The organism is Silvibacterium bohemicum, from assembly GCF_001006305.1.
In the GTDB taxonomy this organism is placed as follows: Bacteria; Acidobacteriota; Terriglobia; order Terriglobales; family Acidobacteriaceae; genus Silvibacterium; species Silvibacterium bohemicum.
Genome location: NZ_LBHJ01000019.1, coordinates 431,688 through 489,358, shown reverse-complemented (window position 1 = coordinate 489,358; position 57,671 = coordinate 431,688). Strand labels below are relative to the sequence as shown.

Here is a 57,671-nt window from a genome sequence, read left to right as displayed (position 1 = left end):
CGCGGCGGGAGATGTCGGTGAAGGCGCGGGTAGTTATTCTGGCGGCGGGAACGCTAGAGAGCACGCGCCTGCTGCTGAATTCCAGGCTCGCGAATTCGAGCGGCGTGATGGGCCACTACCTTATCGATCAGGTCTACGGGCCGGGCATCGTCTGCTCGGTGCCGGAGGCGCGCGACGGCAAGGCGACTCCGGAGCTGATGGGCGGAGGCGCGCTCATCCCCCGCTTTCGCAACATCGACTCCAAGGCGAAGAATTTCATCCGCGGCTATGCGCTGAATCTTTACAGCAGTACAGGCCCCATGGACCCGCGCTGGTTCGCCGAGTATGGAGTGGAGCTGCAGAAGAAGCTGGACATCTACAACGGCAGCCGGTTTTCGACCAGCATCATGGGCGAGGTTCTGGCGCACTATGACCACCAGGTAAGCATCGATAAAAAGGTCGTCGACGCCTGGGACATTCCGGCGCTGCACATCGACACCAAATACACGGATAACGAGTTCAACATGGCTCGCGACGCCGTAGATACCAGCGTGGCCATGGCCGAAGCTGCGGGCTTCGAGGTGCTGACCAAAAATTACGATCCCAACCCGCCTGGCTACAGCATTCACGAGCTGGGCACCTGCCGCATGGGAGATAACCCGAAGACCAGCGTGCTGAACAAGTGGTGCCGGAGTCACGACATCAAGAATCTGGCCGTCGTCGACGGCAGCAGCTTCGTCAGCGGGGGGTGGCAAAATCCCACCATGACGATATTAGCTCTGGCGATGCGGGCCTCTGAGCACCTGGCCGAAGAGATGCGCCAGGGAAATGTTTAAAGTATTCGTTTCAGAATTCAGCGAAAGAGGGTCATGTTGAAGCATTCGCGGAGGAACTTCCTCAAAACCGGCACGGTATCACTGCTTTACGGTTCGGCGCTGTTGCAGAGCGCCGAGGCATTTGCAAAGGCATTGAAAGTGCCGCTGGGACTTCAGCTCTACTCGGTGCGCCAGCAGCTTCCCACCGATTACGACGGCACGCTGAAGCAAATCGGAGCGCTGGGCTATCGCGAGGTGGAGGCGGCCGGATACTTTAACCACTCCGCTGCGGAGGTGAAGCAGGCTTTGAGCGGCGCCGGGCTGAGCCTGGTGAGCGCACACTACTCTTCGGACGATCTGCACAAGCAGTTCGACCAGATTTTGGCTTTTAACAAAGAGCTGGGCGTCGGGCACATTGTTTGCTCTTTTCCGGGATTCAAAGACCCGTCGCGGGTCAAAAATCTATCCGGACGGGAGCGACTCCACGCCTTTACTCTCGAAGACTGGCGCTGGAATGCGGAGCAATTCAACATGCTCGGCGAGAAGGTGAGCGCAGCCGGAATGAAGTTCGGCTATCACAATCACTTTCTCGAATTCAAACAGGTCGATGGGGTGACCCCACTGGATGAGATCATCCGCCTGACCGACCCGGCCAACGTCACCTTCGAGATGGATTGCGGATGGGTGATCGTCGGCGGAGGGAATCCAGTCGACTTCCTGAAAAAATATCCGACTCGCATCTCCATGCTGCATGTGAAGGACTTCAAGAATATCGAGCCCCAATCCAATGCCAATTCCGGAGCCGAAACGCCGCCTACAGTTACCGAATTAGGCCAGGGGACAATCGACTACGCGCCGATTTTCAAGGCAGCGGCGAAGGCCGGGCATATCCGGCACATCTTCGTGGAGCAAGAGGCGTTTGATATGCCGCCGATGGAATCCTTGAAGATCGACGCCGACTACATGCGTAAGCTTGGGGTGGTCTAGCCTGCTCCTATCGCAATTGAAAACGGACAAGACTTAAAATTTCGCTTCAACGCATACCGATCGGATCTCGTTGAGAATGGCTTCGACTGCTGCTGCCGGGTCCGGAGCCTGGGTAATCGGCCGGCCGATGACCAGATGATTGGCGCCGGCGGCGATGGCGGCTGCCGGAGTGGCGATCCGCTTCTGATCTCCCACGGCGCTCCCTGCCGGGCGGATGCCGGGAATGACCAGCGTGAAGTCAGGGAAGCCAGAACGCAGCGCCGCAATCTCTTCCGGGCTGGCGACGAGGCCGGAAATCCCAGCCTGCGAGGCCAATCCGGCCAGGCGCAGGACCTGGTCTGCGGGCGATCCGCTGACTCCGATGGCCGCGAGCTGCTGCTGGTCCATGCTGGTGAGCACGGAAACTGCCAGCAGTTTTGGAGCCGAGGCGAGTTGACTGGCTGCCTCCGCGGCCGCCGCCAACATCGCTGGACCGCCGGCTGCGTGCAGGGTCAGCATGTCTGCGCCAGATGCCGCGACCGATCGAACGGCGCCGGCGACGGTGTTCGGAATGTCATGCAGCTTGAGATCGAGAAAGACGGAGAAGCCCCGGTTTTTCAAGTTGTCGACAATGGAATTGCCTGCAGAAAGATAGAGTTCGAGGCCAACCTTGAACCATTGCACGAGGCCTTCCAGTCGGTTAGTGCATGCCAGGGCCGATTGGGAGTCGGGAAAATCCAGGGCTACAATCAGGCGGGAATCGGAGATAGGAGAGGAAGCAGTCACCGCTCTCTATCTTATCCGCACACCTGCCGGGATGGAGCTTGTTTTGGCAGACTCGGGGGCGGTCAAAAAGATTTATGTGGATGAGCCCGGCACCCCTGGAATGGCATTCCAGGGGTACGTTGCCGAAAGCGGCCCGGTCAATTTTGCAAGGCTGGAGAGAGCGGAAACAGCACTTGAGCAAGCTGAGCGGTATTGTCGACGAGGTCGAGTCGCACTTTGGCGGTGCCGGAAAAGCCAAGGAAACGTGCAGCAGCAAACGAGAGATCGATCACTCGATTCCCGGGAACGGGGCCACGGTCGTTAACGCGCACCACCACCGATTTATGGTTGGTGAGGTTGGTGACGCGGACCAGGGAGCCCAAAGGAAGGCTGCGGTGGGCGCAAGTCAGCCCATTCATGTCATAGTTTTCGCCGCTTGCGGTGGGATGGCCTTGAAAGATCCGTCCATACCAGGAGGCGCGGCCGACCTGGTACCAGTGGTGTTGCTGCTTCTGCGCTGGCTGCACCGGGGTTTGTTCTGCGTTGCCGGCTTGAGTGCCGGAGATGCCAAGCAAGGTCATAATCGCCGCGCTGGCCAGGATCACGTAACGTCGAGTCCGTTTCTCAATTGCGATAGCGTTCATATTCCTCCCTCTCAAATTGTATGCAGTCAAAGAACGTTAAGTCAAACAATCTTAAGGATTTATTTATGCAATTTGCTTGACCATCGTTGCGGGTATGTGATAGGGATTTGGCGCAAATCTGACCCGAAAGTTGCAGGCCATCGTGGCAGGATAGGAGGAGCATGAGCGCAAAGTTGAGTCGTCGGCCGCCCACTTCACCACCTGTTGTTCTGACGATTGCCGGCTTCGATCCGTCTTCGGGAGCCGGCGTGACCGCGGATCTCAAGACCTTCGCCGCGCATCGTCTTTATGGGGTTTCCGCGATCACTGCGCTCACAGTGCAGTCGACTCAGGGCGTAAGAAGGACGGAGCCTGTGGGAGCGGAGATCCTGGGGGAGACGCTTGCCTGTCTGGCCGATGACGTCGAGATCGCGGGAGTGAAGATCGGCATGCTGGCAACGGCGACGAATGTGGCAGCGGTCGCCAGATTTCTCTCCGGAAGCGAGATTTCCCGGGAGCGGATCGTGCTGGACCCGGTCATCCGGTCCAGCTCGGGCAGGGAACTTCTGGATGAAGAAGGGGTAGCCGTACTTCGCGATCATCTTCTCGGACTGGCCGGCTGGGTCACGCCCAACCGTGAGGAGCTGGCGGTGCTCATCGGTAAGCCGATTGCCGGAGAGGCCGAGGTTTCGCAGGCAGCTTCGCAACTTCAGGCGAGATGGGGCGGGCTCAACATCATCGCGACGGGCGGCGACGCCGATCAGCCGAACGACTTTATCCTTGCCGCTTCCGGATCGGAGCACTGGTTTGCGGGCGAGCATATTGAGACATCGGCTACCCATGGCACCGGATGCGCTTTTTCTTCAGCCCTGCTCGCAGCGCTGGTTGGAGGAAAAAAAGACGTGGAGGCGGTGGGCTCGGCCAAGAACTATGTACGCCAGGCGATGCTTGCGGCTTATCCGATCGGGAAGGGTCGAGGGCCGCTGCATCATCTCTATGAATTCGACGAATCCTAGAAGTGTCAGCAATTTTTGGAGCCGGTGAGCAACTTGGTATCGTTGGCGACTTTGGGAGTCGCTAACAATTTTGGGAGTCATTGATCGGGGATCGTTAACAACTTTGGGACGCCAGCGCTGCAAGATTTTGACGCACCCCATGGCATTTGATATAACGACATAGGACGATACGTCTTCCCGCCAGTACACTCCTCAGTAGCTCAATGGCAGAGCATTCGGCTGTTAACCGAAGGGTTGTAGGTTCGAGTCCTACCTGAGGAGCCAATCTTTATTTTGGCGAATTTCGACTCCTTCAACGTAGTATTCCTTTCCACCGTTCTCCTCCGAGGACTAGATAAATAAAAGGGTTGACGGTATGCCACGGTCAGCTTTCCTTTCCTCAGCTTTCCTTCTTCCCCCGCTTTCCGTCTTCCCGGTGGAGTTCGATATTGCAAAATTGGGTGATCTGCGTTTTTCACGTGCTGACTGCTGTTTGAACTGTGGTTCAAGGTCTGAAACCATTTCGAGCAACTGACTTCCCTGGGGGACGCAACTGCTGTTGCCCGCGCGATGTTCGGCGATGGCGCGCTCCAGACGATTCTGCTCGCGCTTCCAGCCCGAGGCATGCCGTTCCAACATCTCTGCCGTAATTCTGCCCTCCACTCTTCATGATCTTGAAGAGTCGCCGAATGCTCCTGCTGTCTAACCCTCCGGCGAGCAATGGAAATAGCTGGCTAAAAGCTCTCGGGAAGCTCAACTTCGGGCCGCCTTGAGGTAAGAGGATGAGGGCAAAGACTGTTTGAGCTTCGGCACAGGAGTTCCTTCTTTAAGTGACCATGCCTTCCAAATTTAGAGGAACAGGGCGTTTCAGTATGGCGAGCCATTCTGTTTATGGGGAGGCGAGGTGTATAAGCTGCGCGCTTCTAACTTAAGTTATCCCCACAGGGGCGCCGATTCCTCAAATGACTCTCACTAACATTAACTAACCTGCGATTAACGTCCCAAAACTTCCCGCAAATGCTAGTTTCTGGGCATGTTTCGTTTCTCCATGCATGGTGCTTCGTTCGATAGACAGATGACGGCTGGGCACTCGGGCATGAGCGCGTGCTTAGGGGGACTGAATTCGTCTGCGCCAATTCCAGGCGATCCCAGAAGACGAGGGATGGGGATCAAAGATCGCTTAAGCTTTGCCGCTGGGTGCGTCGCGCTGTTGTTGTGCGCCGTGAACGTGGCCTACGCTGCCGATGCTCCCTCCGGCGGCACTCCGGCGGCTATCCCGGGCACAGTTTTGGCGGAGAAGTACGATACCGGTGGTCAGGGCAGCGCTTATAACGTGGCTTCTGTTAATGGAACGGACAACGGCTATCGTCCCGACGGAGTGGATCTGCAAACGACCACGGCCACCGGTGGCGGCAATGACATGGGCTGGACGGCTGCCGGTCAGTGGTTCAAATACACGGTTAACGTGGCTACGGCCGGAACCTACATCGTTACTTTCGAGGTAGCCGCGGAGAGCGCTGTCTCCGATGCATTCCATGTTTCTAACTCCACGGGAACGAACCTCAGCGGGCCGGTCGCCGTTCCAGATACTGGCGGATGGCAAGATTGGGTTACAGTAACGGCCACAGTCACGCTTCCAGCGGGAACGCAGACGCTTACCATCGACCAGGATAACGGCGGATGGAACATCTACTCGGCTGCCTTTGTCGCGGCGACGTCGAGCGAAGCGCCTTATGGCGGCACTCCTGCTCCGGTTCCCGGCACGGTCGATGCTTCGAACTACGACACCGGCGGTCAAGGGATTGCCTATATCGTTACTTCGGTGAATGGAACGGCGGACAGTTACCGCTCCGACGGTGTGGACCTGGAGGTAGCTTCGGACACTACGGGAGGCTATGATCTGGGCTGGACATCTGCCGGACAATGGTTCCGCTATACGGTAGATGTGGCCACAGCCGGCGTTTATAACGTCACCTTCCGGGTGGCTGCACCTACCGCCGTGACCGACGGGCTGCATATCTCTAACTCGTCGGGAACTGATCTCAGCGGCTCCGTTAATATTCCCGAGACCGGGGGATGGGGAGACTGGGCAGACGTAACGGCCACGGTCACGCTGCCTGCCGGCGAGCAGGTGTTAACCGTTAACCAAGACAACGCCGGATGGAACGTTAATTATCTGGAGTTCGTGCCTGTCGAAACCGGGGGCGAAGAGCCCTACGGCGGCACGCCCGTTGTCATTCCCGGCACGGTGCTGGCCGAGAACTACGACACCGGCGGCCAGGGCGCCGGTTACAACGTCGCTTCGGTCAACGGGTCGGACAATAGCTATCGTTCTGATGGAGTTGACCTGGAAACGACTTCGGCACCAGGCGGCGGCAACGATCTGGGATGGACGGCTTCCGGACAGTGGTTTAAATACTCGATCAGCGTGGCCGATGCTGGTAAGTACACGGTTAGCTTCGAGGTCGCAGCTCCGAACGCCGTGACCGATGCTTTCCATCTTTCCAACTCCTCGGGCACCAATCTGACCGGATCCATCAATGTTCCCGCAACCGGCGGCTACCAAGCGTGGACGACTGTAACTGCAACGGTTACCTTACCGGCGGGCGAGCAAGTCTTGACGCTCAACCAAGACAACGGAGGCTGGAACATCGACGACTTCGCCTTCTCGACAGGCAGCGGCGTGACTGCCGGGAACGTCTTCGCGCCGTTCGAATACCTTGGGGATCTAAATGACGCTAATCAGCTCCCGGGCATCCTATCGGGTTCCGGGGCTAAGGCTGTGATTCTCGCGTTCCTGGTTCCACAGAGCAACGAGTGCGATCTGGCTTGGGGCGGTGTGAACGGAGCATTGCCAGACGATACGCTCGGCAGTACTAGCGTCGGCACAGAGATTGCGGCCCTGCAGGCGAAGGGTATAACCGTTGCTATTTCCTCTGGCGGAGCAGGCGGCCAGGACGGTTCCGCATATTGCAGCACGGCTGCGGAGACGCAGGCTCTCTATCAGTCGGTAATCGACCAATACCATGTTACCTGGCTTGACTTCGACCTAGAAAATCCCCAGACTTCCGGTCAGCCAGCAAGACGCGCTCAAGCATTGGCGGCCTTGCAGAAGGCCAATCCGGGACTCGTCATCTCCTACACGCTGCCGCTCGGCACAGGCGGACTCAATAACGGCGACAACGGCACTACCGATCTTGCTGATGCCAAATCGGCTGGTCTGAACCTCAATATTGTTAACGGCATGGCCATGGATTTCGGCAACGAAGGCGCCGATCAAGCGACGGAAGCCGAAGAGGGGACTGCTGCTGAAGAGCAACAGGTGAAAGCTGCTGGATTAACTTCGACGATCGGCATTACGGTCTTGCCGGGAACCAGCGACGATGATCCTCCGGTGTATTTCACCCTCGCCAATGCGACTACGGTATTGAACTGGGCAAAAGCGAACAGTTATGTCACGCTACTGTCCTTCTGGGAACTCAATCGCGACAACGGCGGGTGCCCCGGCTCAACGACAGACGAGGATACGTGCAGCGGCGTCAGCCAATCGAACTACGAATTCTCTTCGATATTTGATGTGTTCTAGATCGAGCTCTATTCCACCAACGCGTAGCCCAGATTTCGAACCAGATTCTGGATCTCGATTTGAGATTAGGGATACGCAATCCATTCGGCTCATATGGCCAATTCAGATCCCGGCGAGTCGATCGGTTCTTTAACGCTATTCGAAGCGCATTGGAGATTTTCAAAATTGCTGCGCTCTAAAACATCACACGCTTATTCCGGGGCATCATCAAGCCACGAACTCAAATCTTCAGAAAGATACGACGGCGGTAGAGCAGCCACGCCGGAAGAAAACAGACGGCCACAAAAAGGATGGCGTAGGTCAGGGCTGCGATGCTCGGATTGGGGATAGATGCAGCCAGTGGGTGATAAAGCCAGTGCTGGATGGTGATGCCGCCGGGAAGGTGAATAACATGAAGCAGGCCGGCAAGGAACTCCGAGAAGACATAGGCCGCCAGCGCATTCGTGCCAAACACGATGGCTGGATAAGTCCATCGCTTGCCGAACTGGCGCACGTCCACGAGCCAGAGAAGAAGGCACAAAGCGATGAGGCTGAGTCCGCCGGTCCACAGGACAAAGGATCCCGTCCACAACCTCTTATTCCAAGGAAACCACGGCTCCCAGATCAGCCCAGCAGCGGCGCAGGTCAAACCTGCGGCCAGAAGCCCGGGCAGCGCCTGCGAAGATGTGCGTTTGGCGCGAATCCACTTTCCGGATAACACTCCCATCAGCGTGCTGGCGACCGCCGAGACGGAACTCAGAAGACCTTCAGGATCGTAAAAGGTGTGGCGATAAAGGTGTGCCGTCGGCACCAGATGGCGGTCCAGCCACGCGGGCAGATTCGCGACCGGATCCAGGAAGGCAACGGTGCTTCCGGGTAAGCCGAGCCCTGGCACAGGAGCAAAGCGCAGGAGCGCCCAGTAGCCAAGCAGGGTGGAGAGCAAGACCGCGGCGATGGTGCGGGATCGCCACCACAGCAGCATCGCGGTGCCTGCCAGATAACAGAAGGCTATGCGCTGCAGCACTCCGTACACACGCAAAGTATGCAAGGACAGTCCGTCAAAGCTGTTGATCGCCAGACCCAACAGAAAGAGAACGACACTCCGCCGTGCTGCCTGCGCCAGGATCGCTCTTTTAGGCACTCCGCGGCCCAGGCGACCGCTCACGGAAAAGACCGAGGAGATGCCAACCATAAAGAGGAAACAGGGAAAGACGACGTCCGCCAGAGTGCATCCGTTCCATCGGGAGTGCGCGAGGATCGGAAAGGTATGACGGGAATCGCCGCTGGTGTTCACCATGATCATCACAGCGACCGTGAGGCCGCGCAACACGTCGAGCGCCTTCAGGCGTTCCCTGGGCGCGTTCGGACCCAACAGGCTTCCCGTCTTCCTTGATATGCCTGAAGGCATCGCCGTTTTCATGGTCATCCTTATGGCTGCATTGTCAGCCAGCGGTCAAAAGTTCACATAGACAGGATTGCCCAGAAGTTCCGTCTTGCCTTCCGTGTCGACCACGATGAAACGTATTGCGTGCCGGCCGCCATCGCTTGTCCAGCGGGTTTCAACCGTCTGGTCATCCTCGGCAAGAGGAAGAAGGGGATCGAGCAGCTTGCCATCGACGATGCTCTGGACCTGGGCGTTCCTGCATCCTACGACATGAATCCGCAGCGCAATCGTCGTACCGCTTTTCGCGGGAATCACATCTCCCATATGCACGTTGAGCGCTTCTGTACGCGCCTCTGTTTCGAGAATCCGATTACGAGAGCCGGTGACGTCAACGAAGACGTGGCCAGCTCGAATGCCATCCAGAATCCCGGCAACCGAAAGCTCTGTTGCCTGAACGACGGTCGTGGGATGACCAATCGCCGATGGGATTTCGTCGGTCTTCGGCGCCTCATGGTTATCACTGCCTCCTACGCCGGTGAGTCTGAATCCCTTGGCGATTTGCTCGTCCCAGAAGGGCGACATGACGCGGTTCGCATTCACAATTTCAACCGCAGAGAACTTCGAAAGGTCGACGGAACCCGGGGGACCCCATCCGCATCCACGGCAGCGCTCATCGGTTGGCGACATCGGATGGTTGATCGACACGATACCGCCCTGAGATCGAACGTCTGCGGCGACCTGGTCGATGGTTCTCCCGCCCTTTTCCGCTACCAGATAGCTCACATACTGTGTTGTGCCAAATGCGTTGAAGTGGCCATAGAAGGTCGTCATCTCGCGACCTGGGATCAGCAGCAGCTTGCTGAAATAAGGCTGAAGCTCTCGCATCTCTGCGTAGTGAGCCAGCGAATTATGGTCGGAGATGGCAATGAAGTCGAGTCCGCGGGACGCGGCCATTTGAGCGGTCAGGAAGAGAGGGCACGGGGCGCGTGCTCCACTCTGGTTGACGCAGCTGCCGTCGCTATGCGCCGTATGCATGTGCAGGTCACCGCGATACCAGCGCGTTCCGGTTTCGAGAGGAACGAGCGTGAAGCTTGAATCTTCGAGCGGCGAGTTGAAGCGTATCTCCGCGCGATAGTGAGAGGTTAGTTCCGGCCGAATGGTGGAGACGGAGATCAGCAACTTCCACTCGCCTGGCGGGATGGCTCCTGGAATATAGGAGGCTGTCGCATCGCCCGGTCCGAGCGTGAAATGGTCCTTGTTGCTGCCGCTCTGGCCCCGGAAGCCGTTTGGATCGTGAATGCCTATATTGAGGGTCGTCTTCTCCTGCCGATGCGTATAGCTGAAGTCGACCGAGATGCGATGAACTCCCGCAGGCACCATGAAAGGAACGAAGAAATGCGTATGGTTCTGAGCGACAGTGACATCGCCTTCCAGCACCAAGTCAGGTTTCTGTACCTGTGCTTCGAGAGCGAGGCTCGAGGCGGCGATGAGTACAAGCAGATAGCGAAGGTATTTCATCATGGTTAGCACCTTTGAGCTGTTCTCGAATTCAGATTCGGTATGCATAACACGTGTTTTTACTGGCCCTCTCCGTTGAGTTGGCGATAGCGCTTCGCATACTCTGCTTTGTAGCGCTGTACGGAAGTCTCGTAGCTCACGGGCACATCGGGAGAAACGGGACGCCGCCTCCAGACGATATGCACTGACTTTGCAGTCGGGGCTATCTCGATCTCATCCCCTGCGAATTTCATCTGCCTGCCGTCTACATTCACAGCCGTCACATCCATAAACCACGGGAAATGAAGCACGATGCTTTGGGGCTCATGTCCCAAGGCATACTCCGCATGGACGGAAAGCTCCGCCTGTGACGCCGATGGCATCTGGAGGCTGAATCCGACGGTTCCGAAGTATGTCTGCGCCTTCTCTACGCGGAGGGACTTTCCATCTCCGATCCAGGCCGGAGAAACGGCCGAAAGCAGATGTAGCTTTTCTCCGTCTTCTCGCACCATCATGTTGCGCAGCAGGTTTCGGTATTCCGCCGCAAACCAGCCATGCGGAGCGAGGTTGCCGCTGAAGTCGCGATCGCCCCAGGGCCGAATCGAATATTCGAAGCCGGCGTTTGTCGAGCTGGTGTGAATGAGAACCGCATAGAGGTCACGGATGGCCTGTTCCTGTTCCCCGCGGATCAGCTCAGAGAGCGTGTTCTTGATCGTCAGATAGTGGTGCAGATAGGCGCCCTGCGCAGGCTGACGATAAGTCATCAGACCCTCCTCATAGCGCGCCTGCGTCGCGCGCAGCGTTGCTGTCACGCGCGGATCGAACGGGCTGAGCTGCTGCTCTGGAACCAGCGACAGCAGGTTCCCCCAATCCGTCCCTCCCATATCCCCGTCGAGAGCAGGCGGTATATAGCCCGCTGTTTTTGCCGTAGCGCGATCGAGTTGGAGCATGAAGTTTTCGCGTAGTTCCTTTTCGATCTCGCGAAAGCGGAGTTCATCCTCTACATGGCCTAGATCATGAGCGAGAAGCTTCGCCGCGCCGAGACCGTCGAGCGCGAGAAAGTTGTAGCCGGTCAGATGTCCGGAGATGTACTCGTTGTCATGAATGTCCGTAGATGGCACGATATGCAGCGGATCATTGTCCATCGCTTTCCTGAGCCAATCGACAGCGCGAAGCACGCGGGGATAGACCTGCGTGGCGAAGGCCCGATCGCGAGTCATGCGATAGTGCTCACCATAGGTCCAGAGCGCCTCTCCCCAACCGTCATATTGTCCTGGCTGCGAAAGAAAGAGGCCGTCTTCTTCTTGCCTCGAAGCAAAGAAGTCGATGACATGGCCGGCGATCTGGGAGTACCCGGTCGTGTCATACATCCGAACGAAGTCGGCGGAGTCCCGAAGGTAGAAGCCGTGATATTGAAGCTGATTGACGGTCTGGACGTAGTCGTCTCCGATCTTATTCAGCGACAGCAGATCATTTACCAGGCTCGTCTCAAAGGTATCGTTGACCTTCTCCTCGGCGGTTACAACCTTCATGCCGTCATCGAGGATTCCGTTCCAGAAGCGCTGCACCTGCTCATGCCTTTCATCGAGGTTCGCTCGCTTCACGGCATCGAACTCAGGATCGCCGGATGCGACGGGAATCAGTGGCATCTTAAAGTCAACGGAACGATCGGAGCCCGCCGGAACATTCAGAGCGTATTCCGCTGTCGCCACGGGCGTGTCCGGAAGAACGTGCATTGCCCGGCTTTGAAGATTGGGCGCCGGAACGCGGTTATAGTAGTCGCGATACGTGGGCGTGAGGTATGGCCTGGGCTCACTTGGAAAAAAATATACGGCTGCGCCATCCCGCAAAAATGCATCGTCTTTCACGGTATAAGCAGAGTCCGAACGGAAGGCCTCGCCTGGCTGCCAGTAATCTCCCACGCGTTTCCCCATGGCCGGCCGGCGAAAACGATTGTCGCCCGTGGGAAACACCGTGGTCTGCGGTCCGGAGTATCTCCAGGCAGAAGTAACGAATCCCCGTCTGGCCGACGTGCCGGGATTGTGCACGGTCACCCGCACGAAGTTGACCACGCGCTGCCCATTCTGCTCGGGACCAAGCGAGGCCGCGAACATCATGAAGCGGTAAAGCAGCCCCTCGTGCTTGACTTCGTAGCAGACGATGGGGAGATGCCCATTCTCGAGGGTGCGGAGCCTTTGCGCCACCGGCTGTCTATCCGCCCCGACATAAAACATCAACTCGCCGAAGCCGCTGTACAGATATCCTTCCGGTGTGATCTCGGTCCCCGAGGCCGAATACATCACTCCGATCTGGTCAGTGGACTTGCTGGGATAGGAAAACGGCAGCCCTGAGATGTCGATCGACGGAGAGACCATTCGCGGAAGAGCGGTGGGCGTCGTTTCGTTGACTGCCGGAAGACTTTCCTGAGCGTTTGCTGTGGCCAAAGAGAGGACAGCCATGAGCAGTCCCAGTAGCGATCTTGATCTGTTCAAAAACTCACCTGTGTGATCGAGTGCCGCCCGCGCCGCCGTGATCCATGTCCGGCAGCGCGATCCGCGGGAATGTTACGAGATACTGATCGGGATAGACGGCGTCTGGACGTTTGAGAGCGCCGCTAGACTTGTTGTCCTCGATATCAATGCGTGGCGTTGGTGGTGGACGCGGAGCAAAGAGACCAATTTACATCGCTCATCGAAGGCGGGGGTGTAGCCGTGCCCCACTTCGATGGCGCCGGGCCCATCGTCAGCAACAAGGTCGCACCGTCTTTGATCTGGGAGTGGCGGAACCAGGCATTGGGGAGATCGACGCCATTAAGTGTGGCCGATTGCACATAACGATTCAGCCCGTTGGGGTCGAGGTTCTTCGCAACGATCCGGAGCTTCCGGCCGTTGCCGAGATCGAGCGAGGCCTCGGGGATGCTCGGCGTGCCGATGAGATAGACATCCTGGCCCGCAACGGGGAAGATGCCGAGGGTCGAAAAGATGAGCCAGCTGGACATGGCCCCTGAGTCGTCATTGCCGGGGATCCCGGCGCGAGTGTCGCTGAAGGCCTTCTCCAAAATCAGGTGGACCATGTCGGCGGTTCTGTCGGGTCGTCCGGCGTAGTTATAGAGGGTTGGGAGCAGGAAGCCGGGCTCATTGGTGACGTCGAAGTGGCCGCGCAGAAATGTCCAATCGAGACGGTGGATGAAGGCGGTATTGCCGCCTGCCATCTCGATGAGCCGGCGCATGTCGTGCGGAGCATAGATGGAATACGTCCAGATATCGCCTTCGTAGAAAAAGTCGGGCCACGTGCCGCGAACGACTAAATAGGGGGGCGCCCAAGTGCCGTCAGGATTGCGGGGACGAAGAAATCCTTTAAAGCCTTCGGCTGTCATGTCCTTGTCCCACAGGTGCTCGAAGTTGTGGGTGCGGCTGGCGTAGAGCGCGGCTTCATTTGTTTTGCCGAGTCCGCAGGCGACTTCGGCAATGGCGAAGTCGTCGTAGCTGTATTCGACGGTGCGTGATCCGGAGCGCTCGTCGGCGAGCGTGACGTAGCCTTTCTCGTTGTAGTCCTTCAGCCCGCCGCGGCCTTCTTTTTGCTGATCGGCAGGTGGGACCTCAGCATCGTGAACCATGGCGGCGAATGCGGTTTCATAATCGATGCCTTTGAGGCCCTTCACGTAGGCGTCGGCGACGACGACGTTGGCGTTCGATCCGCCTTGGGTGCGGCCGTTGTCGTTGCCGCTGCGCGCATCGGGCATATAGCCGGTATGGCGATAGATATCGACCAACGCACGGATGATGTCGCGCTGACGATCAGGTGAGATGAGAGTGAGCAAGGGGCTGGAGGTGCGGAAGGTATCCCAGATGCAATAGAAGTCGTCGTAATAGGGCTCGGAGGATTTCCAGTCGGGGTTCTCACCGGTGCGGTCCGTCGGCATCAGCATGATGTGATACATAGCCGTATAGAGCTGGCGGCGTTGCGAGTCGCTCTCTCCGGTGAGGTTGAGTTTGGATAGCTCTTGATTCCAGAGAGCTGTCGCAGCGGTGTGGACGGAGGCGAAGCTCCACGCAGGGATCTCCTGCTTTACGTTTTGCTTTGCCTGTTCGGCGCTGATGAAGGAGATGCCGACCTTTACCTGGATAGCCTGATTGGCTTTGGTGGTGAAGTCGAAGGATGCTCCTATGGGTGTGTTGGCTTCGACGGTCGCGTCTTTGGATGAGCTTAGGGTGCTTCCGGTCCAGGTCTGCGTGGCATTGGCAGGCGTGTCGAGCACCATATAGTAGTAGACCCGGTACTCGCCGCCCCGGTTCCAGCCGCCGGTGACGCGCGCTACGCCCTGCGCTTCATGGTTCGAAGTGAGATGAATCTCGCCGCCGAGAAACTTCTGCGCCTGCCAGTCGGTTCCCAGGCTGAGTGCGTGGGCTACGTCGATGATGATGTGGGATTGCTGCGAGGCTGGAAATGTATAGCGGTGGAAACCGACGCGACGGCTGCTGGTCAGCTCGGCCTTGATGTTATAGCGGGTGAGTTGCGCGGCATAGTAGCCAACACGATTGACCTCATCGGTGCGCGGCGTCTTCATGTCATTCAAGACGAGCGGGCCGGTGACAGGCATGACTAGGATGTTGCCGTACTTGCCTTGCGCTCCGCTGAGATGCAGGTGGGAGAAGCCAACGATGACGCCGGTGCTGGAGTAGCCGAAGCCGGATTTGCGGCCGTCGAAGGTCTCCATATCAGGACCTAGCTTGACCATGCCGTAAGGGATTGCGGAACCGACAAAGGTGTTGCCGCCCCAGTCGACTCCGATGAACGGATCGACGTTGCGCGTGTAGTCCGGTGAAGACTTGGGAATGGACTTTTGCGCGGGCAGAGAGGGGGTGAAGACGAGAGCACTGACGACGAGGAGCATCGAGGCCTTGAATGCAGATGCCATGTTCTTTTGCATGAGGACAAATTCCATGAATGACCTTGGTGGTTAGGGGGAAAGGCTCCAGGAGCGCAATGAGGCATCCTTCGACTTCTTGCGCTCACTTCTCCCGCGGTGGCTCTAACAGAGAGTCTATGCAGTCCGAAGGTGCTGTGACTGGATTGCAGCGCGCGATCACGCCGTGCGGCAGGGTGATCGAGAAGCCGGTCCATTTGGCGGGCTCGGCCGGAGGATAATCCGTGCTGAGGATTTGTGCGCCGCTCGAGAGCGCAATCTTGGCGCGAGTGTAATCATTGTTGCGCGCCTCTTCCGTGCCGTCATCGGTGCGTGTGCGAATCAGGTAGCCTTCCCGCGCCAACGTGTCGATCTGTTCCTTATCCGGAGTATTCACTTCAATAAAAGCCGCGTCTGGGGCTTCCGGCACAGCATTCGTGAAGATCACGCGACCGCGCAGGGCCGTATGTCCCTCGGTATAGATAGGGGTGACGGGTTTCTGATCCATAAGGAAGACAACCTTGCCGCGAGCACGAGCGAGTGTCGGCCAACCCCCGGCTTTTCCGCTAGCGGATTTTCCGGTTGCCTGAATGGCTTCGGGCAAAGAGTCATAGCTGCCGCGGACCTCATCCGGCGTAATCATCTCCGAGTCTTGAAATACCGAGCGAATCTCTGCGTCAAGCGCGTCGAAGGTTGCCGGAGTAAAGGGTTCGGGGCCGTCAGGATTTACCGGAGCGTTAGGACGTCCCTGCTTGGTTTCTACCAGGATGAAGATAGGCAGGTGGTGTGGATGCTGCTGCGACCAGCCGCGAATGATCGTAAGACAGGCAATGAAGGTGTGGCAGGAGCTGCGCTGATCGAAGTTCATCACGTGCATCACCTTGAAGCCGGGCTTATCCATTTCATGATTTGGATCGAAGTCGGGATCGGGCGGCAGACCTGCCTGGGCGACCTTATCGACAATGGCCGGGTGTGAGTAGCGGCCACCTTTGGAATCGGCATAGACATCGATTTCCAACTGACGCACGCCTCCGCTGAGCTGATCGCTGAGCGGCGGATGAGCGTAGTCGAGGTCGTGCATGGCCTTGGCATTCTGCTGCTCGATGAGCTTGCGCTCACTGGGCGCAACTCCTGTGTGATAGCTATTATGGCTTCCTATCACCTGGATCTGATTGATATGGACTCGCTGGTCCTGTTGAACAGCGGTGGTCTGTGCGATGGCGCAGACAGGGAGCGTGGCGAGGATCAAGGCAGTTCGGAGGAGGGTGTTCATATCGGGAGTTCTGTGGTCCATGAAATCAGGCTCTTTCAAAAGTTCGGATCGAAGTTGAAGTAAATGGGATTGGACAACCCGACCATATTTCCGCTCAGGGCCATCGATCCGGGAACCTGCGGATAAGTCGTCTGCGGCCCTTCGACCTCGACGCGATAATAGGTTCGTCCAGGCTGCTTCGGTGTGTCGGTGAACTCGACTGCCGTCGTCTTGCCGCCAATTGCCTGCAAAGTGCTGAAGGGGTTTCCGTCTTTCACAACGTGGACGGTATAGGACGCCCCGACAACCGTATTTCCTGTGAGTTGAATGCGGAAGTTCACTGGCTTGCCCGTAGCCTTGGCGTTGTCCCCCATCATCATGTCCATCTTGCCGTCCTGGTCCAGGTCGGCGTAGAACTCGACGCGAGGCGCGTAGGGGTTAGCACTGACGGCGACGCGGCCGTTCGTCAGTGCATCGACCACGGACTGCAATGTCCGCTCCTTTGCAAATACCCACGTCGTCGGCGTTCCAACGTAGTTGGCCTGACGCTGATAGGTATTTTTGGTCGCCAGTTCAGGAGAATCTGGAGTGCCATGATGCGAATCGCTTCCGCCGCGTCCGGTCAGCTTGCGGCCTGAGGAGAGCATGTCATCCCAGATCATGATCGCGTTGGCGTTCTTCGACCACACAGCGGAGTTCCAGACCTCGATCGAATCGACCAGATCGTAGGAGAAGCCGAAGTGATCCTTTCCGCTGGGATGATTGGCCGAGAGGTGGATCCCGAGTTCCTTCTTGACTGCTTCGATCACGATGTCACGCTGATCGCGAACGTCGTAGAGCCTCTGATGATCGTACGGCCGGGCAGAGAAGACGTTGCCGTGGCCGCGCGTCGTTGTCCACTCGGCGCCATAGAGAAGCAAAACGGAGTTCGACTTGAACTCGGGATCGGTCCAGGTGTTATGAGCTACATCGCCTTGCACATGGTTGTCATGGTCGGTGATGCAGAGATAGTCCATTCCTACGGACTCGGCGAAGGCAATGATTTTGGCCTCGGAGTTGTTGCTGGAGTCCTTGCTGTGGCGGGAGTGCAGATGAAGGTCGCCCTTGAGCCAGAAGCCATCGGAGAGGCTGGCGATAGGTGGAAGTGGAGCTACTTCCACGGGCGTCCACGGGTTGATGTGGTCCGTCTGTGCCTGACCCGAAGTGCAGAGAAGACCTGCCATCATCAGGCCAGCCAGAAAAATAGGAAAGCGCATTTTATTCCTTTCAAGAAATACCGGGACAGGCTCTTTCGTCCTTTCCCGTTATCGCGTGGCCGTCGTTTCACCGTGCTGCCCAGGCCATATCTGGGTCGGGCAACACGGTGTTCGCCCGCTATTTAAATTCAGAAGTTGAACTTCGCTCCGAATTCCATTGTGCGGTTTTCATTGACGACCGACGAGATTACGCCGACTGAGGCAGGATTGCTGACAGCAGCGCTGGGAACACTGAAGTTGGGATGATTGGCGATATTGAAGACCTCAGCTCGAAGCTGCGCCCGGTAGCGCTCTCCAAAGTCGATGTTCTTCACGAGATTCATGTCCCAGTTCTGGTAGTGTGGGCCCCACAGCATGTCATAGCCGGAGGTTCCGAACTTGTATGGCTGCGGAGCGGTGAAAGCTGCGGGATTGAACCATTCCCCGAGGGTCTTGTGCTTGGGGTACAGCGGCACTCCGGGAACACGATCGGCACGGCCGCTGGCTCCGTATACCTGCGCACCCGGCGCGGTGTAGGTAACTGAGAACGGTTGGCCGGTTTCGAAGGTAGTGACGCCGGCCAGCTGCCATCCGCCGATGATCTTGTTGGTTATACCGTTTGCGTTGCGGAAGAGTGTCTTTCCGCGGCCGAAGGGAAGTTCATAGGCATAGTTGAGCTGAAGCACCTGCGGGGTATTGCTGGAGATGTTGCCATAGGAATCGCCGATGGTGGTCGGGTTCTCGAAGTTTTCTACGCCCAAAACGCGAATCCATTGATACTCCGCGTTGATCATCAGGCCGTTCTTGTACTTCTTGTGCACGCCCACCTGCAAAGAGTTCGTGGTGGTGTGGAAGATTGGATCGAACGCCTCAGAAATGGTGTTGAAAGGCTGGAAAGGCCGTTTCGACTGCTCGGTGTAATCGCCAGGCGGCGCATAGTTAAGGTCCGGTTCCGTGTTGCCGGGCCCACCGGAATTATTCTGATGAATGGTTCGCTGACCGATATAGCCGATACGCAGGTCGATCTCGTCTGGCAATTGTCGTTCGATCGCGAGATTGTATTGCTCGCTGTAGGGAGCGGTGGTTTTGTGCTGCGCGACAACGGAGGGATTGGCAGGCACAGTAGAGCTGGCGGAGAAGGGCGCGTTCATGCTGATGCTTGGCGTCTTCGCGGTGTTGCTATAGGTAAGGGTGGTGTCGAACGGAAGATTGGTGAAGCCGTTGTCGATATAAGACGATGGCATCATGTTGTAGTACTGACCCACCGCGCCGCGAATGACAGTTTTTGAGTCGATCTGGTAGGCGAAGCCGAAGCGCGGAGCGATATTGGTCATAGCTTGTCCCAGATAAGCGAACATGCTGCTTGGCAGACCCACGTTCGAGGAAAGCACCGTATCAGGAATGTAGGCAGGGTTGGCGAGCGCAGGATAGGAGTTGCCGAAGACCACGACCTTGCCAACGCTGGGAACAAAGAGCGATTCGGTCCCATAGGGGTTGTCGTGAAATCTCTGCAGGTCGTAACGCAGGCCGTAATTGAGCGTCAGGTTGCGAAACGGCTTCCAATCATCCTGGACATAAGCAGCATACTGACTGGAGTTGAAGCGCACGACAAAGTCCAGCGGGGTTGCGGTTTGGGTGGTGTTCGGGTAGCCGAGAAGGAAATCGGCATAAGCGATGCCGCTGTATTGTCCGTTGTAAGTGAAGGAGCCATGCGAGACTGCGCTGTTCTGCCAGGAATCGTTATACAGGTAGGATAGGCCCGCTTTGATGGTGTGTTTCGCCAGAACCTTGGTGAGCGCGGTGTTCCCCTGATAGGTCTGCTCGAGGTTTTTCGATCCGGCCTCGCTGAACGGGGTGATGTTGGTGATCGATATCGACGGCGCGCCTTCCAACGTCTGTGGCGCCAGGCCGGGGATGATCGCGGAGAAATCTGTCAGGTAGTTTTGCGCAGTGCGAAAGAGCGGCAGGTGCAGATAGGAAACATAGCTGTCCAGCAGCAAAGTGGGCGAGAAGGTATGGGTCCAGCCTGCCACAAAGATGTCGTTGTGTTCGCCATCCTGTGCCACGCCGCCGGCCAGACTGGATCCCGCACCCTCGGAAGCCACGTCTTTAAATGGTCCGTAAAAAGCGCGAAGCCATGTCGCTCGAAGCTGGTCACTCTCGCTGATCTTGTGATCTACGCGCAAGTTGAAGCGGCTGATGCCAGTGGTGTGAGGAACCAGCTCGGTGGTGTTGATGCCGGTGCTCTGTGTCGTTGACTGAGGCATGAGCAGGTTTTGCAGCCGGATATCGACAGGATTGAAGGGGACGTTGACGATGTTGCCCGGGAATGGCTGACCCGTCAATGGATTCTTGAGAATCGTGCCCGCAGCCGATGTGGCGCAGCTGCCGCCTGGGAGGAAGCAACTGAAATCGCCGTTTCGCTCTGCAGTGGTGGGCTGTTCGCTGGTGAGCGTAACAGACTGGGTCAGATTGAAGCCTTCGTAGCTGGCGAAGAAGAAGGTGCGATTTTTGCCGTCGTAGAGATGCGGAATATAAACCGGTCCGTTAAGGTTCCCGCCGTACTCGTTGCGCTGGTAGGGCGGACGGGCCGGTCCATTGGCTCCCGGGTACCAAGCTTTGGCGGCTGTACCGCGGCTGCGATTGTATTCCAATGCCTCGCCATGCAGCGCATTGCCGCCGCTGGCGCTCACCACAATCACCTGGTTAGCCTGGCCGAATTCCGCCGGCGCACCCTGGGTGATGACCTTGAACTCCGAAATGGCGTCGAGCGGTGGAACTTCGCCTTCACCGCGCTGGAGTTCGATTTCTTCGTTGGTGACGCCGTCGAAAGTGAATCCCGCGTTGCCATAGGCGTTGCGCTGGTTGGAGCCGAAGGCCAGCGTTATGCCCCGGACCGGAACCGTGTCCTGTGTCGCGACGTCCTGAACGCCCGGCACCAGGCTGATAAGACCAAGGACGCTGAGATGACCGTTGAGCGGGGTGTTTTGAATCGTGGAGCTGTCAATCACCAGGCCGACAGACGAGGTCTCGGTCTGGATCACAGGAGCGGCGCTCGACACACTCACCGTCTGTACATCCGAGCCTACGTTGAGCTTGACGTCGATCTGGGCCAGCTGATCGATGGCCAGAGCAATCTTGTTCTCCTGAGAAATCTGGAAGCCGCTTTTCTCGACTGTCACGCTATAGTTTCCAGGCGGCAATTCAGGCACCCGATAGGACCCAACATTGGAGGTCGTAAAAATACGGGTCGCATTGGTGTCCACGTTACGCACGGTCACTGTGGCTCCCGCGATCGAGGCCCCGCTGGAATCGGTTACGGTTCCGGTAATCGATCCGGTAATGCCCTGGCCGAACAAAGACTGCCCGGTTGCGATCAAGAGCAAGATCATCAGGCTGATGATTAGATTCAAACGCAGAAAAGGGCTCATCTTTCCTGGCCTGACTGTTTGAAAGATTGCGCGCGGCGTCTCCAATGACAAAGTCTCCATGTTCTCCTTCTCGCTTCTTTGAGAATGCACCCGGCGATGAGTGCAAGTTGAGCTCGCTGGCCCGAATGCCTTGAGTATTGGGTGGAGCGATAGGCCGCGGTAGGGGTTTTCTTAGTGTTCAAGCCCTTGAACACGGTGGAACGCCTATATCTTTCGCAAAATCATCACAGGGTGCGTTTCATCCGGACGAATGAACACATGTGTACGAATGCAGCGAGACACTCGGATTTACAAAGCGTTCATCGAATCGCTTTAGACTCGATTCCAACGAAGAAAGTTCGCATACCATGCAAACCCTGGAGCCATCGACGAAGGCTGCGCCGGGCTTCGTGTCCCGCCTGGACGGCGTGCTAGGCGCGGAAATGCCTATCAATACTGACGACGTGCGATGGCAGCTTGCATTGCGCATCGCAGCAAGTGGATCGCTGGGGCGCTCGGGCCTGCTCTCGGACTTCCTTCTCTACATCGTTGGCTGCTGTATTCGAGGCCGTACAGAGGACATCACAGAACAACGGATCGGGGTAACTGTCTTCGGAAGGGCGGAAGATTATGACCCTAACGACGACAACATCGTACGCAGCTATGCGCGGAAACTGCGCAAGCGTATCGAGGAGTACTTCGCGACCGAGGGGCGTGAGGAGACTCTACGGCTTGAGATACCTCGCGGCGGATACACACCGATTTTCTCTGACGTTGTTCCGCCTTCACCTCGAATCGATGAAAGTGCAGTTTCGGAAGAAATCGAAGCTCAGGAATCCGAGACAACGAAATCGATAGCACCCGAGAAGCTCGAGATTGTCTCAGCCCCTGTCCTGGGCAGCTCCCATCACGCTGACGGACACTTTCGCATCAGCCTGGGCATGATCGTTGCGCTTCTGGCGGGTCTTCTCATCGGGGCCGGCATCACGCTTCTGAAGCACTCCAGATTGATGGAGTCCCGGCAGGAGATGTTGTCGCACGTCCTCTGGAGTCAACTCTTCAGCAGGAATCAAGACACCTTCATCGTGCCCTCCGACGATGGTCTTGTCATTATGCAGCGATTGATTCCGCGCCCGGTTCCGCTCACCGAATACGTGAACGGAACCTATCGGACACCGGTGAAGACTGACGCCGAGTCCGATACGAAGGAGATTCTCAAGTTGGGGGGCCGCCGCTTCACCAGCGTGGTCGACCTCGGCTTCGCAGTTCATCTGGCAGAACTGAAGGAAGTCATTCCCGAGCGGACGATGGTCCGTTATGCGCATGATTTACGCATGGACGATCTGCGTGCGGGCAATGCGATTCTCATTGGGTCCGACGAGGCGAATCCCTGGATCGAACTTTTTCGCCCTCAGCTGCACTTCCGGTTTCGGTTCGATCCCGACCCAGATAAGCCATCGGGATTTGTAAACCTGTATCCGCGGCGTGGCGAAGCCGCGCTCTACACTACCAAGGGACAGGAAGAGCAGACCTACGGAATCATTGCTTACCTGCCGAATCTTACCAATACAGGCCATGTGCTGATCGTGGCTGGCCTGAATACCGCGGGAACGGAAGCAGCCGCCACATTTCTGCTGGATCCGACATCGATGATGCCTACACTGCAGCGAGCCAGAACGGCGGACGGAAACCTGCAGCCATTTGAATTGCTGCTAGGCGCCGGCAACGTGGCGGCCAACGCCTCGACACCGACTGTTGTTCTCGAGCGAATCGGCCTGCCTTCCGGACACTGACGTATCCCGAATTTGGGTTAAAACATAGATTTTGAATTACCCGGATCTCGAGTACCATGCGAAGCCCAGCCCATCCAGAAAAATACATGTTGAATTGAGCCGGCGCTTCGTCGCAATCGGTGATCGCGGCCGTTCTCGCATTGAACGAGACCAGAGTAGGTGCCGATAGATGTGGGATGAAGAACTGGTCCATCTCGTCGCGCGTAGCTGCTGGATTCGGCCTCGGGCTTGCGTGCATGGCTTTTCTATCGGCGCTGTCGATCTACACCATGCACTCCGTCCAGGAGAGTGAAGAAGCTCGTCTCAAAATTTATGTTCCTGCCGAGAAAATGTCGGAAGATTTCGAGCGGCAAATCCTGAACGCGAGAATCTTCTTCATCTACTTCGTGACAATCCAAAAACCGGGATCGCTCGATAAGGGTTGGGAGCGCTACCACAAGGCTGAAGCGCAGCAGAAATCGCTCCTGGTGCTGACGGATAAAAACTCTGAGCTCGCCGAACTGCGTCCTGCGGTAGAAAAGCTCGGTGAGGATTTAGACACTTATGGTGCGAGCCTCGCGGCGACGCTAAAGATGGTGCAGACCGGAACACGTCAGGGAGATGTCTACGATGCTCAGGTGAAGGACTGGGCCGCGAAGGGCGCCGTACTCGTGGCTGACGCGGGCAAGGTTCAGGATCTCTGCGGAACCTTGAGCACTGATTCAAGTTTGTCGGTCGTCGATCGACTGAAAGCGTCGATACTTCATAACCTGCTGATCCTGGCAGGTGGTCTGGGAATTTCGATACTGTTGGCCTATGTAATCGTTCGCGGGATCAACCAAGGTCTACGCTTCATAACCGACAATCTGAATGACGGCTCGCATCAGGTGTTGAGCGCGGCCGAGCAGGTGGCTTCGGCAAGTCAGAACCTGGCCAAGGAATGCGCCGAACAGGCCGCGACGATTGAGGAGACCTCGGCCGCGGCGGTCGAAATCGACTCCATGGCATCGCGAAGTTCTGAAAGTGCTCAGAAGGCTGCAGACCTTGTCATTGAGGCTGTGAAGGGCAACGAGCATGTCGAGCGCTCAATGCAGGATTGCGTAGAGGCGATGGGTGCAATCGGAGACTCGAGCAGTCAGATCGCGAAAACGCTACAGGTCATTACTCAGATCGCCTTCCAAACTAACATCCTTGCATTGAACGCTTCCGTGGAAGCGGCACGCGCGGGCGCAGCCGGCGCCGGCTTTTCTGTAGTCGCGGATGAAGTGAGAAGCCTGGCACAGCGGTGTTCCGCAGCTTCGGAAGAGATATCGACTCTAGTGGAACGGTCGTTGGCGAATTCCGCTGCTGGACGCACAAAGATTGCGTCGCTGGCCGACTCAGGAAGCAACGCGCGTGACGCCTTCGCGAAGATCAAACCACTGATGGATGGGATTGTCGCCCACAGCCGGGAACAGAACCAGGCAATCCAGCAAGTCGTCCGATCGCTTCACAAAATGGAGCAGGCTACACAAAAAAGTGCTGCGACAGCCGAAGAGAGCGCCGCCGGTGCGGAAGAGCTCAATGCACAGTCGCAACAACTTCAGCACCTTGCAGGAGATCTTGGTCAGATCGTAAACGGTGCGGGCGAATCTGTCGAAACAGGTCAGGGTGTCCGGAACTCGAGAACATTCACTGGAAGCCGGATCGATCCCGCTCGCATATAGCACCTGTTTGGCAGAGAATTCTCCCTGAGCCTGCCATATCCGCGATCATGATTGAGCTTTGCTCTGTCTCAGCGAGGATCGGCAGAGTCTTCGTGACGAGAGCTCTTTCGGTATCACTCTCCGTTCGCAGGCGGCGCGACCGCGAGTCTATACGACCGTCACAGTCGAGAGCCATTCCCTTCTTCGTGCCGCTGCTCGAAGGTAGCCCCACACCAGTGCAGTTGACCCTGAGATTTGGACAGTTTTACACTTGACCGCTGATCGCGGTACTGAACACGCTATCGATTGAGGAAAGATGGCAGTGTCACACGCGAGCTCAACTCTTTCAGGCCCGTCGCTAACTACCGATGCGATCTTGATAATGCCGGGCCGAACGCTGCGTGCCAATGCCCAATAATGAAACAGAGTAGCGATGATCCGGGGGGTACAAGGTTTATTCCGGCTGCTACTGCATTTCCCAAGAAGCACTTATCTGCAAACAGAATCCTGGCAATTAGATCTGCAAGTGTGGAGCAGCGAGAGCAATAAATTCACGCGACGTAATGATCTTGGTCTTCTTCCAATACTTCGGAAAATGCTTTTGATTGCCAGTGATGAGATAATCAACGCCGGCCTTATCCGCGCACTCCAGAAATACATTATCGTCCGGGTCGCCACATATATCTATGCGACGCGACGGGGCGACGATATATCCGTTGTTCTTGATGAGCTGCAGCAGTTGCTGACGAAGTCCTTTACGGATGCGCAACTCTGGGCGTGAGAGCACGTCCGCGTATTCATCCAATATAGTTTGTGACACATACAGTCGGGCGGGCTTGGTGGTGGCGAGAATTAGGGTCGTGCGCTGGAGGCTTTCTGGCTTGAGCGCAGCGGAAACCAGCACATTGGTATCAATGACAAGGCGAAGCGGAAGCATTAGCGCTTCTTCTTTTGCGCCCTGGTCGCCTTGATGACTTGTTCAATTTGCCGGGAAGTAAGGGTGTCGGTTCCGTTGCGCTGCGCATCCTCCCCGAGGATGCGTAATACCTCGAGCTCCGGGGCCGCCAGTTTGACGTAATCACGAATGCTGAGAAGCACAGCTTTCGGTGTTCCACGCTTTTCAATGACAAGCGAACGGCGCTCATGATCCACGCGATCAAGCAGTTTCCCGAAATTTACGCGCGCGTTCAATGCGGAAACTACGATACTGCCGGCCTTATCGGTTACCGGGGTGCCCATAAACTCTCCACTTCCTTACCCTGAACTGTACAGTCCGAGATTGCGACAGTCAATCAAGTTGACACTACACGTGGCATGCCGACGGCGGCTGCCCGCGTTGATTCCGGGTTTGGCACCGGGACGGATTCATCTTTTTCGTCAACTTCGTATAGCCAGTTTGAGAGTCAGGAGGCGGTGTTTCTCGTTTGCCTACGAGCAGACAAGCAGTTTTTGCGGCTCAAAGCGGAACATATCGGGGAACGTGCAGTACTCGGGGATGCCCAGCTCGAGTACCGGTTTAGCTTCAATTATGCGCTGGGTATGGAGCTTCAGCATGGCGCGATAGGTAGCTTGTTCTTCCTCGGTAAAGGGATGAACCTGATAGGACATGGTGATGTGAAAGCCGTACTGCGCATGATTCTTCAGGCGAAAGCCATATAGGTTCGAGAGTTGATCGCGGAGCGAACGAAGCTTAGTGTTCTCGGCATCATCCACTGGAACCATAAGTAGAGTGCTGGCCGTTGGATGATTGACGGTGAGGGACTCATCGACTCTCACCCGCAGCGGGAGTGCACAATTGAGATGTGCCCCGGCCATCTTCTCGCCGACGATGCGGCTGCATTCCTCGATCGTGGCACTGGCCGGTACATAGGAGGGCCATCCCGAGATATTGCGGTCCTGGTCATTTGCTCCCGGAAAGATGGTCATATGATAGCTATCGGTCGACGTGAGTCCCAGCTTAGGGCGGAGAGATGAGCTCGCCAGCTCATCATGAAATTCCACGATTGCATCGCGCATGGCGGACTGCATTGGCAGGTGGCAGATGACGGTATTGCCCTTGAAGGCTCGGCGTGCACCGTCAGGAGAAAACTTGAGTTGTGTATCCCGGGATGGAATCTGTGGAACTTTGCCCTGAGCGTCCGCAGAGCCCGAGTGCGCGAAGAGGGCGGAAGGCAGCACGGCTGCAGCGGACAGAGCCGAGGTCTGAATGAGGAATTGCCGGCGTGAGGAACGATCGTTTAGAAGCGACAAGAGTTGTGATCCTTTCAAATGTTTTGCGGTGGGGAATTCGCAGAAGGTGTACGCGCGAAGAGGGAGGGCGGCACATGGGAATATGCGCCGCTCCTGTCTCTTTGCGTCTCTGAGGATTTAGAACGACAGCCGCAGAGCCAACTGCACCTGTCGCGACGGATAGACGCTGGTGCTGCCGGTGAACTGCCCGAAGCTGCCGCTTGGCGACAGCGCGCCAGTGTTGCTGTTAATGGTGCCGATAGAGGAGCCCGGGCTGATGTAGTTTGTAGCGTTCAAGACGTTGAAGGCCTCGATGCGGAACTCGGCGCTATAGCGTTCGTCGGGCAGCGTGAATTTCTTGTGAGCCGCAAGATCGAACTGGCCGAAGGCCGGTCCGCGAAGATTGTTGCGTCCCGCGTTGCCGAAGAGCTGCGAGCCTGCCGGGGCCGCTACTCCGGACTGCGTGAAGAAGCCGTTGAGCGAGCTATTGGTCTTAGTGAGCTTTTTGCCATAAACAGCGCGAGGCGTTCCGATCAGATTCGGGCGCAGGGAATAAGCCGAACTGGTAGTGGATACAACCTGGTTGGTGCTGGCGGAGTAAGTGAGGTCGATGGGCACACCGCTGGTCACGATGTTGATGCCAGTCAGTTCCCACCCGCCTAACACCTGCTGCTGCCAACCTGGCGCGGCCGATCCAAACTGTTTTCCACGGCCGAAAGGTATATCGGCGATCACCGAAGTGGTGTCGTTCAACGGCTGGTTATATCCCGAAGGCCCGCGATCTCCCTGCGGATTGTAGATGTTCACGACTGCGCCATCGCCGTTTTGCGCTTCAAGATCTGCTGATGAGTTGTTGATGCCGTGTGACCAGGTGAACGAGTTGATGAGGAAGATACCATTCGTGAAACGGCGCTGCAGCTTGGTCTGCAGCGAGTTGTAGTCAAGGAAGCCGAGGTTGGTTTCAGTAAGAATATCCGTGAAGGTCGTAATCGGTCTGCGGCCTTGTAGATTAGTAGCGCACTGGCCTGGAGCAGAGGCTGGAACCTCAGAGGGCAGGCAGGTACGTGCTTGATTGCTGTCAGCGAGAGCAGGCACATGCAGGGCATGATCGCCGACGTATGCAACCTCCAGTGTCAACTTCAGTGGCAGCTCCTGCTGTACGGAAAGATGATAGGCCTGCACGTAAGGTGTCTTAAAGTCGCGTAGCTGATAACGGGTCTGCGCCTTAAGTGTGGAGAAGTTCACCGGTCCGTCGAAGCTGTTCTCATATCCATCCTGTGTACGGCGGAAGCAGGTGCTGGGGTCGAGTGTTAATGATGCCGGGACGGAACCGGCCTGGTTGACGCAAAGTCCCTGACCGGGTGTCTGGTTGATGGTGGCGTCGTAATTGTCCGGCCCGTTGTAGCCCAGCATGCCTTCACCGCCAAAGCGGAAGAGATAGGCATAGCTGATGGCATACCCGCCTCGCACATCAGTCTTAGCTACAGGTTGATAGGAGAAGCCGAGGCGCGGTCCAAAATCTTTGTAATCCGGATTGACGAGCCCGCGATCGGCGAGAGAGCCGCTGCCGACATAATGCAGCGTGTAGATATGACCGGGAGTGGTGCTGATGACATCGGTTCCGTTGCCAGCGTGCAGCAGCCGCTGATTTACAGGATCGTAGTTGAGCAGCTCGTTGCGTTCCTCATAGTTCGGAGAGACGAATTCGTAACGCAGGCCGGCGTTGATAGTAAGGTTAGGAAGCGCCTTCCAGTCATCCTGAATGTAGCCCATGTGCCAGTAGCGTTTGTAGTTGATTTCGTTGAAGGCATTCAGCGAGTAGTTGTTGCGCGCACCGAAGAGGAAGTCAGTTAGATTGGCAGCCTGAGATGTCGATCCAGCGGTTGAGCTGAATGCGCCGGCATAAATATCGTCACCGTACTTAGGATGGAAGTCGGAGATAGCCTGGTTGAGTAAGCCGAATTCATAACCGACCTTCAAACTGTGGCGTCCCCGTCCCCAGGTGTAGTTGACCCGCGGATTGGTCTGAGTGGGGTAGTTGTACTGCGGATTGGTGGTCTGCTCGCCGAACGCGGAGAAGCCGGTGACCGCCTGCGCGTTGAGTCCGCCGGTGTACGTGGGATCAGTGGGGATGTTCACGCCGGTGATTCCCGCCACGGTGTAGAAGTTGGGTGCGCCGAGAAAGATCGGGCTCTTGCCGCTCTTTGTCCAAGTCTGACCGAAGCGCAGCTCGAGGATAGAGTTCGCATTGATCGTCCAGTTCCAGCCTGCGGCGAGTTGCCGGGTATTCGCAAACAGCGTGCCGTTGCTATTGCCGCCGGCAATTCCGGGGAATGGCGCCGGTTGAAAATAAGTGACCGCACGCTGGCTGTAACGGAAGAATCCGTTTTGAGTAGAGTTGAGGGTGAAGTCAGCTCGTCCGTCTCCCTTGTTGTCAGTGGTAGTGCTGGCCGGCAGGTATTGGAAGTTGGCTGCGGTCAATGCAGCGCCGGGAATATTGGGCGCGGGCAGATACTTGAATGTTTCCAAAGCAACGGGATCGATGTCGGGATCGTTGAGCGGAACCTGACCGTTGCTGTAGACCACTCCGGTGTATGGATTCTTGACGGGCACCGGCTTGCCTCCAGCGGTTCCATCGGAGGTAAACAGGCCGGTCAGCTCGGTGGGAGTGGGCAGCGTGGCGGTGGTAAGTGCGTGGGCCACGTTGCGTAGACCTTCATAGTCGACGAAGAAGAAGAGCCGGTTCTTGAGTACCGGGCCGCCGAAGGTTCCGCCGAACTGGTTTTGCACCAACGTTGGCTTTACACCGGTTCCATAAAAAGGACCGAAGGCGTTAAGCACAGTATTCCGAAGGTAGTCATAAGCCCCGCCATGAAAACTACTGGTGCCGCTGCGGGTGGTGGCATTGATGATTGCTCCTCCGGCACGGCCATACTCCGCCGAATAGTTGTCCGTCTGAACCTTGAATTCCTGAAGGGCGTCCGGTGACGGGATGACGGCTTCGTTCGAATAGCCCTGGTTCGCCTCCTGGTAGGCGTTGTTGTCAATGCCATCGAGGGTGAAATTGTTGTCCATGGAAGTGAGGCCATTGACGTTATATGAGGCATCGCGGGGTGGGTTGGAGGCGACGGTCGCAATCAGCGAGCGGCGAACACCTGGCACTAGCTGGGCCAGATCGGCGTAGGAGCGCCCGTTCAGGGGAAGGGCAACTGCCTCTGTTCCCTGCACGGTCTGGCCGCGGTCGCTGGTGTCGGTTTCCAGAAGCGAGGCGGCTCCGGAGACGGTGACGGTATCGCTGATAGCTCCGAGTTTCAGAGTGAGGTCGACACGCTGACGCGCTCCGACATTCACCTTGAAGACGTCGGTCTTCGATACTTCGAATCCCGATGCGGTGACAGTGATGGTGTACTCCCCAGGTTGTACGCTATCGAACTCGTAGCCACCAGTGATGTCTGTCTGACGTGAGACCCTGGCATTAGTGGCCACACTGGTGAGATCGACGCTAGCCGAGGAGAGCGCCGCTCCGGATGGATCTTTGATGTTGCCGAGCACCGCTCCGGAATCGAACTGGGCCCTCGCGTTCCCCCCAGCTCCAAGAGCCACGGACAGGAGCAAAGTCAGCCGGAATATCCTTAACCAGGCCGCCTTCGTCCACGTTTCTCTTCCACCATACGACTTCAAGTTCATTGCGCTCGCTCCATAAATGTCTGTTGGTCAATCATTGCCACCAGGCCCGATGGCATTTACCCGCGGTTTTTTGTTCCTGCGGATGCTTGCGCCCGTTTTACGATTCCTCAGTACGGCGCACGTAAGAAGTAGCAGCGATGACGCAATGTCCAAAAGCAATTCACGGCGACTTGTCGGATACATCAGTTAAGCGTCTTCATATGAACGATTTCTCTTCCATTCATGTATCCCGATACAGTGAATGCCCGGTTACAGTCATGTTTATGCAGCATTCACATACGCTTGTTTGAATGAAGCAACCAGGTAAATGGCGATGAGTGGTACAAAGCTCGAAGAGAAGCCAGCCGATTCCTCGGCGATGAAGGCGTCGCCGGTCTATGTGCATCGGCCGGAGCTCGAACGCCGCGAACTGATGCGGCGCGTAGTGACTTCACCGACGTTTGTCAAGAGCGAGCGGTTGAGCGCCTTACTTACTTATGTCTGCGAAATGACCCTGAAGGGACGGGAATCAGAGGTCAATGAGCAGAAGATCGGTCACGCCGTGTTCGGCCGCTCGCCCGATTACGACTCTTCCGTGGACGGAATTGTTCGAGTTCAGGCGAGCCGTTTGCGCCAGCGCCTCAACCAGTATTTCCAGCGCGAAGGTATCGACGAGCCGGTCTGCATCGTCATTCCGCGGGGAGGCTACGTCCCGCTCTTTGAGCCGCGGCCGTCTCCCACGCCTTCTCTTCCGGCGGACGAACCGCAGATTCCACATGGCGACGCACTGGGACATCCACAGCCGGCAACGGCTCCTGGCAGTACGCGATCGATAGGGACGCTGTTGCCATGGATATTGTGCGCAATTCTTACGGTCGTTACGGTTGGTCTTGCGATCCACGATCACGCGCGGAGAACGTCTCTTTCATCCGGCAATACCGTCCATCCTCACCCTCTATGGAGCCGCATTTTTTCGACGGCTCGCCCGACCCTCGTGATTCCTGCAGATTCGGGACTGGTGATTTTCAATAACATGACGGCACGATCGATGGGGCTCGACGAATATATGCGCGGTGAATACCGCACGCCGCCGCTCAATCCGCCCCTCTATGGACCCACAACGACGGCCAAGGTTTGGCAGACTAATTTTGCCAGCCGTCGCTACACTTCGGTTGTCGATCTCGATATCATCCTGACCCTGGAACAGAGAGCCAAAATGGCTCAGGGCGGGATGGAAGTGAGGTACGCCCGGGATGTGCGGCCGAACGATTTGAAGGCCGGGAATGCTGTACTGCTCGGAGCCGCAGAGGCCAATCCGTGGGTTGAGCTTTTTGAGCGAAAGATGAATTTCGTCTTCCATGACGACTACACCACGAATGTTTTTTCTGTGATCAACCGCTCCCCGAAGCCGGGCGAGCCAGCGCGCTGGGACTCTGCCCGCGCCGATCCGCTACGCCGCGTCTACGGCCTGGTAGCGTTTGTCCCGAACCTTACCGGCGATGGAGATGCGCTCATCATCGAAGGTACATCGATGTCGGGTACCGAAGGCGCGGGGGATTTTGTCCTCGACGATTCGCAGTTACTGCCGTTCCTGAAGCAAATTCAGCGTTCCGACGGTACTGTTCCACATTTCGAGCTGGTGATCGGTACGCAAAATATCAGCTCCAGCGCGGCGCACAGCAATCTGCTGGCGTGGCGCACCACGAACTGACGGTTTCGCCACGTCATCCGCTCATGAAAGCCTCCTCATGACGGATGGCAAATAACACATTTATTCTAAAAACATGACGTTCAAAGAATCGAATCAGGACAGGTCCGGCAAGACGTTGAGCGCGGGGTACATATCCTTCGGCCATCCGTCTGTCATGCTGAAACTGGATTCAGGCGAATCAGTCGAGATTGACAAAGGCGTAATAGACCTCATCAAGCTGATGAACAGTATTCCGGGAATCGAAACGAAGGGATCCTGCCAGGGGGAAGATCCAAATTACGGCTACGTCCAGTTCATGCCCGGCGACATCGAAGGCAAGACTCACGCATCCATCTACTTCATGTATCACATCTTGAAAAATATGCACGGGGCTTGGGTGAAGCACCGGTACGTGATGGCGGAGCATGAGAAGTCAACCGGCGCAGAACATCCAGATGCCTATAAGTTCAAGTTCACAACTGAGCTAGGCAATGGATACGTATTGAAATGGTCCCCGTACACCTACCCTGCGGTCCTGGCTGCCGCACAGATGGCGGCTGAGGAAACTAAGCGAGACACATAGAGACAACCACTTTATGTTCCTCTGCTGTTGCAGAGAAACTGCAGCGAACGGGGTACATCGTGACTTTTGGAGAGGCTGCCAGATCACACGATGAAGAGCCGTAGCATCCACCAGACCAAAAACAATGCAACGAGCGCCAGTACGACATGGCCGATCCAGTCTCCCGCTGTCTTAGGCTTACCAAAGTTAAACATCAGGCAATCCTAGCACCACTGCCGGAAGAGTTGCTCAAACGCGGGTTGTATCGGGCCTATTCTTCATCGCGCGATGGAACAAACGGCGTTCTTGCTGTGCTGTGTGCTCCCGCCGAAAAATCCATCGGCTGCGAATGCCCGACAGCGGTTTTCACAAAACAGGATCCTTACTGAGCGAGGCGATTCGGCTTCTCATGCGGCTCGGAGTGCATATCGTCGTTCCGGAGAGCGAAGATATGCGGCTGACCACGGGGGCAGCCGCTGACGCTTCCATCAACGCACGGAATATATCGCCGCCTGCTTGGGTTCAAGCATCAGGGTCACGCTGTTCGCAGGAGATCCGCTTACGGAAGGAGCGCCCAGTTCGGGTTTGAATTGGGAGCAGTTCTCCAGTGCCGTCATTGAGGTTGGAATGCTGAGTTCGCGGGGTTGATTCGCCTTGTTTATCGCGACGAGTATTCGTGCGGAGCCATCCGCAGAGCAGCCGGAGTGGATGTCTGCGGACCTCAGGAAGACGAAGGCGCTGTCATCGGCAAAGAGATCCTGCTGCTGCCCCGTGAGCAGCGCGGGATGTTCTGCACGAAAATGCATCAGTCTGCTGACATCTTCGAAGATGCTCGCTTCTTCTGGGGTGCGTCCCGTGGACTGGTAGGCATTCGCGGAATCGCCCGGAAAGCCGCCGGGAAAATCATGACGGTTGTCAGGATCTTCGCCGCCGCGCATCGCGATCTCATCGCCAGAGTAAATCTGAGGCATGCCGCGCAGTGTGGCCAATAGGGCAAAGGCCAGCTTCAGGTCAGCAACGGTTGCTCCCGGCTCGTCAAGGAAGCGCGTCGTGTCGTGATTGCCGAGGAAGGTGACCAGACGTTCCGGATGCGGAAAGAGTCGATCCTGCCGCAACACGTCATCGAGCTTGCTCATCGGCATGTCGTGAGTCAGCACGCCGCGCAGGGCGAAGTAGGTTGGAAAGTCGAAAGGCGTGTCGAGGCCCGTATCGATGCCTGCGTGCTCCACTCCGCCGGCAAAGAATGAAGTGATTGTGGGATCGGGATTAAAAACTTCGCCTACCGTGGTGAGGTGGGGATACAACGTGTGAAGCTCGGCGTGGAAGTCATGCCAGAAGGCGCGTCCGACATAAGGGAATGTATCCAGACGCAGGCCGTCGAGCCCAGCTGTCTCTACCCACCAGACGGCATTTTGAATGAGGTATTGCTTGACCAGAGGATTCTCCTGGTTCAGATCAGGGAGGACATTGGCAAACCAGCCTTCCGTCACATCGCGCTGATCGCTCCATGAGGCATGAGGGTCGGGCAGGGAGCGAAACTCGGTTTTGGCGGTGTCATGATGCTCGACGGTTCCGTGAAACCAGTCGGGAGTTGGAGGATCTTTTGCCCATGGGTTCGCCGCGCCCACATGATTTGGCACAGTGTCGAGCACAATCTTCATGCCGTGCGCGTGGATAGCTTGCGCGAGGTGCTGATAGTCGGCGAGAGAACCGAAGTGAGGATCGACGGCATACATATTCGTTGCGCTATAGCCGTGGTAGGCCTGTGAAGCGCCGGCGTTGCTGTAGGCGGGCGTTGTCCAGATGGTGGTGACGCCGAGCTGCTGAAGATAGTCGAGATGCTGCTCGATGCCGCGAAAATCTCCGCCGTGCCAGCCGCGCGGCTTGCCTCGCTCGCCTGGCTGAGGATCGTTCGACGTGTCTCCGTCGGCGAAGCGATCGGTCATGATGAGGTACATGACGTCAGAGGAAGAGAATCCCTGAAAGCCTGCCGATGCGGGTTTGCGCGGGCTCAAAGTAAAGGGAAGATCGATGGCGCCACCGGGATTGGCCACGTGCAATGCAATCTTCTGTGCGTGGCCCGTGCGCGTCTCCAGCCAGACGAAGAGATAGTGTCCATTTGCCGATGCTTGCGTCTTCTCTATGGAAATGCCGGGGCCGTGCACGGTCACTTTTGCATCGTTGAGGTGATCGCCGTGCAAGAGGAGCATGGGCGACGGCATGTTGACCCACCAGTTGGGCGGATCGATCTTGTCGACGACGGGCGTGCTGCTCTGTGCGCCAGCGATAGAGCTGATGCTCAAGACCAGGGCGAATAATATCGATTCCAACTTCTTCACAAATTGCCCCTTGAAAAAAAGGCCACGGCGGAAAAACCACCGTGGCTCAGATAAAGCGAATTTCAGTTAGAAGGTGACGCGCAGTGCGAATTGAATCTGTCGCACCGAGTTGTTCTGTAATCCCGAAATCAATCCATAGTTCTGATCGTTCAGATTGCTGTCAGGATTGTTGAACTGAGGCGTATTGAAGACGTTAAAGGCTTCGGTACGGAACTCGGTATTCACTCTCTCTGTGATGGGGAAGTTTTTCTGCAGCGCGAAATTCACGACTTTGGCTCCGGGGCCATGCAAGAGCCCTCGTCCAGCCGTTCCGGGCAGAGTATAGACTCCGTCGATATCCGCAGGAGCGGCGAAGGAGTTAGTGGAGAAGTACGGTTTTGTGACGCTATGCGTAATGGTTGCCGGTGCGACGAGATTGGCATAGTCAGTCGGTGCGTTGTGCGAGTCGATCACGTCGAACGGAGTGCCGGTGTTGAGCTGCGCGATCATGTTGGTCTGCCAACCGCCCACTGCGTAATTCAGCGCCTTGGGTATGTTGCTGAAATACCGGCGACCATGGCCAAAGGGCAGATCATAGAGGTTGCTGAAGCTGAAGACGTGGCGTTGGTCCTGATAGGAGTTTCCTTTATTCAGGTTCAACATTGCTGAACGCGTTGCCGGGTTGATGAAAATCTCATTCGATTCGTTGCCGACCGGTGAGATGGTGTCGTCTGTAGTATGTGACCAGGTATAGCTGGCCGTGGTGATCAGCCCCTGCGTGAAGCGGTGTTCGAAGTGGAGCTGCAACCCGTTATAGCTGGAGACGCCGTTGTTGACGTTGACGTTGGCATTGCCCCCCAGGAGCGGGTAGAGGCGGAAGCCGTTGCCGTATCCCAGGTAACCGAGCGGCTGTTGGTTGAGATTGAAGTTGTTGGTCAGGTGGTCGGCGCGAGTGCCGACGTAAGCCATCGTGAAGGCGGATTGGCCGACCTGCTGCTGGAGCTGCAGGTTCCATTGTTGAATCGTTGAGGTTTGGTTATTCGGTATCTGCGCAATCACGGTTACATTCTGCGGATTGGCGAGGTTGACCGTGCTGGTGGGGAGCGGTAGCGCCGCAGTCGCAGCCGTATTGTCATTGCTGCCCAGCGGGGCTTGGCCAGTGAACGTAACGCGATAGCCATTATTGGCGGTGTAGCTCGACGTTCCGTTGAAGTCAGGATTGTTGCTCAACTGATTGTCGACGCCGCCGCGGTCGAGGAAGTAGAAGATGCCGTAGCCGCCGCGCACCACGGAGTTGCCGGTGCCGAAGAGATCGTAGGCGAAGCCCACGCGCGGAGCGAAGTTGTTGTGGTTGGTATTGACCTGGCTGCTCGACTGGCCGTTCTGTCCGGCAACGAGCAACTGGCCTGTATAGATATTGAAATTCGACTGCTGATTGTTCGAGGTGGAGGGATAGGTATAGAGGTCGTAGCGCAGGCCGAGATTCAGAGTCAGGCGCTTGGTGACTTTCCAGTCATCCTGGGCGAAGTAGCCCGTCTCCCAGTTATGAGTGTCGAAGAAGTCGTCGCTTGCTCCAAGCGTGTAGTTGGAAAATCCAGCCACAGCTTCAGAAGCATCATAACCAGTCCAGTTGGGATCGCCGCTGCCCGCATTGACGAAGTTGAAGAAGCCCTTCGATTCATTGCCCTGGAAGAAGTTGACGCGGCGGCTGATGATGTTGGCGCCGAATTTGAAGGCGTGCGGGCCGTGGTTCCAGCTCACGGCGTCCAGTGCCTGCGCGGTATATTCCTTCACCAGGTATGGGCCGCCGTCTCCGGTATAGGCGAGCTGGCTGTTGTTGTCGCCGATCAGCGCGCCGCCGCTGGTGAGCTGGTTGCGGTTGGCATTCACGATCCCCAGGTCCGCAGACACGGGCACGCCAAAAAGCGGAGGCGTATAGCCGAACTCAGGGCGCACATAGGAGAGACGGAATTCATTCAGCACGCTGGGCGAAATAGTGCGCGTGTAGCCGCCAACCGCTGCGCGCGGATGGTTCTGGTTTTGGCCGCTGCCAAAGCCTGCCGGAAGGTTGGGGAAGAGCGAGGTCTTGACGAAATTGTCCTGCCCATAGCTGTAGCGGACGAAGAATTGATCTTTCGAGGTGGGGTTGTAGTCGAGGCGAACGTCAAAGTCGTTAAACGAAGTGATCTGCTGCTGAATCGCCTGATAGTTGTTCTGGATCAGGTTCGGGTTGGTAGGCAACGGAAAGGCATTGAAGTATTTAATGGCAGCCGGGTTCTGGCGGCCCGCAGGGATGATGTTCCCGGCGAAAGGCGTGCAGGTGATCGGGTCGTAAATCTGCCCCGTCGAAGTTCCCGAGGATTGGCCAGCCGGGATGGCGCATTGAGGAACCGTGGTCAGATTCTGATTTGCGGGGGACAGCAGCTCACTGAAGTTGCCTTGCCGCATCAATGCTGTCGGAACAGTCTGGAAAGACGGCGCCAGGCCGGTTTTTTCGCGGAGAGCCTGATAATCGCCGAAGATGAAGAGCTTGTTCTTCAGGATGGGCAATCCCGCGCTGCCGCCGAATTGGTTGCGAATGAAGTTGGGAAACTTGCTGAAGCCAGCTCCGAGAAATTGATAGTCGGGGTTGGCGTCGAATTCCGAGTTGCGGAGAAAGTCGAAGGCCGAACCGTGAATGGAGTTCGTGCCGGACTTGATGGAAGACTCGATGATCGCACCGCCGGCGCGGCCAAACTCTGCCGGCGCGACGCTGGTGCTGACGCGGAATTCGTTGGTGGCGTCGATGGGGGTGAAGAAGACGATAGTGTTTACCAGCGACTCGTTATTGTCCGTACCGTCGAGGATGAAGTTGTTTGCTTGCGGGCGCAGGCCGTTGACCGAAAGAGCCGCGCCTCCGGAATCGCTGTAGCGGAAGGTCTCGACCGCTCCGTTGGAGCCGTTGGCCACATCGCCGGAGTTGCCCCGGGTCACGCCCGGAGTCAGCAGGGCGAGTCCGGTAAAGTTCCGTCCATTTAAGGGCAGTTCGGTGACCTGGCGTCCCTTGATGACTTCGCCGGTGGATGAGCTGGCCAGGTCGATCAACGATGCAGCATCGGTTACAGTCACCGTCTGCGTCGCGGTTCCTGGCTGAAGCTTGAAGCTGAGCGATTTTACCTGTGAAACATCGAGCGTCAGATCCTGTTCAACGGAGCCGAAGCCATTGGCCTCGACCTTGATGCTGTAGTTTCCGCGAGGGATCCCACTCAGGGTGAAGTTGCCGGCGCCGTCGGAGGTCGCTGGAAATTTTGTGCCTTGGTCGGTGCTGGTTACGGTGATTGTCGCACCCGGCACGACAGCGCCGGTGGGATCCGCGACCGTTCCTTGAATTCGAGCGGTATCTGTCTGGGCGGACAAGTTCAGAGCTGCCAGTCCCAGGATCAGAACCAGCGTCGCCATGAACAGGGATCGCAGGAAGTTATTTTGTCTTTTTAAAAACATACGGTGTTGCCTCCAAAAGTCGCATCTGCTTGTTTTAGGTATGCCCGTGACGAAGCGGGCCATTGCGAACTACACCCTACTTGGACAACGACCGGCAATGCACCGGCGTCCCTTTTTTAATCAAGCGTTTATCATCAGAAAAGTCTTTTATTTTCTTTTGCTTGCAGGGGAGTTTCACCCGTAGAAGGTGCTTTGTTGCGAAGCCAGGCGTGTCTTATGGGGAGTATCATGAGTTGTTCTGACGTTGGATCTATGTCATCCCCTGTTGCCGATCAGTCGCGGAGTCATTCGAGAATTCGATTCGGGTTGTTTGAGGCCGATCTCGCCAGCGGAGAGCTTCGTAAATCCGGTATCCGAATCCGCATTCAGGCACAGCCATTCCGGGTGCTCTCCTTTCTGCTGGAAAGTCCGGGTGAGGTAGTAACCCGGGAAGAGATTCAGCAACGGCTTTGGGGAAACGGCACGATCGTCGATTTCGACCATAGCCTCGGTTCGGCAATCAACAAGATTCGCGAGGCTCTGGGCGACTCCGCCGACAATCCGCGGTTCATTGAAACGCTGGCCCGCCGCGGCTACCGGTTTATCGCCCCCGTATTTATCGCCCCGGCCAGGCTTGAAGATGTCTCGGCATCCGCGGGCTCCGGTCTCGAAATAGCTGCTCCGGCAGTTGTGCCCACGCCCAGAACAGCGATCGCTATAGCGACGAGACCGCTTTTCCGCTGGAAATGGACTGTTCTTGCGGCTCTGGCTCTGCTCCTGCTGGTTTCGCTCAGTTTTTTCCTCGGAGTTCACATTGCTTCCGGACCCGTGGCTCCGCCTCAGATCACGCAGATTACTTTCTCCGGACGGGTTTCTCCGGGCGATGCGCTGTTTGAGAGCCTGCCCAGCACTTCGACCGATGGCTCCCGCATTTATTTCTCGCAGATCGAGCAGGGCCGCGCGGTATTGGCCGAGACTCTGATTGCCGATGGAGAAACCAGCACGCTCGGCATTCCGGCGGAGATCGCGGCGCCTGCGCTCGGAGACATCTCGCCGGACGGCTCCAAATTGCTTTTACGCAACCATCTCTCGACCAGTCCCGAGCAGGCGCTCTGGATTGCATCGACGATCGGTGACACGGCGCGGCAGATCTCCGGGATTCAGGCCCACGACGCAGCCTGGATGCCGGACGGGCAGACGATTCTCTACGCCGTCGGAAACGACCTCTATATCTCTAAGGAAGACGGCGCAGAAAAACGGAAGTTCGCTACGCTTCCGGGACGAGCCTTTTGGTTGCGTTGGGCGCCCGATGGCAAGCTGCTGCGTTTTACGTTGCTCGACGGCCAGACTCATACCACCTCTCTGTGGCAGATCGATGCACGGGGAAGAAATGCTCACCCTCTGCTTCACAATTGGAGCGATCCCTCCGCAGAATGCTGCGGCAGCTGGACTCCGGATGGCAAATACTTCGTCTTTCAATCCACGCGCAATGGTGAGAGCAATCTCTGGCAGATCGATGAGCATCCGGGCTTTCTGGATCGCCACGATCCGGTGCAGATTACAAATGGCCCGCTCAGTTATCAGGGGCCCATTACATCGCGCAACGATCACCGGATCTTCTTTATCGGATTGAATACGCGCTCGGAGCTGCTGGGCTATGACGCGCGGAAGAGCACGTTCCTTCCTTATGCAGGCAATCTCAGCAACGCGCAACGGGTCGAGTTTTCCCGCGATGGCCGCTGGGTGGCATGGATCAAGCAGGATGATGGTTCTCTCTGGCGCAGCCGGGTGGATGGCAGCGAGCGAGTGCAATTGATCGCGCGGCCCATGCAGGTTTTCATGATGCACTGGAGCCCGGACGATCGCAAGATTGTGCTGATGGGGCGCGAGCCGGGCAAGGCCTGGAAGATTTATTCCATGGATGCCGAGGGCGGCCAGTTGAAACCGGTCCTCGCCGAAAACCGCAATCAGGCCGATCCGGATTGGTCGCCCGACGGCGCGAACATCGTCTTTGGCCGCCTGCCTGAGTTGATGGCTGAGGAGAGCGGCCATAAGACCATCTCCATTCTTCAGCTGGCGACCGGCAAGGTGGAGAATGTTCCCAATTCCGATGGGCTCTTCAGTCCCCGTTGGTCGCCGGATGGCCGTTATATTGCCGCCCTCACGCTCGATCAGGCAAAGCTCATGCTGTTCGATACCCAGACACAGACCTGGCATCTATTGGCTCAGCAGAACATCGCCGACCCGGTCTGGTCGCGGGACGGCAAATTCATCTTCTTTCATGATTTTGTGCAGGATGGCCAACCTATCTACCGGCAGCCGGTGGCAGGCGGTCCGGCGCAGAAGATTGCCGGCTTCTCCGACCTGCGTTCGGCGGACGCAGTGGATTATCGCTTCGCCGGCCTCGGCCCCGGAGATATGCCTCTGGTGAACGCGCGGCTCTCCACGGCCAATCTTTATTCTGCAGAGATACGGAAGCACTAGATATGGAGCATCTTATGGTTCTATGAGTTCTACCGGCCCCTCGAACGCTATGGCGGCTTCATCGGTTCCTTCCGCCGCCAGTAAGCGACTCCTGCCGTGGCTTGTCGCGGTCGCCTTCTTCATGGAGTCGCTCGATACGACCATCCTCAATACGGCCGTGCCGGCGATCTCGGCGGCTCTCCACGTTGGTCCTCTCAGCATGAAGGCCGTGCTCGCCAGCTATACGTTGAGCCTTGCTGTATTCATCCCTATCAGCGGCTGGGTCGCCGACAGATTCGGAACGCGGCGTGTGTTCGCCGCTGCCATCGGGCTTTTCACTCTGGGATCGCTCTTATGCGGCCTATCGAGCGACATCCATGTCCTCGTTGCCTGCCGCATCCTGCAAGGCTGCGGCGGGTCCATGATGGTGCCTGTGGGCCGGCTTACGCTGGTGCGAACGTTCGCCAAATCCGATCTTCTCCGTACCATGAGCTTCGTTTCGATACCGGCGCTCGTTGCACCCATGCTCGGACCTATCGCCGGTGGCCTGATCGTTGGCTACCTTCACTGGCGGATCATCTTTTTCCTCAACATTCCTATCGGCCTCGCCGGTTTGATCCTCGTCTATCTGCATCTGCCGGATTACCGGGAAGAGACGCATCCATTGGATACGGTAGGCTTGATTCTCTTTGGATCAGGCATCGCTCTACTCTCCTATGTGCTGGAAGTTTTCGGGGAGCACACCCTTAGCGTGCGCGAGATTTTGGGACTGCTCGTGCTTTCGCTCGCGTTGCTTGCTGGTTATTGGCTGCATGCGAAATCTCTCGCTTTTCCGTTGCTTCAACTCAGCTTGTTTAAGATTCGCACTTTTCGAGCCGCGGTCAGCGGTAGTTTCTTTACCCGTTTAGGGATTGGAGGCGTGCCGTTTCTCTTACCGCTGCTGTATCAGGTCGGCCTTGGCTTCAGTCCAGTGCAGTCGGGTCTGCTCATCATGCCTCAGGCTCTGGCAGCTATGAGCATGAAGATGGTCATGCCTCGTCTTTTATCAACCATCGGATATCGCTGGGTGCTTATTTCCAACACGATCATCCTCGGCCTGCTCCTTCTGCTCTTCGCGACCATCGGTCTTCATACGCCGGTATGGATCATTGTGCTGCAGGCATTCTTCTATGGAGCCTTCACATCTCTGCAATACACAAGCATGAACACACTGGTCTATGCCGACACCACGGATCAGGAAAGCAGCGCCGCCAGTTCCATCGCCAGCACGATGCAGCAGATGTCGATCAGCTTCGGCGTCGCGATGGCGGGATTAGCGACCGCGTTTTTCGTTCCCAGTAATGGTCACTCCGGTTCGGCCGAGATGATCCGCGGGATTCACAAAGCACTTGTGGCGCTCGGAGCTTTGACCATTGTTTCGACGATTGTTTTTCGCAGCCTGAAGCGAGGGGACGGCGATGCAGTGAGTCACCAAAAGATTTTCCATCCGGGCGGATGAATTTCTCCGGCGCTGCAGGCGAGAAAACAGGGCCGGAATTTATTCATCGAAATAAGTATCGTATCGCCGCTGCTGTACGATGGGCCGTGCCTAACACAATCGATTCCCAGCAACCAGAATCTCCCATTCACTCAACTCGCGGTGTGCAAGGATTTTTCGGCCAACTTGGGCCGGGCCTTGTGACTGGCGCCGCAGATGACGACCCCTCCGGGATCTCGACTTATTCGGTGGCGGGCGCGTCGCTGGGATACGGTACTCTCTGGACCGCTCTTGTCTCATTTCCGCTTATGGCGGCTGTGCAGCTCATGTGCGCGAGACTCGGTATGGTCACCGGATGCGGTCTCGCCAGCGTGATCCGCACTCGATATCCGCGCTGGGTATTGTGGCTCGCCTGCGCTCTCGTCATACCCGCGAATATCTTCAACATCGGCGCCGACCTCGGAGGTATGGCTGACGCGATGCAGATGATGACGGGTATCCGTTCTTACGTTTGGACGCCCTTCTTCGCGTTAATCATTCTTGTGCTGATGGTATGGATGTCGTACCGAACGATGGCTCGCATCTTCAAGTGGTTGACACTTGTGCTCTTCGCTTACATCATCGCAGCCTTCCTGGCTCATCCAAATTGGAAGTTGGCACTTCATTCCACGTTCATTCCCCACGTCGAATGGAGCAAAGCGTATATCTCGGTTCTGGTTGCAATTCTTGGCACGACGATTTCACCGTATCTCTTCTTTTGGCAGGCTGCGCAGGAGGTTGAAGAGGACCGGGATCATGGGAAGCTCACGGTCAAGCAGCGCAAAGGATCAACCAATGCGGAGCTCCGCGCGTCCCGGAGAGATGTCATCACCGGAATGCTTCTTTCCAACGTGGTGATGTACTTCCTGATTCTGACGACCGCAGCAACATTGAATGCACACGGTATGAAGGACATCGAGACAGCCAAGCAAGCGGCAGAAGCGTTGCGGCCGCTCGCTGGAAGCGGAGCATATTGGCTTTTCACCATCGGCATGATCGGAACCGGGATGCTTGCGGTACCGGTACTGGCAGGCTCTTGCGCCTATGTTATTGCCGAAGGAGCCAGATGGAGAGGAGCCTCACTCAACCTGCAGCCAAGGCTCGCGCAGAAGTTCTACGGCGTGATCGGAGCTTCGATCATTGTGGGGCTGGCGTTGGACTTCACCGGCATCAACGCGGTGAAGATGCTCTTCTTGTCTGCCGTTCTCAATGGACTTCTCGCTCCTCCCCTGGTGATTATCGTCGTGCTCTTGACGAGCGACAAGAAGGTGATGGGGAACCGAGTCAACTCGAAGATGATGAAGTGCCTGGGATGGGCGTGCGCCGTCATAATGGCCGCTGCTGCCGTTGCCCTTTGTGTGGTGTGATTTTTTCGGAACGACGCAGGCTTACAATCTGTGTCCTACGATACGCGATGAGTGAGCGACGGACATATATTGCTCCGATTCAAGCAGCGAGACAAATACTCTCGCTATTCCGCGTCTTCGTTGGAGGGCGCTGTTTCATTGGTTCGCTCTCGGGCGTAGATGGTGTATGTGATTTGAGGAGGCTCCTCACCGCAATGCATACTCACGACCTGATCACGAATTGTCCGGTCTGACGTTGTGAAGCGTTCGCGCTGGCGGAGATAGTCGATCCACGACTCCATAATGAAGGTCTCGGTAAGATGACGGGGATCGCTGGCATCTTGAAAAATACCCCAGCGCATTGCCCCATCGCGCAGCCGCACCACTTTCATCTTGTGTATCGCATGGACGAAATTGTTGTAGTCCTTCTCGTCAACGTAGTAGTCGATGAGAATGCGCACAGGACCCTGCGACATCTCCGGTTCGATCGCGAGTTGCGGAGTCTGGTGCTTTGTGCGGAAGGGGCTGAAGTCGGGTAATTCGCCGCGCAGTACCGGCAGTCGTGCGCTGAAAGGCAAGGTGATCAGCAGGCCGCCTGCGGCAACCGCCAGCGATACCGGCGTTGAGATGTGTTCCGCAATGAGACCCCAGATCACGCTACCGATGGCCATCCCGCCGGCGAAGACCATTTGATAAGCCCCCAGAGCGCGAGCCTGCACCCAGCCAGGCACCGAGATCTGTACTGCGAGATTGAAGGTGGACATGGTGCTGGTCCAGGCGAAACCTGCAATCAGAAGTATGGGGATAATGACCAGCGGATAGCGGACGAAAGCCAGAATCAGGAGCGTGGCCGCGAAGATGCATGTTGAAAATGCGATGATCTTGTCGGCAGATACTACGCGCCGGACGCGAGGCAGCAAGGTGGCACCGGCGACCGCTCCCAGTCCCATGCTGCCGTTTAGAATGCCGTAACCAAGAGCCCCCTGGTGCAGGTCGCGAGCGGCAACAACCGCGAGCAGAGACCACACCGCGCTGACAAAGATGGTGAATATGAATGTTCGCGCAAACGCTGCCTTCAACAGAGGAGCATATTGAACATAACGGAGCCCCGCTCGAATGGAACCGAATATTCGTTCCGCTGGAAGCGCGCTCTTGAATATCGGCACGCGCTTCCACTGGTAGAGAACCAGGATGACTCCTACGAAAGAGAGGGAGTTGAGCAGGAATGTCCAGGCTGCGCCGGTATCTGCATGAGTAAAGGCAGCAACAGCAAGGCCGCCTAGCGCTGGGCCTACGGCGCGCGCAAGATTGAATCCAGCGCTGTTGAGCGAAACGGCCTCTGGCAGCTGTTCGCGTGGAACAAGCTCGGGCATGATCGCCTGCCAGGCGGGACTGTTCATCGCCGCGCCTATATTGAGCAGGAAGGTGAGCGTCAGCAAAACCCACGGCGAGATGATGTTGAAAAAGGTAAGAACGCTGAGCAGAGCGACAGCGGCCAGCATCCACGCCTGCCAGAACAAAAGGAGGCGCCTGCGGTCGAAGATGTCCGCGGTAGCACCGGCCAGCAGCCCTAGTATCACTACCGGAAGACTGGCGGCGGTCTGCATTAAAGCAATCAGCAGCGGTGACGTGGTGAGTACCGTCATCAACCAGGTGCCGGCCGTGTCCTGCATCCATCCGCCCAGGTTCGATACGGTGGACGCGATCCACAAGCTTCTGAACAGCGGAGCGTGCAATGGCTCAAAGCCCGTCGAGTATTGCGGCTTTGCGGCTTCAGGATCAGGAGCGGGTGGCGGATTCGGCGTAGTTGATAAAGGCATGATCGATGATGCGGAGCCAGGTAGACACTACCATGGTATAGGCCAGCCATCGCTCTGCTGGTCATTCAGACGGCACAGAGCACGGCGCAGCCCGAAAACCAGGTCCCGGAAGCTTATTCCGCAGATAGATGGCTCTGGCTTTGTAGTCCCGTTACTTCTGGACTGATCGAAGAGATTAAGAACGGTAGTCTACAGCCGGTCGTGTTGCCCTACTTGCGGTTCAGCATCGCCTGCTGCATCTCATCAGGGAACAGACGCAATGGAACAGACTCAATGGAACAGACTGAAAAATTGGGATTGCCGGAGAACGAAAATGGGATACACCAATCCTGTACACGAGCATGTCGAAACAATTCTCAAACATGAGCAGGAGTTCCTGGCCCGCAGATCATATGCGGAGCGCCTGGGAGACGCCACCGCTGCTATCGTCGGCAGCTTGAGCTTCGTGGCCTGCCAGCTTCTGTTCGTTGCCGGCTGGGTTGTGGTGAATTCCACCCATGTTACGGCTATTCGTCATTTCGATCCCGCGCCTTTTTCGCTTTTAAGCGGCTGTCTGACGTTGGAGGGCATCCTGCTGGCAAGCTTCATCCTCATGAGACAGGCACGACTGGGACGGCGATCCGACGAGCGCGAACACCTGATGCTGCAAATCCTGCTCCTCACGGAGAAGGAGATCACGGCGGTGATCGGAATAAACCGTCAAGTCGCCGTGCGGCTGGGACTCGGCGAAGTCGGAGCGAATCGAGACATCGAGCAATTGGCAAAAGAGACATCGATCGACGAGGTAGCAAAATCGATCCAGGAAAACTTGTCTGGTGGTAGCAACGGTTGACGTTTCCCTAGGGAAATATGTCGAGTGAATTCGTGCGCGGGGCCGGCTCGATGGGCGGCGAGTGGCGAATCTGGTATGACCGCCACTCGCCTTCGAGATTAGGGATAGGTGACGACAGGGCTCAATACATCTGCGTTGCTGCTGTCGACCGCAGCGCCTGTACCATTGATGACGTTCGTGATCTGGCCGCTTCCGGCCAGCCAGACGGTCCCTACATCGTGAATCGCAATGCCACTCCCATCGGGAACGGTCATCGCATTGTCGTCGATGATGTTCACTCCCTGATTGAAGAAGGAGTAGATGCCGAGGCCCCACGCCTGATGGGTCCGAACTGAACTGCTGACGACATACGAGGGATACCCGTTGGCGTCGCCGTCCATCCAAGCGCTCTGGCTGGGCGGATCATACGGAAGCTCGCTTTGATAGAAGATGGTCTGGCCGGCATCGCCGTTCCAGAGGACCTGCTCCTGCTGGTAGTGTTCGACGGCGAGACCGAGCGCTGTGACACGATTGCCGTTGACGACCAGACCGTGACTGGCGGTGTTTTCGGTCCAGCCAACGCCGTTGCCGTGATCGGCGCGCCATGCCCAGATATCGTCGAGGATGACGTCAGCGCTATCGATTTCAAGGGTGGTGGTCGCGCTGCCTGCGGTCGCTCCGCCGATGCGGAAGAATACATCGTTGATGCTCGAGGGATCGCTCCAATGCGAGAAGAATCCGCCTCGGGGCAGCGGCGAATCGAACAGGCCGACGCCCATTTTCAAAAGCACCGGCGAGTTGACCGGTCCGGCGTCGATGATGAGACCCGCTATTTGAACTCCGTCGACGTCGGCAACAGTGATCGCTGCTTTTCCGGTCTGAGGCACCAGCGTCGCATAGCCGAGCCCGAGGATGACAGTGCCGGGATAAAGAACATTCAGCGACTGATTCAGCTGATAAATGCCCGGCGTGAAGATGAGGTTCTTGCCCAGCACAAGAGCCAGATTGATCTCCGCGGCGGACATCGACGGCTTTGCAATGAAGAAGCGGCCGATGGGGATGGAGCGGCCAGGAGTGTTCTTCGAGGCCCACGTGGGGCCAACCGTATTTCTTTGAGCGGACGGAGAAAAGACGTTGAAGTCTCCTTTGCTATCCACATAGAGAAAGGGCTTTTCGCGACTTACCGGAGTCGTGGGAACGACGGTCTCAGGCGGAGTGGGGAAGGATTGTTGCGGCGCGCCTTCAACCCCTGAGAACACCATGTTCCACACCCCTCCGGTCCAAATGCCGAGAGAGCTGTTCCGCGTAAACCACTGTTGCTGGGAGCAGGGGTTCACGTTGCCCGTCACAACCAGATCGCTTATGAATCCGCCGCTCGCTTCGCCACAATAGGAATTGACCAGTTCAAGCGAACCGTTAATCTGCATACGGCGCAAGGGTGCGCCCTGCGAAACACCCCACTGCAGGGTGGATGGTGCAGCGTTCTGTGCGATGTCCTGCGCCGGGTCGATCGTCAGATTCTCCATTGATCGCCAGAACGTGTCGGTCAGGTTAGCCTGCGGCCAGGTAGAAGTGCCGTAAACCGCTTGCCCGTAATTGGGAGTAAGGAAGCCGTTGATGGTGACGGCGCCGGGCAATAGACCGAGGCCCGCGATGGATTCGTAATAGCCGACTGGAGCTTGCAAATTGTATGCACCGGGTGTGAACAGGATCGCATAACGGTTCGTGCTGAATTGGGGTTCGTTCGCAAGAGATAAGAGTGTGGACTGTATCTGCGCCGCTGGCATGCTGGGGGTGAAGATATAGACATTCGGACCGAAGTCCGGCTGCGATGACGAACCTTGCGCCCAAACGGCCGGCGACGGAGAGACAGTCGCGGCGAAAAGTGCGAGCAGGGCCCCGCGAATTGCGCGTCTTACAGTGGCCGAGATCGGTCTCGTATTTGTCACGATGATAACTCCGGGAGGGCATTCAACTGCCGCCGGAATATAGGCGCGCGGGAATTTGGTTGTCAATGAGGAAATCCCTGAAGAATGATCGCGTAAGCCGGTCATCCCCTTCGATCTGGGAGCCGGAAACTGCCGCCATCGAGAAATTCCGTGTAGAGACGCAGACTGTCGACTCTTTCTCTTGACGCAAATGGACATCAAAATCGCGATGGGATTTGTCGTACGCAAAAAAAAGATTAAAAGGGAAGTAGCCGCAACGTTCGATTTATATATACAAAGATATGCGCGGCGAGTGCAATGGATTCGTGGAGATAAAAGGCTCCGCTCCCTTGAATGGCTAAGTTACTCCGATGGAGATAACTCGGTCTGCAAGGGATTCAATGGCATTTTCGATCTGACTTGAAGCATCGGCGATGTTGTGAATATCAAGACTGATGTCGCATCTTGTTTTGTGAGGGCAAGATGCAGGAGCAGTTTCTGAAGTTCGCGAGCCTGGGTAGATTTGCCCAGGGACAAGCGAGCCGGAAGGCCGCAGCATATATATCTTTCGATGCATCTGCAAGACATTCCCGGAACTGCGTAGCCAGACTCTAGTTATTATCCGCTGCGCTCGATTGAGTACGTCGTCAGGCGTATACAACCCCAAAGCCGTTAGACCAAACAATCTGCTTCTCAATCCTAAGGAGATGAATGTATGCAAACTAAGATGAAGTTTGGTATGCGTAGTCTGCTTCATGTTGCGGCAGTGGCAGGTCTTGTAAGTGTAGTTCCACTATCCTCGGCCTTTGCCGGGCAAACAGGTGATGAAGCTGCTGACCATGCAGAAGCACAGGCGCGTGAGGCCTGGCGCGGAACGATGCATAAACTCAGCACGCCCGGAGAAGGGTGTTTCCACGCCTCATATCCCAGTACGCAATGGGAGGAGGTGGAATGCGCAGAGGCGCCGGGCTATCGGTCCGCGCTGCCCAAGGCCAAGGTCAGAGAGCAAACGGTGGGCAATGGCTCTGACTATGTCGTTCAGGCACCTTCAGGGAGCTTGCTCAGCGCCGCGGCCGGCAGCTTCCCCACGGTGACGGGCGTGAAAACTGAAAAGAGCGCTGGCGTTGCCGCATTTGGCGATGGCGGCATTCTTGGATCGAATGAATACACCTTGCAGGTCAACACCAACTTCGATAGCAGTTCCGCGGCTTGCAATGGCTACTCCGGCTGCTTTGCCTGGCAGCAGTATGTGATGTCGACGAACACGCCGGTATCGCTCACCAGCAATCAGTTAACGAACAAGACAGAAGTGTTCATCGAATATTGGCTTATCAACTATGGCGTTGATAATGGCTCCAATATCTGCCCGAGCGGCTTCATCGACGGAGGCGCGGATGCAGAGGGGCCTGGGGACGACTGTGTGCAGAATACGAAGGCCACGGTTATCGCCAATGGCCAGCTACCGATTACCGATCTCGCCAGCCTGAAGCTTTCGGGTTCAGCCAAGGCAGGCGGAACCGACGCAGCCACAGTCACTTTTGATACGGAAGCTTACACCGCAACCGTCAGCGATAGCCTCACGGACATCGCGAGCGGATGGACGCAGGCGGAGTTCAATGTGCTGGGCAACGCCGGCGGCTCGGTCGCCGACTTCAACACCGGTTCGTCGGTCACGGTGAACGTAGCGGTGACCGATGGATCCACGACTGCGCCGACATGTATATCGCCATCGAAGGATGACGGTACAACCGGCGAAACTAACAACCTGACGCTCGGGAAATGCACCGCCACGGGTGGAGCGACACCGTCGATTCAATTTACGGAGTCACACTGAGTGCCGTCCGCGAGGCGATCCCTGGCAGCAACCAAGGCTGTTGCCAAGGGACGCTAAGCTAGCGGATAAAAACGAGGCACCCCGGATTCGCTTTCGGATCCGGGGTGCCCGGGTAGGACGGGGTTCTCGTTCGAAGCCCTGCGCGGCTCGCATGAGTACTGGCTACCTAAGGACAGTCATTCACCAGTTCGTGAATGATGGAGTTAACCTGATCGCACCCCAAGTAAAATGGAGTTTCCATGCACTGGATAGTAAGATTACCGGTCTCTGGGGCGTAGTTCCAGGCGATCGTAATACCACTCTTCGATGCGCTGCCGTGATTCCCATCTATCTTGATACCTTGTTTTGCGGCATTTGCCACTAAACAGGCAAACTTTGCAGGGTTGATGCCGGAGAAAGACTGCGCCGCACACTCACTCATGCTCGCCCGGTCTCCCCACCAAGATTCTTCTTCCTCAAGACTGTGCTCCTCCTCATTCTCCTGCGTCGTGAGAGTGTTCTTCGGGTGATTCTCACACTCTCGTTAAAGTCCAATCTTATCTAACATGCTCGCTCACATGTTTGGCTGAGAATAATTGATTTTCTGATACAAAAGGGTTGAAGTATTGCTATTGCCGGAAGGAAGCGGGCTCATCGGCTCAGTAGCCAACCCCCAAGCCACTGCCCGGACACATGACATGGTGATAGCACACTCCGATCGTCGCTTAGACTTCAGTCCTTGGATGAAGCAACTCCGTCCGGCTCCGGACGCACGGATTCGATTATTTTGTTTTCCTGCCGCCGGCGCCAGCGCCAATAGTTATTGGTCATGGGGCGCCGCGCTGCCACCCTTCCTCGAGGCCTTCGGCATACAGCTCCCCGGCCGGGGCGAGCGTTTTCACGAAGAGCCCACTCGAGATATGCAGGCACTGGTGGCGGAGCTTGCCCAGGCGACCCGTCCTCTGCGGGATCGTCCCTTTGTTTTTCTGGGACACAGCCTGGGAACCCTGATCGCATTTGAGCTCGCGCGCACTTTGCGCCGAAATGGCGAGCGTCTGCCTCTGCATTTCTACGCTGCCGCTCACCGCGCACCGCAGACACCGGAGACCGATCCTCCTGCACATCGGTTGCCCGACGCACAGTTCGTGGAAAGACTGCGTGAGCTAGGCGGCAGCGGCCCTGAAATTCTGGCGGAGCAGGAACTGATGGAACTTCTCATGCCGACACTCCGAGCGGATTTTGCAATGGATGAAACCTATTCCTACACTGCAGAACCGCCGCTCGCTTGCCCTATCACCGCCTGGGGCGGTTCGGAAGACGCAGAGCTCTCGCCAGAGGACCTGGCTCTCTGGCAGCATCAGACGGCATCTTCATTCGAATTGCAAATCTTTCAGGGCAACCATTTTTTTGTACATTCGCAGCTGGACGCACTGGTCGGTGCAATCGAAGCGCGGCTACGGTCATATAGCCACACGTAAGTGCGATGTAACGACCCTGTAACATTCTCTTGTTTTCAGGTCCAGCAGGGGGACAGGCTCGCCGGATTGCGCGGTTTATGCGAGTATGGTTCCGGATAAGCTGGTCACGTTTTATCGAGACATATCTGACCACGCAGATAGGCCGGGGCCATGCAGGCTGGCTGGATCAGATAACCGACTAATAATCTCATTGAATAAGCTGCGAAAGGGCGACCTATATCATGGCGACGAAGACTGCCTCCAGGCGCGATCAGAAATCGGCGACGCCTGTGATCGACATTCATTTGCGGTCGGCGATCCCCGGGAGGGAGCGTTGGGAGGTTGAGGAGATTCGCCATAAGCCGCGGATCGCTGCGGTGGTGCAAAGTGCGCTGCAGGAAAAGCAGGGGATCCTCACTGTAGTTGCAAACCCGATGACGGGCCGCATCCTGGTGACGTATGAGCCCGATTCGCCGCAAGGCCAGATCGAAGCGCTGCTGCGGGCCGCCTTGCAGAAGTCATCGAAGGCAAGAGCTTCTGAAGGTTCTCAAGAGCTCTCTCTCTTTCAAAACCCGCTGCTCCGTTTAGTGCTCCGGGTAGAGCCGGATCGCAAGCTGCTCAACAAAGCCGCGGCGGCATCGGTGTTGAGCACGCTGGGTAACTTCGTGATCGCATGGTGCACCTCGGCACTGCTCGGCGTAGTCGCCAAAAGAGGCAAAACAAAATCGGCGAAATCCGACTTATGGTTTTTCGGCTTTGTGACCGCCGCAGGGGCGACGGCGGCGGTGGTGGTACGGCATTATCAGAACCGATACTGGAAGGCGCTCGCCACCTCGGTGGAGCACGAATTGCGTACGCGCGCATTCGCTCATCTCGAAGAACTCGATATGTCGTATTTCGATAACGAGAGTACGGGCGCGCTTATGAACGTGCTTTCGGCGGACCTGGCGAACGTCAGCAAGTTCATCGAGACGGGGCCCGGCATTGCTATTGAATCGGCTACTTCTGTGGGGGTAGCAATCGGTCTGCTGCTGCTGGTTGCCCCAGGAATTGCAGTCATCGTCACCCTGCCGATAGCCGCCGTATTCCTGACCTATCGTTATTTTCAAAGACAGCTGGCGCCCCGGTATGCGAATGTCGGCTTGCGTTCGGCTGAGTTGAACGGCGTGCTTACCAACAATCTATCCGGAGTAGCGACGGTCAAGAGTTTTACCGCCGAAAGCTACGAAGCAAAACGGGTCCGCGACCTGAGCAACCAGGTACGCCAGGCGAATGTTGACGCAGCTGTGGCAGGGTCCGCATATGCGAGTATGCAGGGTGGAATTTATGGATCCGTGGCCGCGTTTGCTCTCGCGCTGGGTGGTGTTTCGGTGGAGGAAGGGAGCCTTACGTCGGGCGCTTTTCTTACCCTGGCCCAACTGATACCGCGGCTCATGTCGGCAATGGGCGCGATCAATGATTTGTACGATCTCTACATGAATGCGTCGGCCTCCTCCGCCCGAGTGCTGGAGCTGCTCGATACTCAGCCCGCGATTCGCAATGGCAAACGGCGTCTTGCCTTGGACCGGGTGCGTGGGGAGATTTCATTTTCCAGCGTGGGCTTTGCCTATCGACAGGGTTACGACGTTCTTAAGGGGCTGGACTTACAACTCGGCGCAGGCGAAACGATTGGTGTGGTTGGAGCAACGGGAGCCGGCAAGACGACCCTGGTAAAGCTTCTGCTTCGCTTCTACGACGTTAATCGGGGCGCAGTGACCATCGATGGCATCAATGTGCGCGACCTGACTCTCCAGGACTTGAGGCAGGCGGTGGGATTCGTTAGCCAGGACGTCTACTTATTCGACGGAACGGTAAGCGACAACATTGTTTACGGGCGTCCGGAAGCCACTCGCGAAGAAGTGATAAAAGCGGCCCGGGCAGCTGAAGCAGAGGAGTTCATCCGTGGTCTTCCACAGGGCTACGACACCCCGGTTGGAGAGCGGGGATCGCGGCTCTCGGCAGGCCAGCGTCAGCGGATTTCGATTGCGCGCGCGATTCTCAAAGATGCTCCAATTCTAGTGCTGGACGAGGCTACGGCATCGGTCGATAACGAGACGGAGGCTGCGATCCATCGATCGATTGAGCGCCTCGAAGCTGGGCGCAGCATGATGATTATTGCCCATCGCCTGTCGACGGTACGGAACGCACATCGCATCTACGTGATGGAAGACGGCAGAATCCTGGAGCAGGGCAAGCACGACGAATTACTCGCGTTGAACGGGCTGTACGCCTCGCTTTGGGATGTCCAGACGGGCATGGTCCGCGGGCAGACTGATCCGCTTTCCCGGGGCTAGTTCACATTTATTTGAGTCGGGGTAAAGGGGTATATCTCCGCCTTACGAATGTAATAAATAGAGCCTGATGTTACGGATGAATTTAATTTAGGACTTATTCGAGATAGCTCTTGTCGGAAGCAATGGAATAGCATAATGTTATTGCCGGAGGAAACAAGCATGTCAGCCGCCGCCCCCCTCGTAACTGAAGAAACTCTTGGAAAAGTTGTGAAAGGTGCCGGGGAATTAAGTCTCCCAGGCTTCAGCCTCTACCTGGATAGAAAGATTGGTGAAGCAGCTCTCCACACTGTTGCCGGTCTCGCAGCAGCTACTGTCTTTGGCCCGCTCGGATATGTTTTGGTTGGCGCCAACTCCTTCTCGAAGTCGGTGTCGGGCAGGACCCTCGTTGACCGCCTGGCTACCAAAACAGCGGCTCGCGAGTCAGCAGAAGTAACAACCGCCCGCAAGACCTCCGCTAAGTAAACAGCGGTTAGAAGTCTGCAGTCAAATTGAGGGGCCGTCGCAGGCCCCGCCTCATCTCATCGTCGCAGCGCAAAGCGGCAGGTATACCTCTGCCTTTTTGGCGATGCACCCGATCAAATGCAACCGAGTGGAGAGTTGGCTGGGCCATGGGCAATAAACTGCTGATTCTCGTCGTGGGTGCAGCTGCAGGATACGCATTTGGAAAATACCCGAAGCAGATCACTAAGGGTGTCGTCAAAGGCGGTATTGCGCTGGGCTCTAAATTGAGAGAGATCCAGGAAGAGATCGCCGAGGATATCGAAGACCAGGTCGCCGAAGTCCGCGCCCAATCCGCCGGCGAGGTCACCGTTTGAACGCGTTGCGGTTGCGCTGACTCGCTTCTTTCATGAGCCTTAATACAAAACTGCCGCTTTGTTCGGCAGAGCTCACTGGCGATGCTTGCCTTAACTTGGATTCCTGATCAGTACCGTACCCACATAGAGCATAAAGAGACTTACTGTTTTTGCTGCTAAGTGATTCACTGATGTCCTTCTCCAGAGTGCTAGCGGAATGAATTTCCTGGCGGGTTTTCTCGCTTTGATTGTTCGCTGCAAATAACGATCAAATTCGAAGTTGCGAAATTGCAGAGTTGTGCTTCGGACTGCGAGACGTTGTGTTTTGGGGGCTGAAAGTGAAAGCGTCGGTCAACGGGGAAGTTATTGCGCCGGGTTCGATCCCACAAAGATATAAGCTGTCCGCTGCGCAAAGCGGTGTCTGGGCTGCGACGGCTCTCGATGCAAGCCGTTGCGCTTATCAAATCGCGGAGTACATAGAGATCTTTGGCCCTGTGGCGCCTGCGCTGTTCGAGCAATCACTGCGCCGGATGGTCCAGGATACGGATACCCTGCGTCTGCGGATTTCAGATACAGCTCAGGGCCCGGTCCAGTATCTGGAACGCGACCCTGTCTGGACGATGTCTTTCATCGACTTCGGCGATGAGGCCGATCCGGCGGAGGCAGCAGAGGCATGGATGCGCCGCGACATCGCGGTGAGACACGATGTTAGCGGTGAAGCGCCTTTTTCCTACGCTCTGCTCCGGCTCGCTGCGGACCGGTATCTCTGGTACGGGCGCTACCACCACATCTGCATCGATGGCTTCGGGCTCGCGATGATTGCGCGGCGTGTCGCGGAAATCTATTCCGCGCTCGCAGCGGGCCGCCCCGTCGAACCGGCGGGATTTCTATCCTGCCTCGAACCGCTGGCCGCGGACCGCAGCTATCAGCTTTCTTCCGGCTATGAGCTCGACAGATCTTATTGGCGCAACTATCTGGAGGACCGGCCAGAGGCAGCCACTATTTCAGGGAAGCTGCCGGCGCGATCGAGCCGGTTTCTACGCAGCGTAGAGTGGGTCTCGCGCTCCACGATTGAGTCGTTGCGCACTCGCGGCGGCGGCCGGAGCGCTGGGCTTGCATCGTCGATCATGGCTGCTGCGGCTGTATATCTTCACCGTCTCGCCGGGGTCAACGACGCGGTGCTCGGCATGGCAGTATCGGGCCGGACCACGGATGAAATGCGCCGGGTCGTCGCTCTCTGCTCCAACGCCGTTCCATTCCGTTCCACCGTTTCCTTGCATGAGACGCTTGGCGATCTTCTACGCCGAACCGCGAACGACCTTCGGGAGGCCTCAGCTCATCAGCGCTACCGGCTCGAAGATCTCAGGAACGATTGCGGCTTGCGGCCCTCCGACCCTGGAATCTACGGCACGATCGTCAATGTAATGCCGTTCCGTTATGACTTTACCTTTGCCGGGAGTAAGTGCCGCGCACGTAATATCGGGAACTGGTCGGTCGACGACTTGCAGATCGCAGTGTATGACCGGCGAGATGATTCGGATGTCTGCATCGAGTTCATCGGAAATCCTGAGCACTATACCGCGGCAGCATTGGGAGAGTATCAGCGGAATTTTCTCGGGCTGCTGGAACAAATCGCCATAGCTGACGATGCGGCTCCTTTGCATCGCATCGAGATGCTGTTGCCATCTGCGCGACGGCAGGTGATGGATGACTTCAATGCTACGTATCGCGATCTTCCCCAGGCCACGCTTGCCGAACTCTTCGAACTACAGGTGCGACGTCATCCCCTCGCGCCCGCGCTTGTATTCGAGCGCGAGACCCTCACTTATTCGGAACTAAATGCGCGGGCCAATCGTTTGGCCCATCTCCTCATCGGGCGGCGCGTTGGTCCGGAGTCTCTGGTCGGCATCTGCCTCGCCAGGTCGGTGGATATGGTCGTAGCAATTCTGGCCGCGCTCAAAGCCGGAGCCGCTTACCTGCCGCTCGACTCCAACTATCCGGCTGCGCGACTACTGCAGATGGTAAAGGACGCCAAGCCGGCACTGGTGCTTACCAGCAGCGAACAGCAATCACAGTTGCCGGTCGATGTTCCGCGAATGGTCTTGAATGCGCCTGAGACGGAAGTGCTGCTGGTCGATCCTTCCGTCGCCGATCGTGTCGATGTGAATCGTGTCGATGTGAATCCTGTCGATGAGGATCGATGCGCACCGTTACGCTGCGAGCATCCTGCTTATGTGATTTACACATCCGGATCGACGGGTGTGCCCAAAGGCGTAGTTGTGACGCATGCCGGTATCTCCAGCCTGGCAGAGCTTCGGGTTGGAAGTTTGGGGCTCAACTCGGATTCCCGGGTATTGCAGTTTGCGTCGCTCAACTTTGACGCTTCTCTGTGGGAGATGGTCATGGCGTTTACGAGCGGGGGAACGCTCGTAGTGCCTGCTGAAAATGCGCGCGCCGGCGACGCTCTGCGCCGGCTGCTCATCGCCGAGAAGATAACGCATGCACTGTTACCTCCCGTCGTGCTTTCGACCCTGGAGGATGCTGCGAACATCCCGCTCGAATGCCTGATCGTCGGCGGCGATGCCTGTTCTTCCGCGGTGGCGGCGCTCTGGTCTTC

36 protein-coding genes and 1 tRNA gene (2 of these 37 cut by a window edge) are annotated in these 57,671 nt (G+C 56.9%); 19 read left to right on the top strand and 18 right to left on the bottom strand.

Annotated elements, in window-relative coordinates:
• Together XX99_RS23205 and XX99_RS23200 are read left to right on the top strand one after the other, a co-directional pair.
• Positions 1-815, top strand: partial view of a GMC oxidoreductase gene (locus tag XX99_RS23205; protein WP_082125883.1) — the 3' portion only. 757 nt of this gene lie to the left of the window's left edge; only the last 815 of its 1,572 coding nucleotides appear in the window; its start codon lies beyond the left edge, outside the window; its stop codon occupies positions 813-815.
• A 33-nt stretch (positions 816-848) separates the two neighbouring features.
• Positions 849-1,781 carry a sugar phosphate isomerase/epimerase family protein gene (locus tag XX99_RS23200; protein ID WP_050061771.1) on the top strand — a complete coding sequence of 311 codons (933 nt, stop codon included), beginning with the start codon at positions 849-851 and terminating at the stop codon, positions 1,779-1,781.
• A gap of 33 nt (positions 1,782-1,814) precedes the next feature.
• On the opposite strand, the gene pyrF is transcribed toward XX99_RS23200, so the two are convergent.
• Positions 1,815-2,546, bottom strand: coding sequence for an orotidine-5'-phosphate decarboxylase (gene pyrF / locus XX99_RS23195; RefSeq protein ID WP_050061770.1), 732 nt, complete (start codon positions 2,544-2,546; stop codon positions 1,815-1,817).
• Between the two features lie 137 nt (positions 2,547-2,683).
• Positions 2,684-3,169 carry a septal ring lytic transglycosylase RlpA family protein gene (locus XX99_RS28445; RefSeq protein WP_050061769.1) on the bottom strand — a complete coding sequence of 162 codons (486 nt, stop codon included), beginning with the start codon at positions 3,167-3,169 and terminating at the stop codon, positions 2,684-2,686.
• Between the two features lie 161 nt (positions 3,170-3,330).
• Between XX99_RS28445 and thiD the strand changes: the two genes are divergently transcribed.
• The 3 genes from thiD (at position 3,331) to XX99_RS27860 (ending at position 7,729) form a co-directional block, all read left to right on the top strand.
• Entirely contained in the window at positions 3,331-4,164 is an 834-nt protein-coding gene (gene thiD, locus XX99_RS23185) for a bifunctional hydroxymethylpyrimidine kinase/phosphomethylpyrimidine kinase (protein ID WP_050061768.1), read from the top strand.
• A gap of 189 nt (positions 4,165-4,353) precedes the next feature.
• A tRNA-Asn gene (locus XX99_RS23180) sits at positions 4,354-4,428 on the top strand.
• 877 nt (positions 4,429-5,305) lie between these two features.
• Positions 5,306-7,729 (top strand): carbohydrate-binding protein, encoded by a 2,424-nt coding sequence (locus XX99_RS27860; protein WP_050061767.1) that lies wholly within the window; start codon positions 5,306-5,308, stop codon positions 7,727-7,729.
• A 220-nt stretch (positions 7,730-7,949) separates the two neighbouring features.
• On the opposite strand, the gene XX99_RS23170 is transcribed toward XX99_RS27860, so the two are convergent.
• From XX99_RS23170 to XX99_RS23140, 7 genes are all read right to left on the bottom strand, one after another.
• Complete coding sequence (locus tag XX99_RS23170) at positions 7,950-9,128, bottom strand: acyltransferase family protein (protein WP_184084942.1); 1,179 nt, start codon at positions 9,126-9,128, stop codon at positions 7,950-7,952.
• A 33-nt stretch (positions 9,129-9,161) separates the two neighbouring features.
• Positions 9,162-10,613 carry a CehA/McbA family metallohydrolase gene (locus tag XX99_RS23165; RefSeq protein ID WP_050061814.1) on the bottom strand — a complete coding sequence of 484 codons (1,452 nt, stop codon included), beginning with the start codon at positions 10,611-10,613 and terminating at the stop codon, positions 9,162-9,164.
• 56 nt (positions 10,614-10,669) lie between these two features.
• A complete protein-coding gene (locus XX99_RS23160; RefSeq protein WP_156186167.1) occupies positions 10,670-13,081 on the bottom strand; it encodes a glucosidase family protein in 2,412 nt (803 codons plus the stop codon).
• Between the two features lie 143 nt (positions 13,082-13,224).
• Positions 13,225-15,519, bottom strand: coding sequence for a GH92 family glycosyl hydrolase (locus XX99_RS23155; RefSeq protein ID WP_050061813.1), 2,295 nt, complete (start codon positions 15,517-15,519; stop codon positions 13,225-13,227).
• 82 nt (positions 15,520-15,601) lie between these two features.
• Positions 15,602-16,789, bottom strand: a complete 1,188-nt coding sequence (locus XX99_RS23150; RefSeq protein WP_156186166.1) for a phosphatidylinositol-specific phospholipase C1-like protein — start codon at positions 16,787-16,789, stop codon at positions 15,602-15,604.
• A 14-nt stretch (positions 16,790-16,803) separates the two neighbouring features.
• The gene (locus XX99_RS23145; RefSeq protein WP_050061763.1) at positions 16,804-18,003 is read right to left on the bottom strand and encodes a CehA/McbA family metallohydrolase; all 1,200 of its coding nucleotides are present in this window, start codon (positions 18,001-18,003) and stop codon (positions 16,804-16,806) included.
• 128 nt (positions 18,004-18,131) lie between these two features.
• A complete protein-coding gene (locus tag XX99_RS23140; RefSeq protein ID WP_050061812.1) occupies positions 18,132-21,413 on the bottom strand; it encodes a TonB-dependent receptor in 3,282 nt (1,093 codons plus the stop codon).
• A 347-nt stretch (positions 21,414-21,760) separates the two neighbouring features.
• On the opposite strand from XX99_RS23140, the gene XX99_RS23135 reads away from it, so the two are divergent.
• Together XX99_RS23135 and XX99_RS23130 are read left to right on the top strand one after the other, a co-directional pair.
• On the top strand, positions 21,761-23,185 hold the full coding sequence (locus XX99_RS23135) for a hypothetical protein (protein WP_050061811.1): 1,425 nt from the start codon (positions 21,761-21,763) through the stop codon (positions 23,183-23,185).
• Positions 23,186-23,361: 176 nt separating this feature from the next.
• Positions 23,362-24,870 carry a methyl-accepting chemotaxis protein gene (locus tag XX99_RS23130; protein WP_050061762.1) on the top strand — a complete coding sequence of 503 codons (1,509 nt, stop codon included), beginning with the start codon at positions 23,362-23,364 and terminating at the stop codon, positions 24,868-24,870.
• Positions 24,871-25,363: 493 nt separating this feature from the next.
• On the opposite strand, the gene XX99_RS23125 is transcribed toward XX99_RS23130, so the two are convergent.
• From XX99_RS23125 to XX99_RS23110, 4 genes are all read right to left on the bottom strand, one after another.
• On the bottom strand, positions 25,364-25,786 hold the full coding sequence (locus XX99_RS23125) for a putative toxin-antitoxin system toxin component, PIN family (protein WP_050061761.1): 423 nt from the start codon (positions 25,784-25,786) through the stop codon (positions 25,364-25,366).
• The gene (locus XX99_RS23120; RefSeq protein ID WP_050061760.1) at positions 25,786-26,088 is read right to left on the bottom strand and encodes a type II toxin-antitoxin system Phd/YefM family antitoxin; all 303 of its coding nucleotides are present in this window, start codon (positions 26,086-26,088) and stop codon (positions 25,786-25,788) included. The genes XX99_RS23125 and XX99_RS23120 overlap by 1 nt, the downstream gene beginning before the upstream one ends.
• Positions 26,089-26,277: 189 nt before the next feature.
• Positions 26,278-27,099, bottom strand: coding sequence for a DUF1868 domain-containing protein (locus XX99_RS23115; RefSeq protein WP_050061759.1), 822 nt, complete (start codon positions 27,097-27,099; stop codon positions 26,278-26,280).
• Positions 27,100-27,216: 117 nt separating this feature from the next.
• Entirely contained in the window at positions 27,217-30,765 is a 3,549-nt protein-coding gene (locus XX99_RS23110; protein ID WP_082125877.1) for a TonB-dependent receptor, read from the bottom strand.
• A 313-nt stretch (positions 30,766-31,078) separates the two neighbouring features.
• Here XX99_RS23110 and XX99_RS23105 point away from each other — a divergent pair, with 313 nt between their 5' ends.
• Both XX99_RS23105 and XX99_RS23100 read left to right on the top strand, forming a co-directional pair.
• Entirely contained in the window at positions 31,079-32,455 is a 1,377-nt protein-coding gene (locus XX99_RS23105) for a hypothetical protein (protein WP_231581575.1), read from the top strand.
• 73 nt (positions 32,456-32,528) lie between these two features.
• On the top strand, positions 32,529-33,017 hold the full coding sequence (locus tag XX99_RS23100) for a hypothetical protein (protein ID WP_050061757.1): 489 nt from the start codon (positions 32,529-32,531) through the stop codon (positions 33,015-33,017).
• A gap of 467 nt (positions 33,018-33,484) precedes the next feature.
• On the opposite strand, the gene XX99_RS23095 is transcribed toward XX99_RS23100, so the two are convergent.
• A complete protein-coding gene (locus XX99_RS23095) occupies positions 33,485-35,326 on the bottom strand; it encodes an alpha-amylase family glycosyl hydrolase (protein ID WP_231581574.1) in 1,842 nt (613 codons plus the stop codon).
• A gap of 75 nt (positions 35,327-35,401) precedes the next feature.
• On the bottom strand, positions 35,402-38,794 hold the full coding sequence (locus XX99_RS23090) for a TonB-dependent receptor (protein ID WP_050061755.1): 3,393 nt from the start codon (positions 38,792-38,794) through the stop codon (positions 35,402-35,404).
• A gap of 252 nt (positions 38,795-39,046) precedes the next feature.
• Here XX99_RS23090 and XX99_RS23085 point away from each other — a divergent pair, with 252 nt between their 5' ends.
• The 3 genes from XX99_RS23085 to XX99_RS23075 all read left to right on the top strand — a co-directional run bounded on the left by XX99_RS23085 (position 39,047) and on the right by XX99_RS23075 (position 44,119).
• Positions 39,047-41,257 (top strand): winged helix-turn-helix domain-containing protein, encoded by a 2,211-nt coding sequence (locus XX99_RS23085; RefSeq protein ID WP_082125876.1) that lies wholly within the window; start codon positions 39,047-39,049, stop codon positions 41,255-41,257.
• 22 nt (positions 41,258-41,279) lie between these two features.
• Complete coding sequence (locus XX99_RS23080; RefSeq protein ID WP_050061754.1) at positions 41,280-42,734, top strand: DHA2 family efflux MFS transporter permease subunit; 1,455 nt, start codon at positions 41,280-41,282, stop codon at positions 42,732-42,734.
• 86 nt (positions 42,735-42,820) lie between these two features.
• Positions 42,821-44,119 (top strand): NRAMP family divalent metal transporter, encoded by a 1,299-nt coding sequence (locus XX99_RS23075; protein ID WP_197081939.1) that lies wholly within the window; start codon positions 42,821-42,823, stop codon positions 44,117-44,119.
• Between the two features lie 104 nt (positions 44,120-44,223).
• Here XX99_RS23075 and XX99_RS23070 read toward each other — a convergent pair whose 3' ends face one another.
• Positions 44,224-45,918 carry an MFS transporter gene (locus XX99_RS23070; protein ID WP_050061753.1) on the bottom strand — a complete coding sequence of 565 codons (1,695 nt, stop codon included), beginning with the start codon at positions 45,916-45,918 and terminating at the stop codon, positions 44,224-44,226.
• 313 nt (positions 45,919-46,231) lie between these two features.
• Here XX99_RS23070 and XX99_RS23065 point away from each other — a divergent pair, with 313 nt between their 5' ends.
• Positions 46,232-46,750 carry a DUF1003 domain-containing protein gene (locus XX99_RS23065; protein WP_050061752.1) on the top strand — a complete coding sequence of 173 codons (519 nt, stop codon included), beginning with the start codon at positions 46,232-46,234 and terminating at the stop codon, positions 46,748-46,750.
• Positions 46,751-46,848: 98 nt separating this feature from the next.
• Here XX99_RS23065 and XX99_RS23060 read toward each other — a convergent pair whose 3' ends face one another.
• On the bottom strand, positions 46,849-48,678 hold the full coding sequence (locus XX99_RS23060) for a coagulation factor 5/8 type domain-containing protein (protein ID WP_156186165.1): 1,830 nt from the start codon (positions 48,676-48,678) through the stop codon (positions 46,849-46,851).
• A 694-nt stretch (positions 48,679-49,372) separates the two neighbouring features.
• Here XX99_RS23060 and XX99_RS23050 point away from each other — a divergent pair.
• A complete protein-coding gene (locus XX99_RS23050; protein WP_231581573.1) occupies positions 49,373-50,491 on the top strand; it encodes a hypothetical protein in 1,119 nt (372 codons plus the stop codon).
• A gap of 166 nt (positions 50,492-50,657) precedes the next feature.
• Here the strand turns inward: XX99_RS23050 and XX99_RS23045 are convergent, their stop codons facing one another.
• Positions 50,658-50,912: a hypothetical protein gene (locus XX99_RS23045; RefSeq protein ID WP_050061749.1), complete on the bottom strand. Its 255-nt coding sequence runs from the start codon at positions 50,910-50,912 to the stop codon at positions 50,658-50,660.
• Between the two features lie 301 nt (positions 50,913-51,213).
• Here XX99_RS23045 and XX99_RS23040 point away from each other — a divergent pair, with 301 nt between their 5' ends.
• From XX99_RS23040 to XX99_RS23020, 5 genes are all read left to right on the top strand, one after another.
• The gene (locus tag XX99_RS23040) at positions 51,214-51,948 is read left to right on the top strand and encodes a thioesterase II family protein (RefSeq protein ID WP_184084945.1); all 735 of its coding nucleotides are present in this window, start codon (positions 51,214-51,216) and stop codon (positions 51,946-51,948) included.
• 221 nt (positions 51,949-52,169) lie between these two features.
• On the top strand, positions 52,170-54,260 hold the full coding sequence (locus tag XX99_RS23035; RefSeq protein WP_050061747.1) for an ABC transporter ATP-binding protein: 2,091 nt from the start codon (positions 52,170-52,172) through the stop codon (positions 54,258-54,260).
• A 159-nt stretch (positions 54,261-54,419) separates the two neighbouring features.
• Positions 54,420-54,722 (top strand): DUF6072 family protein, encoded by a 303-nt coding sequence (locus XX99_RS23030; RefSeq protein WP_156186163.1) that lies wholly within the window; start codon positions 54,420-54,422, stop codon positions 54,720-54,722.
• A gap of 146 nt (positions 54,723-54,868) precedes the next feature.
• On the top strand, positions 54,869-55,075 hold the full coding sequence (locus tag XX99_RS23025; protein WP_050061745.1) for a DUF5132 domain-containing protein: 207 nt from the start codon (positions 54,869-54,871) through the stop codon (positions 55,073-55,075).
• Between the two features lie 299 nt (positions 55,076-55,374).
• On the top strand, positions 55,375-57,671 hold the start of the coding sequence (locus XX99_RS23020; protein WP_331386726.1) for an amino acid adenylation domain-containing protein. Its footprint extends 8,653 nt past the window's final position; 2,297 of the gene's 10,950 nt are visible here — the first part of the coding sequence; the start codon lies at positions 55,375-55,377; its stop codon lies off the right edge, out of view.

What these genes read in the sequence shown, in the direction of transcription:
- XX99_RS23050 (WP_231581573.1), top strand. Translation starts at nt 49,373, where the DNA reads ATGCAAACTAAGATGAAGTTTGGTATGCGTAGTCTGCTTCATGTTGCG.
- XX99_RS23155 (WP_050061813.1), bottom strand. Translation starts at nt 15,519, where the DNA reads ATGCAAAAGAACATGGCATCTGCATTCAAGGCCTCGATGCTCCTCGTC.
- XX99_RS27860 (WP_050061767.1), top strand. Translation starts at nt 5,306, where the DNA reads ATGGGGATCAAAGATCGCTTAAGCTTTGCCGCTGGGTGCGTCGCGCTG.
- XX99_RS23025 (WP_050061745.1), top strand. Translation starts at nt 54,869, where the DNA reads ATGGGCAATAAACTGCTGATTCTCGTCGTGGGTGCAGCTGCAGGATAC.
- XX99_RS23200 (WP_050061771.1), top strand. Translation starts at nt 849, where the DNA reads ATGTTGAAGCATTCGCGGAGGAACTTCCTCAAAACCGGCACGGTATCA.
- XX99_RS23105 (WP_231581575.1), top strand. Translation starts at nt 31,079, where the DNA reads ATGAGTGGTACAAAGCTCGAAGAGAAGCCAGCCGATTCCTCGGCGATG.
- thiD (WP_050061768.1), top strand. Translation starts at nt 3,331, where the DNA reads ATGAGCGCAAAGTTGAGTCGTCGGCCGCCCACTTCACCACCTGTTGTT.
- XX99_RS23150 (WP_156186166.1), bottom strand. Translation starts at nt 16,789, where the DNA reads ATGGACCACAGAACTCCCGATATGAACACCCTCCTCCGAACTGCCTTG.
- XX99_RS23045 (WP_050061749.1), bottom strand. Translation starts at nt 50,912, where the DNA reads ATGAGTGAGTGTGCGGCGCAGTCTTTCTCCGGCATCAACCCTGCAAAG.
- XX99_RS23070 (WP_050061753.1), bottom strand. Translation starts at nt 45,918, where the DNA reads ATGCCTTTATCAACTACGCCGAATCCGCCACCCGCTCCTGATCCTGAA.
- XX99_RS23110 (WP_082125877.1), bottom strand. Translation starts at nt 30,765, where the DNA reads ATGAACTTGAAGTCGTATGGTGGAAGAGAAACGTGGACGAAGGCGGCC.
- XX99_RS23135 (WP_050061811.1), top strand. Translation starts at nt 21,761, where the DNA reads ATGCAAACCCTGGAGCCATCGACGAAGGCTGCGCCGGGCTTCGTGTCC.
- XX99_RS23165 (WP_050061814.1), bottom strand. Translation starts at nt 10,613, where the DNA reads ATGATGAAATACCTTCGCTATCTGCTTGTACTCATCGCCGCCTCGAGC.
- XX99_RS23140 (WP_050061812.1), bottom strand. Translation starts at nt 21,413, where the DNA reads ATGAGCCCTTTTCTGCGTTTGAATCTAATCATCAGCCTGATGATCTTG.
- XX99_RS23100 (WP_050061757.1), top strand. Translation starts at nt 32,529, where the DNA reads ATGACGTTCAAAGAATCGAATCAGGACAGGTCCGGCAAGACGTTGAGC.
- XX99_RS23145 (WP_050061763.1), bottom strand. Translation starts at nt 18,003, where the DNA reads ATGCGCTTTCCTATTTTTCTGGCTGGCCTGATGATGGCAGGTCTTCTC.
- XX99_RS23090 (WP_050061755.1), bottom strand. Translation starts at nt 38,794, where the DNA reads ATGTTTTTAAAAAGACAAAATAACTTCCTGCGATCCCTGTTCATGGCG.
- XX99_RS23035 (WP_050061747.1), top strand. Translation starts at nt 52,170, where the DNA reads ATGGCGACGAAGACTGCCTCCAGGCGCGATCAGAAATCGGCGACGCCT.
- XX99_RS23120 (WP_050061760.1), bottom strand. Translation starts at nt 26,088, where the DNA reads ATGGGCACCCCGGTAACCGATAAGGCCGGCAGTATCGTAGTTTCCGCA.
- XX99_RS23170 (WP_184084942.1), bottom strand. Translation starts at nt 9,128, where the DNA reads ATGAAAACGGCGATGCCTTCAGGCATATCAAGGAAGACGGGAAGCCTG.
- XX99_RS23085 (WP_082125876.1), top strand. Translation starts at nt 39,047, where the DNA reads ATGTCATCCCCTGTTGCCGATCAGTCGCGGAGTCATTCGAGAATTCGA.
- XX99_RS23040 (WP_184084945.1), top strand. Translation starts at nt 51,214, where the DNA reads ATGAAGCAACTCCGTCCGGCTCCGGACGCACGGATTCGATTATTTTGT.
- XX99_RS23080 (WP_050061754.1), top strand. Translation starts at nt 41,280, where the DNA reads ATGAGTTCTACCGGCCCCTCGAACGCTATGGCGGCTTCATCGGTTCCT.
- XX99_RS23130 (WP_050061762.1), top strand. Translation starts at nt 23,362, where the DNA reads ATGAAGAACTGGTCCATCTCGTCGCGCGTAGCTGCTGGATTCGGCCTC.
- XX99_RS28445 (WP_050061769.1), bottom strand. Translation starts at nt 3,169, where the DNA reads ATGAACGCTATCGCAATTGAGAAACGGACTCGACGTTACGTGATCCTG.
- XX99_RS23030 (WP_156186163.1), top strand. Translation starts at nt 54,420, where the DNA reads ATGTCAGCCGCCGCCCCCCTCGTAACTGAAGAAACTCTTGGAAAAGTT.
- XX99_RS23125 (WP_050061761.1), bottom strand. Translation starts at nt 25,786, where the DNA reads ATGCTTCCGCTTCGCCTTGTCATTGATACCAATGTGCTGGTTTCCGCT.
- XX99_RS23065 (WP_050061752.1), top strand. Translation starts at nt 46,232, where the DNA reads ATGGGATACACCAATCCTGTACACGAGCATGTCGAAACAATTCTCAAA.